The organism is Pseudomonas putida (assembly GCF_022627325.1).
In the GTDB taxonomy this organism is placed as follows: Bacteria; Pseudomonadota; Gammaproteobacteria; order Pseudomonadales; family Pseudomonadaceae; genus Aquipseudomonas; species Aquipseudomonas putida_X.
The window spans coordinates 57,672-101,100 of the sequence record NZ_JAETZZ010000019.1 but is presented as its reverse complement, the minus strand read 5'-3'; the positions used below and the strand labels follow the sequence as shown (position 1 = coordinate 101,100).

Genomic DNA, 43,429 nt, shown 5'->3' with positions numbered 1-43,429 from the left:
ACCCAGGCGTTGGTAATTCTGGCCAGGAAGCTCGCACGAGTGGCATTCGCCCTGATGAGAAATCAGGACGAATACGTTACCAAAGGCGGGAAAATGGCTTGCTGAGAACCATAGAATCTCCCACAGGTACAGCCAAATGCCCCCTGCGGGAACAACTGTCTTGCCCAACTTTTAAAAGCTGGCGCAATCCCTGTGGGAGCCGGCTTGCCGGCGATGGGCCGCAAGGCGGCCCCAAAACCTTGGCTTACTTGCGGTCTTTCAGCTCAACGATGTCACGCTGCTGCTCGCCGGTGTACAACTGGCGCGGGCGGCCAATCTTGTACGGGCTGGAGAGCATTTCTTTCCAGTGCGAGATCCAGCCCACGGTACGTGCCAGGGCGAAGATCACGGTGAACATGCTGGTTGGAATGCCGATCGCCTTCAGGATGATGCCCGAGTAGAAGTCCACGTTCGGGTACAGCGAGCGCTCGATGAAGTACGGATCGGTCAGGGCGATCTCTTCCAGGCGCATCGCCAATTCCAGCTGCGGGTCGTTCTTGATGCCGAGTTCGCCCAGGACTTCGTCGCAGGTTTTCTTCATCACGGTGGCGCGCGGGTCGCGGTTCTTGTAAACGCGGTGACCGAAGCCCATCAGCTTGAACGGGTCGTTCTTGTCCTTGGCCTTGGCGATGTACTTGTCGATGTTCGAGACATCGCCAATTTCATCGAGCATGGTCAGCACGGCTTCGTTCGCACCGCCGTGGGCAGGGCCCCACAGTGCGGCGATACCGGCGGCGATACAGGCGAACGGGTTGGCACCCGAAGAGCCAGCCAGGCGGACGGTGGAGGTGGAGGCGTTCTGCTCGTGATCGGCATGGAGGATGAAGATCTTGTCCATGGCCTTGGCCAGCACCGGGCTGATCGGTTTGATCTCGCACGGGGTGTTGAACATCATGTGCAGGAAGTTTTCCGCGTACGACAGGTCGTTGCGCGGGTACATCATCGGCTGGCCCATGGAGTACTTGTAAACCATCGCGGCCAGGGTCGGCATCTTGGCGACCAGGCGCACCGCGGAAATTTCGCGGTGTTGCGGGTTATTGATGTCCAGGGAGTCGTGGTAGAACGCCGACAGGGCGCCGACCACGCCGCACATCACGGCCATCGGGTGGGCGTCGCGGCGGAAACCGTTGAAGAAGGACTTCAGCTGCTCATGAACCATGGTGTGGTTCTTGACGGTGCTGACGAACTGGGCCTTCTGCTCGGCATTGGGCAGTTCGCCGTTGAGCAGCAGGTAGCAGGTTTCCAGGTAGTCCGATTGCTCGGCGAGCTGTTCGATGGGGTAGCCGCGGTGCAGCAGCACGCCCTTGTCGCCGTCGATATAGGTGATCTTCGACTCGCACGAAGCGGTCGCCATGAAACCAGGGTCGAAGGTGAAGTGACCAGTGGCCCCCAACCCGCGGACGTCGATTACATCAGGACCAACGGTGCCGGTTAAAATGGGCAGCTCGACGGGGGCAGCGCCCTCGATGACCAACTGCGCTTTTTTGTCAGCCATGTGGCCTCCTATTAATGCTTGAAATCATCAGACAGACCCCCCACGCAGGGCCCGCACCACTATAGAGAAGTAAATTCGAATGTCAATTTGCCTAAAGGCTGGTTGAAACCCGCTCTGGGGCCTGATTTTTCGCGAAATTCTCGCCCATTTACGCCTTTTGCTCGCTAAAGGCAATGCGCTATTTGGGCTACCCCGTCACGTTGTCATAAGCAGCCTAACTGTCTATACTCGGCACCCGACCGCCAGGGGCTTGCAAGCCCGAACTGCTGGGGGTCGCCGTTCCCTGGGTGGTGGGTACCTGACCAGTACACTTACCAACAACTTTGCCCTGATTCGCTAGGGGCTCTTCAGTGTGAAAAAAGCCGTGAAAAGCCAACGACCTGTAAACCTAGACCTAAGGACCATCAAGCTCCCCGTCACAGCGTACACGTCCATTCTGCACCGTATCTCCGGCGTCATCCTGTTCCTCGGCCTTGCCATCATGCTTTATGCACTGGGCAAATCGCTGGGTTCCGAGGAAGGCTTCGGTGAGGTGAAGGCGTGTCTGACCAGCCCGCTGGCCAAATTCGTGACCTGGGGCCTGCTATCCGCCCTGCTTTATCACCTCGTGGCAGGTGTGCGTCACCTGATCATGGACATGGGCATCGGTGAGACGCTGGAAGGCGGCAAGCTGGGCTCGAAAATCGTGATCGTCATCTCCGTGGTGCTGATCGTTCTGGTGGGAGTTTGGGTATGGTAACCAATGTCACGAACCTGTCGCGTTCGGGCCTCTATGACTGGATGGCGCAGCGCGTCTCGGCGGTCGTTCTCGCGGCTTACTTTCTCTTCCTGATCGGCTACGTGGTCGCCCACCCAGGCATCGACTACACCCAGTGGCATGGTCTGTTCTCCAACAACGCGATGCGGATCTTCAGTCTGCTGGCCCTCGTTGCCCTAGGCGCTCACGCCTGGGTCGGCATGTGGACCATTGCAACCGACTACCTGACGCCAATGTCGTTCGGCAAGTCGGCAACTGCGATTCGTTTCCTGTTCCAGGCGGTATGCGGCGTTGCGATGTTCGCTTACTTCGTCTGGGGTGTGCAGATTCTCTGGGGTATCTGATCCATGGCTAGCATTCCAACCATTTCCTTCGACGCCATCATCATCGGTGGCGGCGGCGCCGGCATGCGCGCAGCGCTGCAGCTGGCCCAGGGCGGTCACAAGACTGCCGTGGTCACCAAGGTCTTCCCGACCCGTTCGCACACTGTATCCGCCCAGGGCGGCATCACCTGCGCCATCGCTTCGGCCGACCCGAACGACGACTGGCGCTGGCACATGTACGATACCGTCAAGGGTTCCGACTACATCGGTGACCAGGACGCTATCGAATACATGTGCCAGGAAGGCCCGGCTGCGGTCTTCGAGCTGGACCACATGGGCCTGCCGTTCTCGCGTACCGAAACCGGCCGTATCTACCAGCGTCCGTTCGGTGGCCAGTCCAAGGACTTCGGCAAGGGCGGCCAGGCTGCTCGTACTTGCGCAGCCTCCGACCGTACCGGTCACGCGCTGCTGCACACCCTGTACCAGGGCAACCTGAAAGCCGGTACCACCTTCCTCAACGAGTACTACGCCGTTGATCTGGTGAAAAACCAGGAAGGCGCCTTCGTCGGTGTGATCGCGATCTGCATCGAAACCGGCGAAACCATGTACATCAAGTCCAAGGCCACCGTGCTGGCCACTGGCGGTGCGGGCCGTATCTACGCCTCCACCACCAACGCCCTGATCAATACCGGTGACGGTATCGGCATGGCCCTGCGTGCCGGTGTGCCGGTGCAGGACATCGAAATGTGGCAGTTCCACCCGACCGGCATCGCCGGCGCCGGTGTACTGGTCACCGAGGGTTGCCGCGGTGAGGGTGGCTACCTGATCAACGCCCACGGCGAGCGCTTCATGGAGCGTTACGCGCCGAACGCGAAAGACCTGGCCGGCCGCGACGTGGTGGCCCGTTCCATGGTCAAAGAGATCATCGCCGGCAACGGCGTGGGCCCGAACAAGGACCACGTTCTGCTGAAGCTGGATCACCTGGGCGAGGAAGTGCTGCACAGCCGCCTGCCAGGTATCTGCGAACTGTCCAAGACCTTCGCCCACGTCGACCCTGTCGTCGCGCCGGTGCCGGTCGTTCCAACCTGCCATTACATGATGGGTGGCGTTGCCACCAACATTCATGGCCAGGCCATCACCATGGACGAAGAAGGCAAGGATCACATCATTCCTGGCCTGTTCGCCGTAGGTGAAGTGGCGTGCGTATCGGTCCACGGTGCCAACCGCCTGGGCGGCAACTCGCTGCTCGACCTGGTGGTGTTCGGCCGTGCTGCCGGCCTGCACCTGGAGAAGGCGTTGAGCGACGGCATCGAGCACCTCGACGCCAGCGACACCGACATCGATGTTGCGCTGAACCGCCTGAACAAGCTCAACGAGCGCTCCACTGGCGAAGACGTTGCCAGCCTCAAGCGCGAGCTGCAGAGCTGCATGCAGAACTACTTCGGTGTGTTCCGTACCGGTGAATACATGCTCAAGGGTATCGAGCAGCTGGCCGGCCTGCGTGAGCGTATCGCCAACGTCAAGATCAACGACAAGTCCCAGGCCTTCAACACCGCGCGTATCGAAGCGCTGGAGCTGCAGAACCTGTTGGAAGTCGCCGAAGCTACCGCCATCGCGGCCGAAGCCCGTAAAGAGTCCCGCGGCGCTCACGCCCGTGAAGACTTCGAAGACCGTGACGACGAAAACTGGCTGTGCCACACCCTGTACTACCCGGGTGAGAAGCGCGTGGCCAAGCGTGGCGTCAACTTTGCGCCGAAGACTGTTCCAGCCTTCGAACCAAAAGTCCGGACTTATTGAGGGTGACTGCTATGTTGAAAGTCGAAGTTTATCGCTACAACCCGGATACCGACTCGGCACCCAAGATGGAGTCGTTCGACGTCGATACCGGCGGTAAGGACCTGATGGTGCTGGACGTGCTGGCGCTGATCAAGGAGAAGGACGAGGGCTTCTCGTACCGTCGCTCCTGCCGTGAAGGCGTTTGCGGTTCCGATGGCATGAACATGAACGGCAAGAACGGCCTGGCCTGCATCACGCCGCTGTCCGGCGTGGTCAAGGGTAACAAGCTGGTTCTGCGTCCGTTGCCTGGCCTTCCGGTCATTCGTGACCTGGTCGTCGATATGAGCATCTTCTACAAGCAGTACGAGAAGGTGAAACCGTTCCTGCAGAACGACACGCCGGCCCCGGCCATCGAGCGTCTGCAGTCGCCGGAAGATCGCGACAAGCTGGACGGGCTGTACGAGTGCATCCTGTGCGCTTGCTGCTCGACTTCCTGCCCGTCCTTCTGGTGGAACCCGGACAAGTTCCTGGGCCCCGCTGCCTTGCTGCAGGCCTATCGCTTCCTGGCTGACAGCCGTGACACCAAGACTCAGGAGCGCCTGGCGTCCCTGGATGACCCGTTCAGCGTCTTCCGCTGCCGCGGGATCATGAACTGCGTCAACGTTTGCCCGAAGGGTCTGAACCCGACCAAGGCAATCGGCCACGTACGTAACATGCTGCTGCAAAGCGGCACCTGATTCAAAGCGTTGTAACTGCAGTAAGCCGAGGTGCGGGTGGTGAACCCGCACTGAGGTAAAACCTGAGCAAGGGCCCACAAAGCCCGCGCTCGATACCTATGAAGATATGAGACCAGCAGGGGCTTTCCGGGCTGGTACCCGGAAAATCAGCAGGATCCAAGTGGCGTGGTTCAGTCGCTGTGTTCGGACTTTTCCAGGTTTGCTGTGGCTCTCGCCGATCAGTCCCCTAACCGAGGGTGACCAAGCATGCAAGAAAGCGTGATGCAGCGCATGTGGGAAAGCGCCCACCTTTCAGGTGGTAACGCTGCATATGTGGAAGAGCTCTACGAGCTCTACCTGCACGACCCTAACGCTGTGCCAGAAGAGTGGCGCACTTACTTCCAGAAGTTGCCCGCCGACGGCAGCACCGCTACTGATGTATCGCACTCGACAATCCGCGACCATTTCGTACTGCTGGCAAAGAACCAGCGCCGCGCCCAACCGGTATCTGCCGGGAGCGTGAGCAGTGAACACGAGAAGAAGCAGGTTGAAGTTCTGCGACTGATCCAGGCCTATCGTATGCGCGGCCATCAGGCTGCCAAGCTCGACCCCTTGGGGTTGTGGCAGCGCCCTGCGCCCGTAGACCTGTCGATCAATCACTACGGCTTGACCAATGCCGATCTTGATACGACCTTCCGTGCCGGCGACCTGTACATCGGCAAAGAGGAGGCGAGCCTACGCGAGATCATCGAGGCGCTCCAGAAGACATATTGTCGCACCATTGGCGCCGAGTTCACCCATATCGTCGATTCCGAGCAGCGCAGCTGGTTCCAGCAGCGCCTGGAAAGCGTGCGCGGCCGCCCGGACTTTTCCGCCGACGTGCAGGCTCACCTGCTCGAGCGCGTGACGGCCGGTGAAGGCCTCGAAAAGTACCTGGGCACCAAGTACCCGGGCACCAAGCGCTTCGGCCTTGAGGGTGGCGAAAGCCTGATCCCGATGCTGGACGAAATGATCCAGCGTTCCGGCTCCTACGGCACCAAGGAAGTCGTGATCGGCATGGCCCACCGTGGTCGTCTGAACGTGCTGGTCAACACCTTCGGCAAGAACCCGCGCGAGCTGTTCGACGAGTTCGAAGGCAAGAAGATGAACGAGCTGGGCTCCGGTGACGTGAAGTATCACCAGGGCTTCTCCTCGAACGTGATGACCACCGGTGGCGAAGTTCACCTGGCCATGGCGTTCAACCCGTCCCACCTGGAAATCGTCTCTCCGGTGGTCGAAGGTTCGGTGCGCGCCCGTCAGGACCGCCGCAACGACACCGCCGGCGACAAGGTGCTGCCGATCTCGATCCACGGTGACGCTGCATTCGCAGGCCAGGGCGTGGTCATGGAAACCTTCCAGATGTCGCAGACCCGCGGTTTCAAGACCGGCGGTACTGTGCACATCGTGATCAACAACCAGGTTGGTTTCACCATCAGCAACCCGCTGGACGCGCGCTCCACCGAGTACGCCACCGACGTTGCCAAGATGATCCAGGCGCCGATCCTGCACGTGAACGGCGATGACCCGGAAGCGGTGGTGTTCGTCACCCAGCTGGCCATCGATTACCGCATGCAGTTCAAGCGTGATGTGGTCATCGACCTGGTCTGCTACCGCCGTCGCGGCCACAACGAGGCCGACGAGCCCAACGGTACCCAGCCGCTGATGTATCAGCAGATCAGCAAGCAGCGCACCACCCGTGAGCTGTACGCCGAGGCGCTGATCCAGGCCGGTCGCATCGATGCCGAGCGCGCCCAGGCCAAGATCGACGAGTACCGCAACGCGCTGGACAACGGCCTGCACGTGGTCAAGAGCCTGGTCAAGGAGCCGAACCGCGAGCTGTTCGTCGACTGGCGTCCATACCTGGGCCACGCCTGGACTGCGCGTCACGACACCCGTTTCGACCTCAAGACCCTGCAGGACCTGTCGGCCAAGCTGCTCGAGCTGCCGGAAGGCTTCGTTGTCCAGCGTCAGGTGTCGAAGATCTACGAAGACCGTCAGAAGATGCAGGCCGGTGGCTTGCCGATCAACTGGGGTTATGCAGAGACCATGGCGTACGCCACCCTGCAGTTCGAAGGTCACCCGATCCGCATGACCGGCCAGGACATCGGCCGTGGCACCTTCTCGCACCGCCACGCGGTGTTGCACAACCAGAAGGACGCCAGCACTTACGTGCCGCTGCAGAACCTGTTCCCAGGCCAGCCGCGCTTCGACCTGTACGACTCCTTCCTGTCGGAAGAAGCGGTGCTGGCCTTCGAATACGGCTACTCGACCACCACGCCGAATGCGCTGGTGATCTGGGAAGCCCAGTTCGGCGACTTCGCCAACGGTGCGCAGGTGGTGATCGACCAGTTCATCACCAGCGGTGAGCACAAGTGGGGCCGCCTGTGCGGTCTGACCATGCTGCTGCCGCACGGCTATGAAGGGCAGGGCCCGGAGCACTCCTCCGCGCGCCTGGAGCGTTACCTGCAGCTGTGCGCCGAGCACAACATTCAGGTCTGCGTACCGACGACTCCGGCACAGATCTACCACCTGCTGCGTCGTCAGGTCATCCGTCCGCTGCGCAAGCCGCTGATCGTGCTGACGCCCAAGTCGCTGCTGCGCCACAAGCTGGCCGTGTCGACCCTGGAGGACCTTGCAGAAGGTTCGTTCCAGACCGTGATCCCGGAAATCGACACCCTGGATCCTGCCAAGGTCGAACGCCTGGTGCTGTGTGGTGGCAAGGTCTACTACGACCTGCTGGAAAAACGCCGTGCCGAAGGCCGCGAAGACATCGCGATCGTGCGTATCGAGCAGCTGTACCCGTTCCCGGAAGACGACCTGGTCGACATCCTGGCGCCGTACACCAACCTCAAGCATGCCGTCTGGTGTCAGGAAGAGCCGATGAACCAGGGCGCCTGGTACAGCAGCCAGCACCACATGCGCCGTATCCTGGGCCGCCACAACAAGGCGCTGGTCCTGGAATACGCAGGCCGCGACGCTTCCGCCGCGCCAGCTTGTGGTTACGCTTCGAAGCACGCCGAACAGCAGGAAAAACTGCTGCAAGACGCCTTCACTGTCTAACGCCTTCGCGCACTTGAAACCGAATTTAAGGAAACACTGCTAATGGCTATCGAGATCAAAGCCCCAACCTTCCCGGAATCGGTTGCCGATGGCACCGTTGCCACCTGGCACAAGAAGCCGGGCGAAGCCGTCAAGCGTGACGAGCTGATCGTCGACATCGAGACTGACAAGGTCGTCCTGGAAGTCCTGGCTACCGCCGATGGCGTGATGGGCGACATCGTCAAGGGCGAGGGCGATACCGTCCTGTCCGACGAAGTGCTGGGTTCGATCGTGGAAGGTGGTGCCGCCGCCGCCGCACCTGCAGCCGCTCCGGCCGCTGCTGCTCCGGCTGCCGCTGCCACTGCCGCCGATGCCGGCGAAGATGACCCGGTCGCTGCTCCAGCCGCGCGCAAGCTGGCTGAAGAGAACGGCATCGACCTGGCGACCGTTGCCGGTACCGGCAAGGGTGGCCGCATCACCAAGGAAGATGTGGTTGCCGCAGTTGCCAACAAGAAGTCCGCGCCTGCCGCTGCTCCTGCTGCCAAGCCTGCCGCTGCCGCTCCGGTGGTGACCGCTGCTGGCGATCGCACCGAGAAGCGTGTGCCGATGACCCGCCTGCGTGCCAAGATCGCCGAGCGTCTGGTCGAAGCCCAGTCCAACATGGCGATGCTGACCACCTTCAACGAAGTCGACATGACCGAAGTCATGGCCCTGCGTTCGAAGTACAAGGACCTGTTCGAGAAGACCCATAACGGCGTGCGCCTGGGCTTCATGTCGTTCTTCGTCAAGGCTGCCACCGAAGCGCTGAAGCGTTTCCCGGCGGTCAATGCCTCGATCGACGGCAACGACATCGTCTACCACGGCTTTGCCGACGTCGGCGTTGCCGTCTCCAGCGACCGTGGCCTGGTAGTACCGGTACTGCGCAACGCCGAATCGATGAGCCTGGCTGAAATCGAGAACGGCATCGCCACCTTCGGCAAGAAAGCCCGTGACGGCAAACTGTCGATCGAAGAAATGACCGGCGGCACCTTCACCATCACCAACGGTGGTACCTTCGGCTCGATGATGTCGACCCCGATCGTCAACCCACCGCAGGCCGCCATTCTCGGCATGCACAACATCATCCAGCGCCCGATGGCCATCAACGGCCAAGTGGTTATCCGCCCGATGATGTACCTGGCGCTGTCGTACGATCACCGCCTGATCGACGGCAAGGAAGCGGTAACCTTCCTGGTCACCATCAAGAACCTGCTGGAAGATCCGTCCCGCCTGCTGCTGGACATCTAATCGCGCAGCTGTAAGCTGCAAGCCGCACGCTTCAAGCCGAAGCCTGCTGGTCTTGCGGCTTGCAGCTTGCCGCTTGAAGCTAAAAAGGAATCTTTTATGACCCAGAAATTCGACGTAGTGGTGATTGGTGCAGGTCCTGGCGGCTATGTGGCTGCTATCAAGGCTGCCCAACTTGGTCTGAAGACTGCCTGTATCGAGAAGTACACCGACGCCGAGGGCAAGCTGGCCCTGGGCGGCACTTGCCTGAACGTAGGCTGCATCCCCTCCAAGGCGCTGCTGGACAGCTCCTGGAAGTACAAGGAAGCCAAAGAGAGCTTCAACGTCCACGGTATCTCCACGGGCGAAGTGAAGATGGACGTCGCCGCGATGGTTGGCCGCAAGGCTGGCATCGTCAAGAACCTGACCGGTGGCGTTGCCACCCTGTTCAAGGCCAACGGCGTCACTTCGATCCAGGGCCACGGCAAACTGCTGGCTGGCAAGAAAGTCGAAGTCACCAAGGCTGACGGCACTACCGAAATCATCGAAGCCGAAAACGTGATCCTGGCCTCCGGCTCGCGTCCGATCGACATTCCGCCGGCTCCGGTCGACCAGAACGTCATCGTCGACTCCACCGGCGCCCTGGAATTCCAGTCGGTTCCCAAGCGCCTGGGCGTGATCGGTGCTGGCGTGATCGGCCTGGAGCTGGGTTCGGTATGGGCTCGCCTGGGTGCTGAAGTCACCGTCCTGGAAGCCCTGGACACCTTCCTGATGGCTGCCGACACCGCAGTGTCGAAAGAAGCCCAGAAGACCCTGACCAAGCAAGGCCTGGACATCAAGCTGGGCGCTCGCGTCACCGGCTCGAAAGTCAATGGCGACGAAGTCGAAGTGACCTACACCAATGCCGATGGCGAGCAGAAGATCACCTTCGACAAGCTGATCGTCGCGGTTGGCCGTCGCCCGGTGACCACCGACCTGCTGGCCTCCGACAGCGGTGTCAACATCGACGAGCGTGGCTACATCTTCGTGGACGATCACTGCGCGACCAGCGTGCCGGGCGTCTACGCCATCGGCGACGTGGTTCGCGGCATGATGCTGGCGCACAAGGCCTCGGAAGAGGGCATCATGGTCGTCGAGCGCATCAAGGGCCACAAGGCCCAGATGAACTACGACCTGATCCCTTCGGTTATCTACACCCACCCGGAAATCGCGTGGGTCGGCAAGACCGAACAAGCCTTGAAGGCCGAGGGTGTTGAGGTTAACGTAGGCACCTTCCCGTTCGCGGCCAGCGGCCGTGCGATGGCGGCCAACGACACCGGTGGTTTCGTCAAGGTCATCGCTGATGCCAAGACCGACCGCGTTCTGGGTGTACACGTGATTGGCCCGTCGGCTGCCGAACTGGTTCAGCAGGGCGCAATCGCAATGGAATTCGGCACCAGTGCCGAGGATCTGGGCATGATGGTCTTCAGCCATCCAACCCTGTCCGAAGCGTTGCATGAAGCAGCGCTGGCAGTGAATGGCGGCGCCATTCACGTGGCCAACCGTAAGAAGCGTTAATTATAAGAAACCACGGCGGGCTGCCCGTCGTGAGTCTTGCGTGCATGACTCACCGCGGAACGTCCGCCGGACCGGATCACACGGGAAAACCCGGGGTCAACGGTCACAGGTGGTGCGGCGCCAGTAATGGCGCAGCGCCGAAGCGCAGTACCTAACGAAGACGGTAAAAAGCATGAATCTTCACGAGTATCAGGGTAAGCAGCTGTTCGCTGAGTACGGCCTGCCAGTTTCCAAGGGTTTCGCGGTCGATACCCCTGAGCAAGCTGCAGAAGCCTGCGACAAGATCGGCGGTTCCGAGTGGGTTGTCAAAGCCCAGGTCCACGCTGGTGGTCGCGGTAAGGCGGGCGGCGTCAAGCTGGTTCGCAGCAAGGAAGACGCCAAGGCGTTCGCTGCACAGTGGTTGGGCAAGAATCTGGTTACCTACCAGACCGATGCCAACGGTCAACCCGTCTCCAAGATTCTGGTCGAATCCTGCACTGACATCGCCAAAGAGCTGTACCTGGGCGCTGTAGTGGATCGTTCGAGCCGCCGTATCGTGTTCATGGCCTCCACCGAAGGTGGCGTGGACATCGAGAAAGTCGCTCACGAAACGCCTGAGAAGATCCTCAAGGCTACCATCGACCCGCTGGTCGGCGCTCAGCCGTTCCAAGGGCGTGAACTGGCATTCCAGCTGGGCCTGGAAGGCAAGCAGGTTCAACAGTTCGCCAAGATCTTCGTTGGCCTGGCCAAGCTGTTCAAGGATCACGATCTGGCCCTGCTGGAAGTGAACCCGCTGGTGATCAAGGCCGATGGCGACCTGCACTGCCTCGATGCCAAGATCAACATCGACGCCAACGCCATGTACCGTCAGCCTAAGCTGAAGACCTTCCACGACCCGTCGCAGGACGACGCCCGTGAAGCCCACGCTGCCAAGTTCGAACTGAACTACGTTGCCCTGGAAGGCAACATCGGCTGCATGGTCAACGGTGCCGGCCTGGCCATGGGTACCATGGACATCGTCAACCTGCACGGCGGCAAGCCAGCCAACTTCCTCGACGTTGGTGGCGGTGCTACCAAAGAGCGCGTTACCGAAGCGTTCAAGATCATTCTGTCCGACAGCAATGTCGCGGCCGTTCTGGTCAACATCTTCGGCGGCATCGTTCGCTGCGACATGATTGCCGAAGGCATCATCGGTGCAGTGAAAGAAGTTGGCGTTAAGGTTCCGGTCGTCGTTCGCCTTGAAGGCAACAACGCCGAACTGGGCGCAAAAGTACTGGCAGAAAGCGGTTTGAACATCATTGCGGCAACCAGCCTGACCGACGCTGCTCAACAAGTTGTCAAAGCTGCGGAGGGCAAGTAATGAGCGTCCTGATCAATAAAGACACCAAAGTCATCTGCCAGGGCTTCACTGGCTCGCAGGGTACTTTCCACTCCGAACAAGCCATCGCCTATGGCACCAAGATGGTCGGCGGCGTTACCCCGGGCAAGGGTGGCACCACCCACCTGGGCCTGCCGGTGTTCAACACCGTCAAGGAAGCCGTGGAAGCTACCGGCGCTGACGCTTCGGTGATCTACGTTCCGGCTCCGTTCTGCAAGGACTCGATCCTGGAAGCAGCTTTCGGCGGTATCAAGCTGATCGTCTGCATCACCGAAGGCATTCCTACCCTGGACATGCTCGATGCCAAGGTCAAGTGCGACGAGCTGGGCGTTACCCTGATCGGCCCTAACTGCCCAGGTGTCATCACCCCGGGCGAGTGCAAGATCGGCATCATGCCAGGCCACATCCACCTGCCAGGCAAGGTCGGTATCGTGTCGCGTTCCGGCACCCTGACCTACGAAGCGGTCAAGCAGACCACCGACGCCGGTTTCGGCCAGTCGACCTGCGTGGGTATCGGCGGCGACCCGATCCCAGGCTCGAACTTCATCGACATCCTGAAGCTGTTCCAGGAAGACCCGAAGACCGAAGCGATCGTCATGATCGGTGAGATCGGCGGTTCGGCTGAAGAAGAGGCCGCGGCTTACATCAAGGCCAATGTCACCAAGCCTGTCGTTTCCTACATCGCTGGTGTTACTGCACCTGCGGGCAAGCGTATGGGCCACGCTGGCGCCATCATTTCCGGCGGCAAGGGTACTGCGGACGAGAAGTTCGCTGCCCTGCAGGACGCTGGTGTGAAGACCGTGCGTTCCCTGGCTGACATCGGCAAGGCCCTGGCCGAGCTGACTGGCTGGGAAGCCAAGAAGTAAGTAGCACCCGCTTTACGTAGTACCCCCCACGCGCACAAAGGCCACCTTCGGGTGGCCTTTGTCGTTTTGTGGTCGGTTAACGCCACCCAAAGGTTCGGAAAATTCGACCTAGCTCATCAGGTTTTTCAACCAGACATTCGCTCGAATCAGCAATAAATTGTCGTTGAACACGGTCAACCAGACGACAAACATGTACGCACATCGGACAGGCAGCACTGTTCCAGTGCGTTTGCCGGGTAAAACGGTTAATCTACGCGTTCACTCTGTGCCCGTACCCCAAAAGGGAACGACACGCTAAACGGGTCTGGCCCATCAAGCCGGGCAGCATTTCCCTCACCCATGGGGAAATCCCTTCTCGAATCCCGATTTCAGCAGTGTGGTACTACCCTAAATGAAAGTTTTAAAAGGCCAGGATATCCTGGCGCTTGGCTTTATGACGTTTGCCCTTTTTGTGGGCGCTGGCAATATCATCTTCCCGCCCATCGTTGGCCTGCAGTCCGGGCCGCATGTCTGGATGGCCGCCCTGGGCTTTCTGGTAACGGCGGTGGGCCTGCCGGTCATCACCGTGGTCGCACTGGCCAAGGTCGGTGGTGGCATGGATGCACTCAGCAGCCCGATCGGCAAGTTCTTCGGTGGTTTGTTGGCGGCGGTGTGCTACCTGTCGGTCGGCCCGCTGTTCGCCACCCCGCGCACGGCGACCGTGTCGTTCGAAGTGGGGGTGGCACCGCTCACCGGCGAAAGCCCGCTGGCGTTGTTCATCTACAGCCTGGTGTACTTCATCGTGGTACTGGCGGTGTCCATGTACCCGGGCAAGTTGCTCGATACCGTGGGCCGTTTCCTCGCGCCACTGAAGATCATCGCCCTGGCGGTCCTTGGCATCGCTGCGTTCGCGCTGCCGGCTGGCACCATTGGTGAAGCGCAGCCCGCCTATGCAGCCGCGGCCTTCTCCAAAGGCTTCTCCGATGGCTACCTGACCATGGACACCTTGGGTGCGCTGGTCTTCGGCATCGTGATCGTCAATGCCATCCGTTCGCGGGGCGTCGAATCGCCGAAGCTGATCACCCGCTATGCCATCATCGCCGGCCTGATTGCCGGTGTAGGCCTGGCGCTGGTGTACATCAGCCTGTTCCGCCTGGGGGCCAGCAGCCATGACATCGCGGCTGGCGCCACCAACGGTGCAGCGGTATTGCACGCCTACGTACAGCACACCTTCGGTTCGCTGGGCAGCGGCTTCCTGGCGGTGCTGATCGCGCTGGCCTGCCTGGTGACTGCGGTAGGCCTGACCTGCGCATGCGCCGAGTACTTCAGCCAGATCCTGCCGCTGTCGTACCGTACGCTGGTGGTGATCCTGGCGGGCTTCTCGCTGCTGATCTCCAACCTGGGCCTGACCAAGCTGATCATGTTCTCGATCCCGGTGCTGACCGCCATCTACCCGCCGTGCATCGTGGTGGTGGGGCTGAGCTTCGTCAATGACCTGTGGAATTCGCCTACGCGCATCCTGGCGCCAGTCATGCTGGTGTCGCTGTTGTTCGGCATGGTCGACGCGATCAAGGGCAGCAGCATTGCCCACGTGTTGCCGGACTTCATGGCGCACCTGCCGCTGAGCGATCAGGGGCTGGCCTGGCTCGTGCCGTCGGTGGTGACACTGGTTGCTGCCGTGGCGTGCGACCGCATGCTTGGCAAGCCGCGTGAAGCGCTGGCCTGACAGGTTGATGCCTGCCGTTGGCACCGGCCACAAGCCGTAGGGTGCCCGCGCTGGCTGTACACCGAACCCCGCATCCCCGAGGATGCGGGGTTTTTTATTGCGCGGATGTGTCTTTGCGTGCTCGCAGGCGTCGAACAGCGGTGCCTATCCTTGTGCCCTGGCCTTCAGGAAAACTGCATGAATTTCATCCAAAGCAATCTTCACAACGTGTTGGCCCTGTGCTGGTTCGCGCTTTGCTGGGGCGGCTATACCCGCTATGCCATCTGGAAGGGCCGCGACACCGCCTGCCTGGCCAGTGTCCTGCATTTGTATCGGGAAGACTGGATGCGCCGCATGCTGCTGCGCGACAACCGCATCGCCGATGCCAGTGTCATCGGCAATCTGGAGCGCAACGCGTCGTTCTTCGCCTCCAGCACCCTGATCATTCTGGCCGGTATCCTGACCGTTCTGGGGGCTACTGACCGCGCTCTGTCGCTGCTGGCCGACCTGCCACTCGTACAACAGGCCTCGCAAGGCATGTCGGAAATCAAGCTGCTTTGCCTGGCGATGGTGTTCGTCTATGCGTTTTTCACGTTCAGCTGGTGCATGCGCCAATACAACTTTGCCGCAGTGCTGGTGGGGTCTGCGCCCATGATAGGCGAGCGGCTGGTCAGTGAGCTTGAGCGCAAGGCTTTCGCTTCGCGGGCGGCGAGGGTGTTGTCGCTGGCGGCCAACCAGTTCAACTTTGGCTTGCGCGCTTATTACTTCGGCATGGCCATGCTCACTTGGTTCATCAGCCCCGGGTTGTTCATGGTCGTGAGTGTTGGGGTGGTAGTGATCCTTTATCGCCGGGAGTTCCACTCCGATGTGCTGGAAGTGATGGTTTTCACACCGACGGAAAGTGCGCCTACCGAGACCAGCAAAGAAGGCGTCAACACAAACGCCTGAAACGTTTAATCCCTACATGACAGGCACAAAAAAACCCGACATTGTCGGGTTTTTTTGTGCGTCGCTATTACTGCTTGGCAGGCTCAGCGGGTGCGGTAGCCGGAGTGGCCGGCGCGGCCTCTTCAGCAGCTTTCTGCTCGGCTTCAGCCTGATCTTTGGCAGCTTCGGCGTTTTCCTTGGCGGCGTCGTTCATTTTATCCTGAGCTTCGCCCATTTTTTCCTGGGCCTGCTCGGCATGTTCCTGTGCGTCTTGGGCTTTGTCTTCGCTCGCTTTATCGCAAGCAGCCAGGCCCATGGCAGCAGCCAGCATCAGAGCAAAAGCAAATGGTTTACGCATTGGGTGTTTCTCCTTGGTGGAATAAGTGACTTGTTCCTTCGAGTTCGGCCGTGCGGCAATAGTTCCGTATCGTTTACAGATATATAACACTGCAGTGCGCATAGACTTTTTATCACACTTATGCAGATGTAGCTGGCGCCAGCGGCCGTGAAGTGAAGTGGAGTGTACCGATGACCGATTCAAGCTTGATGGCCATGGCCGAGCGATTCTTGTCGGCACTGAAACATTGCCAAATGTTACACATACGCGTGGAACAGGCGGACACCGATGGCATGACGCTGATCTTGCCCTGGTCACCGGCCATCGTCGGTAACCCGCAGACCGGCGCAGTGCATGGTGGCGCCCTGACCACGCTGATGGACACCACCTGCGGGATGGCCACGCTTTGCGTGCTGCCAAGCTTTGAGGTATGTCCAACCCTGGACCTTCGCATCGACTACATGCATCCGGCAGAGGCAGGCAAGCCCATCTATGGTCATGCCCAGTGCTATCGGGTCACCCGGGACGTGATCTTCACCCGAGGCATGGCTTATCAGGACGACCCCGCCCAGCCGATATGCCAGGTTGTCGGCACCTTCATGCGCCTGGGGCAGGAGGTCAAAGGTGGCATCCGCTTCGGCAAGGCACTGAAGGAGGACAGGGCATGATTCCCCAAGACGTACGTCGCCAGCTCAACGCGGCCCATGCCGTGGGCGATTACCAGCCATTGCTGGCGTTGATACCTTATGCCGGCCTGATCGGCATCACCTGCGAGCGCCAGGACGATGATTTGCTGTTCCGCCTGCCGGCCAACCCCGACAACATCGGCAACCCTTTGCTGCCGGCCATCCATGGGGGTGTGATCGCTGGCTTCATGGAGCTTTCTGCCGCCTTGTATCTGCTGATCTACAGCGAGAGCGCCAGCATTCCCAAGATCATCGATTTCTCCATCGACTACCTGCGCGCGGGGCATTTTCGCGACACCTATGCGCAGTGCCAGTTGTGGCGCCAAGGTCGGCGGGTGACCAATGTGGCGATCACGGCCTGGCAGGGCGATCGACAAGCCCCGATCGCCACTGCCCGCGCGCATTTCAAGATTGAGCCGGAAAAGCCCTTGAAATCGTCAGGGCTGCCCCCATCTGCATGACATCCGCCGTTAATGCATGCCGACTCGGCTGCAGGCGCCCACTGCCATCAGATCGGAGTTTTGAAGACCATGAGTGTGGAAACACAAAAGGAAACCCTGGGCTTCCAGACCGAGGTGAAGCAGCTGCTGCACCTCATGATTCACTCGCTGTACTCGAACAAGGAAATCTTCCTGCGTGAGCTGATTTCCAACGCCTCCGACGCCGCCGACAAGCTGCGCTTCGAAGCCCTGGCCAAGCCAGAACTGTTCGAAAACGATGCCGACCTGAAAATTCGCCTGAGTTTCGACAAGGACGCCGGTACCGTGACCCTCGAGGACAACGGCATCGGCATGAGCCGCGAAGACGTGATCACTCACCTGGGCACCATCGCCAAGTCTGGCACGGCCGACTTCATGAAGAACCTCACCGGTGACCAGAAAAAGGACTCGCACCTGATCGGCCAGTTCGGTGTGGGCTTCTATTCTGCCTTCATCGTCGCCGACAAGGTCGACGTGTTCAGCCGCCGCGCTGGCCAGCCGGCTGCCGAGGGTGTGCACTGGTCGTCCAAAGGCGAGGGTGAGTTCGAAGTTTCCACCGTCGAAAAACCACAGCGCGGCACCCGTATCGTCCTGCACCTGAAGAAAGACGAGCAGGAATTCGCCGATGGCTGGCGCCTGCGTAACGTGGTCAAGAAGTACTCCGATCACATTGCCCTGCCGATCCAGCTGCCCAAGGAACAGGCAGCTGCCGAAGGTGAAGAGCAGCCGGCCGAAGAGTGGGAAACCGTCAACCGCGCCAGTGCCCTGTGGACCCGCCCGCGTACCGAAATCAAGGACGAGGAATACCAGGAGTTCTACAAGCACATCGGCCATGACTTCGAAAACCCGCTGGCCTGGAGCCACAACAAGGTCGAAGGCAAGCTCGAGTACAACTCGCTGCTGTACGTGCCGGCCCGCGCGCCGTTCGATCTGTACCAGCGTGAAGCGCCCCGCGGCCTGAAGCTGTATGTGCAGCGCGTGTTCATCATGGACCAGGCCGAGTCGTTCCTGCCGCTGTACCTGCGCTTCATCAAGGGTGTGGTCGACTCCAATGACCTGTCTCTGAACGTCTCCCGCGAGATCCTGCAGAAGGATCCGATCATCGATTCGATGAAAACCGCGCTGACCAAGCGCGTGCTGGACATGCTGGAGAAGCTGGCGAAGAACGAGCCCGAGCAGTACAAGGGCTTCTGGAAGAACTTTGGCCAGGTACTCAAGGAAGGCCCGGCCGAAGACTTCGCCAACAAAGAGAAGATCGCCGGTTTGCTGCGCTTCGCCTCTACCCATGACGAGAGCGGCGAGCAGAGCGTCTCCCTGGCCGACTACCTGGCGCGCGCCAAGGAAGGCCAGGACAAGGTCTACTACCTCACCGGCGAGTCGTACGCGCAGGTCAAGAACAGCCCACACCTGGAAGTCTTCCGTAAGAAGGGCATCGAGGTGCTGCTGCTGACCGATCGCATCGACGAGTGGCTGATGAGCTACCTCAACGAGTTCGACGGCAAGGCCTTCGTCGATGTCGCGCGTGGCGACCTGGACCTGGGCAAGCTGGACTCCGAAGAGGACAAGAAGGCCCAGGAAGAAGTCGCCAAGGAAAAAGAAGGCCTGGTCGAGCGCTTGAAATCTGCGCTGGGTGAGAGCGTTGCCGAAGTGCGTGTGTCGCACCGCCTGACCGATTCGCCGGCAATCCTGGCCATCGGTGAGCAGGACCTGGGCCTGCAGATGCGCCAGATCCTCGAAGCCAGCGGGCAGAAGGTGCCAGATTCCAAGCCGATCTTCGAATTCAACCCGACTCATCCACTGATCGAAAAGCTGGATAACGAGCAGAGCGAAGACCGCTTCGCCGAGTTGTCGCACATCCTGTTCGATCAGGCGGCGCTGGCGGCCGGTGACAGCTTGAAGGACCCGGCGGCTTACGTTCGTCGCCTGAACAAGCTGTTGGTCGAGCTGTCTGCTTGAGTTGATGCATCGATAAGCCCGCTTCGGCGGGCTTTTTTAATGGTGAATGCCCAAGGAGTGCTTGATGAGCAAGGTAATCGTCGAATCGCTGGTTTATCACCTGTCCGGCAAGACGTATGAAAGCCGCCTGGTGTATGAGCCCGGTGCGCTGGGGCGCCCGGGGCTTGTAATGGCGCCGAACTGGATGGGTATTGGCGAAGGTGCCGAGCGCATTGCCAAGGAAGTGGCCGAGAAGGGCTACGTGGTGCTGATTGCCGACTTGTATGGGCAATCGGTACGCCCTGCCAATGCTGAAGAGGCGGGCGCGGCCATGACGCCTTTGAAGGACGACCGTGCTGAGCTGCGCAAGCGCATGCGCGAAGCACTGTCGCAGCTGCTGGCCCAATCCAAGGCACTGCTGACCCCCGGCAAGGTCGCCACGTTCGGCTTCTGCTTTGGCGGCTGCTGTGCCCTTGAGTTGGCCCGCGATGGCGCTGACCTGAGGGCTGCTGTGTCATTCCACGGCACGCTGGATACCCCCAACCCGGAAGATGCCAAACGTATCCAGGGCTCGGTACTGGTGCTGCACGGTGCCTCCGACCCGCTGGTGCCGAAGGAGCAGCTGCCGGCGTTCGAGGAGGAGATGAACGCGGCCAAGGTGGATTGGCAGCTGCTGAGCTACGGTGGCGCGGTGCACTCGTTCACTGACCCGGGTGCCAATGTACCGGGCAAGATGCAGTATGACCGTCGCACGTCGGAGCGGGCCTTCCGCTCGATGCACAACCTGCTGACAGAAGTGTTCCAGCGCTGACATAGCGGGGGCGCTTCGCGCCCCATCGCCGGCAAGCCGGCTCCCACCCCGACAGCGCCGTTCTTCAGGCCTGCGCTTTACCTGCGCAAGCAACCGTCTTGCCCAGTTTCTAAAAGCCGGCGCAAGTCCATGTGTGTGGCTTGCCGGCGATGGGCTGCAGGGCAGCCCCCAACATTACCGGGGCAACTCGATCCTCGAGGTTTCCCCAGGCACCTGCGGCCAATCTCCCGCAGCCCAGCGGGCTCTGGCTTGCTCGATCAGTTCCGGGTCACTGGCCACGAAATTCCAGTTCATCCGCCGCGGCCCGTCCAGCGGCGCCCCGCCAATCAGCACCAGCTGGCACTCGCCCTGCGCATACAGCGTCACATCCTCGCCCTCCGGCAGCACCACCAGGCTGCAAGGCTCCACATCCTCATCGCCCAGCACCAACTCGCCATCGAGCAGGTAAAGCGCCCGCTGCACGTGGTCAGGCGGTATCAGCAGCGTCGTTGCCGGCTGCATCTGTACGTGCGCATAAAGGGTGGGGGAGAGCACGGGCACCGGTGATTCCAGGCAAAACCCGCTGCCGGCAATCATACAAATGCGTACCCCAAGGTTATCGCTCACGGGCAAACTGGCGGCGGGGTGATGGCTGTAGCTCGGCGGGCTTTGTTCCAGCTCACGCGGCGATGCCAGCCACACCTGCAGCCCGTGCAGGCGTGAGCCGTGCGCCAGCGCGTCGGCAGGCGTGCGCTCGACATGCGCCACACCGCTGCCGGCAGTCATCCAGCTGACATCGCCAGGCAGAACGCGCTGCTCGGTGCCCAGGCTGTCTTTGTGCAGGATTGCGCCTTCGAACAGGTAGGTCAGGGTCGACAGGCCGATATGTGGGTGTTGGCGGATATCCATACCATGGCCCGGCGCATAGTCGGTTTCGAGCATGTGGTCGAAGAACACGAACGGGCCGACGCTGCGGCACTGCGCCGACGGCAGTGGGCGCAGGATCGGTTGGCCCTCGACCGATTCGGCGCGCGGGCGAATGACCAATGGGCTGCTCATGCTGTGCTCCAGGCGGTGGGAAATAGCACCAGCATAGCGGTTTGCCGTGCACGGCTGAACCGCTGGCTAGCCCGTCAGGTCTATTCTGCTCATACCCAGAGAAGGATGCTGCCCCATGATTGCCAGAGTGCTGGCCTGCCTGTTGTTGTGCGTAACGTGGTGCCAGGCGGCACAGGCACGTGATTATCGCTACAGTGACGCCCACCTGCACTATGTGGACTTCTTTCAGGAGACTGAGGGCATGTCTGCACTGATCAAGGCCATGGATGAAGCCGGTGTCGATCACTCGATGATTTCCGGTATTCCGGTGGCCAAGAAATGGCACGAGGATGAGCCCAAGCGGCCGCGCTACTACGCCGGTGACGACGCCGATGCCTACTGGTACAGCGCAACCGACACCTACGTGGCGGCGGCGCTGCAGAAGCTGCCGGCGGAGCAGCGCAAGCGCTTTCACCCTTTCCTGACCGGTTTCAATCCGGTAGACAAGAATGCGGTCAGCCATATCGAGCGCATGCTCGATCTCTACCCGGGGCTCTGGCAGGGCATAGGTGAAGTCTTCACCCGGCACGACGACCTCACTGCGCTCACCAGCGGGGACACGCCCCGCGCCAACAACGAGGCCATGACGCGTATCTATCACCTGGCAGCCGAACGCGACATGCCGGTGCTGCTGCATTCGAACATCACCTCAAAGCGTGAGCGCAACCCGCTTTACCTGGCCGAGATCGAAGAACCGTTGCGTAATCATCCGCATACTCGGTTCATCTGGGCGCACGCGGGCACGAGCATGGAGATTCATCGGCATCAGACGCAGATGGATTTTTTATTGCCAGTGCTGACGCGTCTGCTCCAGGACTACCCCAACCTGTATATCGACTTGTCCTGGACTGTGCTCAAGCCGTACCTGCTCGATGACAAGGGGGTGCCGCGCAAGGCGTGGCTGGCGCTGGTCGAGCGTTTCCCTGAGCGCTTCATGCTCGGGTCTGACGTGGTCGGCAAGTTTGGCAGCGTGGGGGAGCAGATGCACGGCTTCGAGCCGTTTCTGGATGCTTTGCCGCAGGAGGTGGCGAAGCAGGTGGCGCGGGACAACTTCCTGGCGGTCTTGCCCAAGGCTCGCTGACGCTCTGCCCGCAGCGCTGCGCGGCACAGGCATACACAAAAGAAAACGCCCCGAACCAGTCGGGGCGTTTTCATTTACAGCGTCAAAGCATCACTTGCCAGTCCAGCGCTTGAGCACGAGGGTGGCGTTGGTGCCGCCAAAGCCGAAGCTGTTGCTCATGACCGTGTCGATCTTGGCGTTTTCTTCGGTTTTGCGCAGGATCGGCAGGTCAGCGACTTCCGGATCCAGTTCGTCGATGTTGGCGGAACCGGCGATGAAGTTGTTCTCCATCATCAGCAGGCAGTAGATCGCCTCATGCACGCCAGCAGCACCCAGCGAGTGGCCCGAGAGGCTCTTGGTCGAGCTGATCTTGGGCGCCTTGTCGCCGAACACTTCGCGAACACCTTTGATTTCGGCAACGTCGCCGACCGGCGTCGAGGTGCCGTGGGTGTTCAGGTAGTCGATCGGGGTGTCGACCGTGGCCAGTGCCTGTTGCATGCAGCGAATGGCACCTTCGCCGCTTGGGGCAACCATGTCGTAGCCGTCGGAGGTCGCGCCGTAGCCGACGATTTCGGCGTAGATCTTGGCGCCACGGGCGAGGGCGTGTTCCAGTTCCTCGACCACGACCATACCGCCGCCGCCAGCGATGACGAAGCCATCACGGTCGGCATCGTAAGCGCGCGAAGCCAGTTCTGGCGTATCGTTGCGCTTGGTCGACAAGGCACCCATGGCATCGAACAGGAACGACTGGCTCCAGTGCTCTTCTTCACCGCCACCGGCGAAGACGATGTCCTGCTTGCCCCACTGGATCTGCTCCAGGGCGGTGCCGATGCAGTGTGCCGAGGTGGCGCAGGCCGACGAGATCGAGTAGTTCAGGCCCTTGATCTTGAACGGGGTGGCCAGGCACGCCGAGACGGTGCTGCCCATGGTGCGGGTGACGCGGTAGGGGCCGACACGCTTGACGCCTTTCTCACGCAGGGTGTCCAGCGCTTCCATCTGGTTCAGGGTCGAGGCCCCGCCGGAGCCAGCCACCAGGCCGGTACGCGGGTTGGAAACCTGCTCTTCGGTCAGGCCGGCGTCCTTGATCGCGTCCTGCATCGCCAGGTAGGCGTACGCCGCAGCGTGGCCAACGAAGCGGTAGACCTTGCGGTCGATCAGTTCTTCGAGGTTGAGGTCGATGGAGCCGGAAACCTGGCTACGCAGCCCCTGTTCCTTGTATTCCGGGTTGTAACGGATACCCGGACGGCTGTTGCGCAGGTTTTCGGTGACGGTAGCTTTGTCATTGCCCAGGCACGATACGATGCCCAGACCAGTTATAACGACGCGGCGCATGCGAATAACCCTTAGAAATTGTCAGTGGAGGTGAACACGCCGACCCGCAGGGCGTCGGCAGTGTAGATCTCGCGGCCGTCAACGCTGACCGAGCCATCGGCGATGGCCATGTTCAGCTTGCCCTTCAGGACGCGCTTGATGTGAATGTTGTAGGTGACTTTCTTGGCGGTGGGCAACACCTGACCAAAGAATTTCACTTCACCCGAACCCAGGGCGCGGCCACGGCCGGGCAGGCCCTGCCAGCCCAGGAAGAAACCAACCAGCTGCCACATGGCATCCAGGCCCAGGCAGCCAGGCATTACCGGGTCGCCTTCGAAATGGCAGGCGAAGAACCACAGGTCCGGGGTGATATCCAGCTCGGCGACCAATTCACCTTTGCCGTACTTGCCGCCTTCTTCGCTGATATGGGTGATGCGATCGACCATCAGCATGTTCGGCGCGGGCAGTTGCGCATTACCTGGGCCGAACAGCTCACCGCGACTGCAGCGCAGCAGGTCTTCCCGAGTAAAGGCGTGTTGTTTGGTCATGCGAGCTCCTCAATAACCCCCTGTGGCAGGGGATGAATCTTCCCGGCCAACCCGGCATCAGTCCGGGCGGCAGCCTACAGGTAGACTATTGCGTTGTAGTGAAAGTCACAGCGCACCTGGCGAAAGAAGTACAGGTGTGCACTGAAACGTCTATTTTCAGGGCCGATGACGGTCCTGTCCAGTCCTTAAGACTGCCGCACTTTAGCATTTATCGCCAGTCGCGACTGTCCGGCCAGGCAGCCAGCGTTGCAACACCTGCTGCAGGTCAGTGCGACGCAACGGTTTGCTCAGGTAATCGTCCATGCCGGCGGCCATGCAGCGCTCCCGGTCACCCTGCAGGGCGTTGGCGGTCAGGGCGATGATCGGTAGCTGGCCGCCGTTGGGCAGCAGGCGTATGCGTCGGGTGGCTTCATAACCATCGAGCTGTGGCAGGCGGCAGTCCATCAGGATGGCCGCAAAGCGCTGCTGGCTGACCTTTTCCACGGCCTGGATGCCGTCCTGGGCCACGCTGACCTCCAGGCCCAGGCTGCGCAACATGGCTTCGATAACGCTCTGATTGACCGGGTTGTCCTCCACCAGCAGGATCCGTTCGCCTTGGGCGAGCGGGGTGTGAGCCGCCAGCGCGCCGGGCAATGCCGCAGCAGCAGAGCTGGCCAGAGCGAGCGGCATTTCCAGGGTGAAGGTCGAGCCCAGCCCTTCGTGGCTCTCCCCGCGCAGCGTGCCGCCCATGCGTTCAGCGAGGGTACGAGCGATGGACAGCCCCAGGCCGGTACCGCCATAGCGCCGTGAAATCGAGCTGTCGGCCTGCTGGAAGGCGACGAACATCATTTCCAGGCGTTCGCTGTCGATGCCGATACCGGTGTCGCGCACGCTGCAGGTGAACCAGAGCGTCTGACGATCGAGCGCCTGCCAACGAGCCTCGACCTGCACCTGGCCCCGTTCAGTGAACTTCAAGGCATTGCCGACCAGGTTGAGGAGGATCTGGCGGATGCGCGTGGGGTCGCCGACCACCTGCAGCTGCTGGCTCTGGGGCGGTAATTGCAGTTGCAGGTCCAGGCCCCGTTGCTGTGCGCTGTGCTGGAAGGACTGCACGCTGCTGGCGATCAGGTCGGCGAGGTTGAAGTCGATATGCTCCAGTTGCAGGGTGGTGCGTTCGATCCGGGAGAAATCGAGAATGTCGTTGATCACCTTGAGCAAGTGCCCGGTGGACTCGCTGGCCACAGCGGTGTACTCGGCCTGCTCGCTGGTCAGCTGGGTGGTTTCGAGCAGTTGCAGCATGCCCAGCACGCCATTCATGGGGGTACGCAACTCGTGGCTCATCATCGCCAGGAATTCCGACTTGGCGCCGTTGGCCTGCTCGGCCTCCTCGCGGGCCTGGATCAACTGGGCAATGGCTTGCTTCTGTTCGGCGCTGGCCTGTTCCAGGGCGCTGGCCAGGTTGTTGATGTGGCGCGCCAGGTGCCCCAGTTCGCTGTCGTCGACCACTGGCAGCGGGGTGTTGTAGTCACCTTGCTGGATGGCCTTGACCGCATGGCCCATGTCGCTGATCGGCTTTGCGAGGCTCATGGCCAGCCGGCGTGCGAGCAGGAAGGTGAACAGCAGGGCGAACAGTGCCAGGATGCCGGCCTTGATGACGATCTCCTGTTGGCGCTGGCTGAAGGCGTCGTCCGACATGCCGACGATCACCCGCCCCAGATAATCGTCTCCGATCGCCGGCGATGGCGCCTTGCCCTGCTGCAGGAAGTCACTGTCCAGGCGGATCTGTTGAAGGCGGATCGGAGCCTGGAATACCTCTACCCGCTGCGCCCGGTTGGTGCTTTCGTCGGCCTGCTCGACGTAGACGAGGATATGGTTGCGGCTGTCCTGCACTTCCAGAAAGCGCACATGTGGAATGCTCAGGGTGGCGCGCATCAACCCCTCGAGTACTTCGTTGTTGCCTGAAATCACCCCATATTCGGATGCCGGGGCCAATTGGTTGGCGATCAGTTGGCCGGTATGGTTGAGCTCCTGACGCAGGTCCTGAATACGCACGAAGGTGAAGAAGCTGATCAGCAGCAACGTCAGCAGCAGCGCAGGGCCCAGGCTGATGATCTGGGTGCGGGTGTGGATATCCCAGCTCAGGCGTTTGCTCATGGGGTGGGTTCTCCTTCGGCCAAAACCTTGGCAGTGGCGTTTGGATCGATCGGTTCCAGGCCCAGGGCGCGAGCCACCTGCTGGTTGCCACTGACCCCGAAGCGGTCGGGGTACAGGCTGCGCGGCCATTGCGCTGGCGGGCGGTCGAGCAGTTGGTCGAGCACCGCCAGCCAGTCTTCCTGGTCGCTGTAGGTACTGGCCAGAGCACCGGCGCGGACAAAACCGGCGTTCGGGCCGATCAACGCCATCTGCCGGCCGTAGCTGCTGAGCAGCAGGTTCTTGGCGGTCTTGGAGTTGTAGAGGTCGGGGTCTTCCAGGCCCAGCAGCACGTCGCTGTTGCCCAACAGATTCAGCAGCGGCCGGCTGTCGCGCTGGTCCGGCCATTGCTGGGCGACGATTTCCAGCCCCAGAGGCCGGGCTGCCTGGCGCAGCTCGTCAAGCAGAAAATGGCTGTGTTCTGCGTACAGCACGCCGATGCGTTGGGCTTGCGGCAACAGGTAGCGGGCCAGGCGCAGCTGGCGGGCCAGGGGCGGATCACTCCACAGCAGGGTCAAGTACGCCGGTCGCGACTTTCCCAGGCGCTGCTCGGCCTCTACGCGGCTGATGCGCATGGCCAAGGCCGGCGGGCCTTTGCTCTCGGCCAGGCGCCACTCCAGTGCGGCGCTGTCAATCAGCAACAGGCGCAGGTCGGCCGGCAGCTTGCCTGGACGCGGCAGTTGGTCGACGGTCTGAAACCTTACCTGATCCTGGTTGCGGCGGCTTTCGAGCGCTGCGACAAAGCTGCGGATGCCGGGCTGTTCCTCGCCACCGACCAACAGGATTTCGCTGGCGGACAGCGAACCCATTGGCCAAAGGCAGAACACCAGCAGGCGCAGCAGGCGGGCCATCAGAACTCCAGCTCCGCGCTGACGCTCAGGCGGTGACGGCTGTCATAGCGGTTCTGCACGGTGGTGCTCGGTTCGTCGTCCAGGCGCTGCTGCCATAACGCGGCCAGTTCGAGGGTGCTGCCCTGGATACGAAAGCGTTTGGCCAGACGCAGGTCGAGGCGCTCGTAGCGGTACTGGTTGAGTGCATCGTCCCCGTAGTAGAACAGCGCACTGGACCAGCCATCACCCCATTCGCGCATCCACCCCGCCGAGCCACTGTTGCGGGCAGTGTTGGCGCTGTCGGCGGGGTTGCTGGCCCAGGCATCGACATAGGCATAAGTGAGCCGCAGGCGGTCGCGCCGGGTGGGTCGCCAGTCCAGCTGTGCCTCGCTGCCGCTGAATCGGGCCTTGTTGGCGTTACTGGCGATGTACTGGTTGTTGCGCAGTGGCTCGCTGATCATTCCGGTGATCTCGTCGTAGAACAGCTTCACATCCATGTTCAGGTCGATATCGGTGAACTGGCCGTTGTAGCCCAGCTCACGTGAGCGCATGCGTTCCTGGTCGAGGTCGCCCGGCCCGCGGGTCTTGACGAAATACTCGCCGTTCTGCTGGCCGAACGCAGTAGGGGTCAGGTTCGTGACCGTGTAGCTCCAGTTGACGTTGTTCTCGAACATGTCCGGGGAGCGCACTGCCTCGGAGTACACCGCACGCAAGCCGTGGCGCGGGGTGATCAGGTAGTTGACCGCCATGCGCGGTGACAGCGAGCTGCCGGACAGTTGCGAATCTTCGAACATCGCGCCGCCCTGCACGATCCAATGCTCGTCCGCGCGCCACTCCAACTGGCCAAAGAGGCGCCAGGTCTGATCGTCCAGGCCGCCGTCGAAATACGTCTGCGAGTCGGCGCGGTCATAACGGTAGTTCATGCCGCTGAGCAGGCGCAGGTTTTCGGTCAGGCTCAGGGTGTCCTGGATTTCCAGGTCGTAGCGGGTTTCCCGGGTGCTCTGGTCGACATCGCCGCACACCACGTTGCTGCCGCCCTGGTTGTTCCACTGGTCCTTGATGGCATCGACCAGCGCCTGCTCTTCGGGGTTGCTGCTGTTGGGCGGGTTGTTGGCGCCGCGGGCGACCTGCTCGGCGAAATTCGGGTTGAGCTGCCACAGCCGGGTCAGTTCCGGGCTGAACGACAGCGCTGCGTCGCAGGCGCGCCAGACCTGCTGGCGGTCGAAGTGCTGAGCCGAGCCCTGCACGTACAGGCTGTGGTCAGGGTTGAAGTCGATGTTCCAGCGCACGGAGCCTGCGTAGTCCTTGGCGTTGACGTCGGCATTGTTGCCGCTTTCGGTGACGAAGGGGAATACGGGCTGGTAGGTATAGGGCCGCTGGTTGCTGCCTTCTTTGGCTGCCAGTTGCCATTCCAGTGTCTGGTTTGTCGCCAGGTTGTGGCTGACGCTGAGGTTGAAGCGGTTCAGGCGGCGGCTGTCGCGGTAATCCTGGCCGAACTGGTTTTCATCGAAGCCCTCATCTTTCTGGCCCGACACCGACAGGCGCAGGTCACCGCCGTCCCAGCCGAAGCCGTGGCTGAGGTAGTAGTCATCGATGCCATCCTGGCCGCGGGTCAGCTTCATGCGCGTGCCGTGGCTGTCGGCGGGATTGCGGGTGAGAATGTTGACCACCGCCATCAGTGCGTTGGCGCCGTAGCTGACGGTGTTGGGGCCGCGGAACACCTCGATGCGTTCGATGTCCTCCAGCGCCACCGGGATGTCGCTCCAGTCCACCGTGGCCAGGCCGGCGCGGTACACCGAGCGGCCGTCGATGAGCACCTGCATGCGTCGGGCTTCGTTGACGTTGGTGCCGTGGTAGTTGACGGTCGGCTGGTTGCCGGCGCCGTAGCCGATCATCATCCCCGGCACCAGGCGCAGCAGTTCGGGAATGTCGCGGGCGCCGCTGGCTCGGATCAGTTCGCTGTCGAGCACGGTCATGCTGCCCGGCACGGCGGCCGGGGACTGTTTCAGCCGCGTGGCGGTCAGAACCTGTGGCAGGTCGGCGTTGTCGATGAACAGGTCGTCGGCCACGGCCGGGCTGCCGAGCAATGCTGTCAGCAGCAACAGGCGAGGGTAGGGAGGCGTGCCAGGGAACACGATACGGCCTTGTATCAGAGTTGAAACAGGCATGTTAACTGACCAGGGAGCTTTTGCCAGCCAAACGGAGGGCTGCGGGCTGCAAGCTACGAGCTACAAGCTACAAGCTGCAAGAAACAGCGACCTCACTGGCCACAAGGTTTTCTTATGGCTTGAAGCTTGAAGCTTGCGGCTTGCAGCTTGCAGCTTGCAGCTTGTAGCTCGCACCCCCTGGGATGGTCGTATAATGGCCCCCGTCGCCAATTAACTAATGGCTTTAACGGATTGAATATGACTGAACAGCAACCTGTTGCAGTTCTGGGAGGCGGCAGCTTCGGCACCGCAGTGGCGAACCTGCTGGCGCAGAACGGCGTGCCGGTGCGCCAATGGATGCGTGACCCTGAGCAGGCCGAGGCCATGCGCATCAATCGCGAGAACCCGCGCTACCTCAAAGGCATCCGCCTGCATGACGGCGTCGAGCCGGTCAACGACCTGCTGGCCACGTTGCACAGCAGCGACCTGATCTTCGTTGCGCTGCCTTCCAGCGCCTTGCGCAGCGTCCTGGCCCCGCATGCCGGGCTGTTGCGCGGCAAATGCCTGGTCAGCCTGACCAAAGGCATCGAAGCACAGAGCTTCAAGCTGATGAGCCAGATCCTCGAAGAAATCGCACCCGATGCACGAATCGGTGTGTTGTCCGGGCCAAACCTGGCCCGCGAGATCGCTGAGCATGCGCTGACCGCTACCGTGGTCGCCAGCGAAGATGAAGACCTCTGCCAGCGCGTGCAGGCGGTATTGCACGGGCGTACCTTCCGTGTCTACGCCAGCAGCGACCGCTTCGGTGTCGAGCTGGGCGGTGCCCTGAAGAACGTCTATGCGATCATCGCTGGCATGGCCGTGGCATTGGGGATGGGCGAAAACACCAAGAGCATGCTGATTACCCGGGCGCTGGCAGAAATGACCCGTTTCGCCGTGAGCCAAGGTGCCAACCCCATGACCTTCCTCGGCCTTGCCGGGGTCGGCGACCTGATCGTCACCTGTTCTTCGCCCAAGAGCCGCAACTACCAGGTCGGTCACGCCCTGGGCCAGGGCCTGACGCTGGAGCAGGCAGTCACTCGCCTGGGCGAAGTGGCCGAAGGGGTCAATACCCTCAAGGTACTCAAGGCCAAGGCTGAGGAGGTCCAGGTCTACATGCCGCTGGTGGCCGGGCTGCACGCCATCCTCTTCGAAGGCCGCACGCTGAACCAGGTGATCGAGCGCCTGATGCGTGCCGAGCCCAAGACCGACGTCGACTTCATTTCCATCAGCGGTTTCAACTGAGCCTTCAGCGGCTTCAAATGAGCCTTCAGCGGCTTTGGACAGAACAAGGAGCGACACATGAACGATACCCCTGAGCGCGCCCAGCGCGAGTCGATCATCCTGCGCGTGTTGTGGATGCTGGTGTTTCTGGTGGTGTGGCAATTGGCCGAGCTGCTGCTCGGCGGCCTGGTGCTGGTGCAGCTCATCTACCGCCTGATCTACGGCGCGCCGAGCGCCAGCCTGATGAACTTCGGCGACAGCCTGAGCCAGTATCTGGCGCAGATCGGTCGCTTTGGCACCTTCCATACCGACAGCAAACCGTGGCCTTTCGCTGACTGGCCCACGCCGCGTGCGCCGGAAGGCGAAGCGCCCCATGCCGTTGCTCCAGCACCCCATCCGGTACGCGACGAGGAGCCCAAACTGTGAAACTGTGGGTATTGCGCCACGGTGAGGCTGAGCCCAGGGCCAACACCGACGCCGAACGACGCCTGACTGCCCACGGCCGCGAGCAGGTGCTGCACAGTGCTGCGCACCTGCTTGGCCAGCCGCTGCAGGCCATCCTTGCCAGCCCCTACGTGCGTGCTCAGCAAACCGCCGCCCTGGTGCATGACACCCTGGGCTTCGCCGAGCCGGTGCGCACCGTGCCCTGGCTGACGCCGGAAAGCAACGTGCAAGAGGTGATCGCCGAACTCGAACGCCTGGGGCTTGAGCAGGTATTGCTGGTCAGCCACCAGCCGTTGGTGGGCGCGCTGGTGGGCATGCTGGAGCATGGCCACGCGCAACAGCCTGCGCCGCTGAGCACCGCCAGCCTGGCGCAGCTTGAAGGCGACTGGCCGCTGGCGGGGCTGATGACCCTGCAGGCCCTGCATCACGCCCCTTGAGTGATCGGCAACGGGCCTTTGTGCCTGTTGCCGTGCCCTCTGCCGATTGCTCGCATACCCGCCTGGTGAGCCCTCGGTGACCTGATCGCCCTCGCCGATGACCTTTACAGGCGTTGCCGAGCGCGAGCCGGATGCCGACAATGGGCCATCATCCCCGTACCGGACCAGGTGCCATGTCGCAGCAGATCTTCTTCGCCCATGCCAACGGATTCCCGTCGGCCACCTATGGCAAGCTGTTCGCTGCCCTGGCGCCGGATTACCAGGTGCAGCATTTGCCCCAGCATGCTCATGACCCCCGCTTTCCGGTGAACGAGAACTGGCAGAGCCTGGTGGACGAACTTTTACACCACCTGGCCAGGCAGGATCAGCCGGTGTGGGGGGTAGGGCACTCGCTCGGTGGCGTGCTGCACCTGCATGCAGCCCTGCGCTGCCCGGCTTACTACCGCGGTGTGGTCATGCTTGACTCACCGGTGCTGACCCGCGCCGATCAGTGGTTGCTGCGCACCGCCAAGCGCTTTGGCTTCATCGACCGCATTACCCCTGCTGGCCGCACCCTGGGCCGGCGAGAAGCGTTCAGCGACCGCGCCAGCGCACGGGATTATTTCGCCAGCAAGAAGCTGTTCCGGCATTTTGACCCCGACTGCCTGGAAGCCTACCTCGAGCATGGCCTGGAAGACGTGGAGCAGGGGGTACGCCTGCGCTTCGATCCGGCTACCGAGATCAGCATCTACCGCAGCATTCCTCACGCCAGCCCGGCCCCTGCACGGCAGCTTCAGGTACCCCTGGCGATGGTGCGGGGGGAGCGCAGCAATGTGATTCGTCGCCACCACACGTTGGCGGTGCGCGGCATGCCCAAGGGCGAATACCACAGCGTGCCCGGTGGGCACATGTTCCCGCTGGAGCGGCCGACAGACACTGCCAGCCTGATCAAAGGCCTGTTCGACCGCTGGGGCCAGGCATGAGTGCCCATGTCGAGGAAATCCGCCTCAGCCTCGGCCATATCGAACTGGCTGCTCACCTGTTCGGCCCCGAAGATGGCCTGCCGGTGATCGCCCTGCATGGCTGGCTGGACAACGCCAACAGTTTTGCCCGCCTCGCACCGCAATTGAAAGGCCTGCGTATCCTCGCCCTGGACCTTGCCGGGCACGGCTACTCGCAGCACCGCCCGCCAGGCGCCGGCTATGCGCTGGCCGACTACGCCCATGATGTACTGCGGGTTGCCGAACAACTGGGCTGGCAACGGTTTGCCCTGTTGGGGCATTCGCTGGGGGCGATCATTTCGGTGCAACTGGCCGCCGCCCTGCCAGAGCGGGTCAGCCACCTGGCGCTGATCGATGGCGTCATCCCGCCGACCGGGGCCGAGGAGGATGCCGGCGAGCGCCTGGGGTTGGCGCTGCAGGCCCAATTGCGCCTGGATGGCAAACGCAAGTCGGTCTACAAGACCCTGGAGGAGGGCGTGCAGGCGCGCATGAAGGGCATGGTCGCGGTCAGCCGGGACGCTGCCGAGTTGCTCGCCCAGCGCGGACTGATGCCGGTGCCTGGCGGTTACAGCTGGCGCAGTGACAGCCGCCTGACGTTACCGTCGCCGGTGCGCTTGAGCCATGCCCAGGCCATGGCCTACGTGCGCCGGGTGAACTGCCCGGCCTGCCTGGTGGTGGCGGCCGATGGCATGCTGGCGCGCCACGCTGAGCTGCTGCAGCAGCTAACCTTTGAACAGACGGTGCTGCCCGGTGGCCATCATCTGCACCTGAACGATGACCACGGTGCGGCCCTTGTCGCAGACTGTATCAATCGCTTCTTTGGCTTTGCTTGACTTGAGCCGGACAAGTGTCGAGGCTTGGCGGGTTGAACAGGGAGACAACCATGCAACTGCCAGACATCCTGGAGCTTCATCACGGCGCTCGCCGCCGCGCGGGTCGCCGATGAGCGTGCCCGTCATGATTCGTACTGCCGGCGCCTGCCTGGCGCTCGTCAGCCCGTTGCTGTGGGCCGACGCCCTGCCGGTGCCTGTGGATGCCAAAGTGGTCGAACAACGCCCGGCAGTCGAGCAGGAACGCATCTACCCAATGGGCCCACTGCGCAAGATCAGCGGCCGTCTGCGCGTGGACGACAAGGTCGAGAGCCGGGGCCAGGTCAGCTCCATCACCTACGAGCTGCCGGAAGAGCGCACGGCGCGCGAGGCTTTTGCCAGCGCCCGTGAAGCACTGCAGCGCGATGGCGGCTATCCGTTGTTCTGGTGTCTGGGCCGTGATTGCGGCGAAGCCAGCCTGTGGGGCAACGAGGTATTCGGCAGCGCGCGGCTCAATGGCGGTGACGAGCAGCAGGCGTTCATCCTTCTGCGCCGCTCCGCCGAAGAGGCAGATACCCTGGTGGCGCTTTACGCCGTAACCCGCGGCAACCGTCGCGCCTACCTGCATGTGGAAGAGTTCGTCGCCAGCAGCCCGCTGGGTGAATTGCTGCCGACACCCGCCACGGTGCTGCTTGAAATGCGCGACACTGGCAAGCTCGACTACCCCGACCTGGGGGCACCTGAGCCTGCGTGGGTGGCGCTGTTGGGGCGCAGCCTGAAGCTGGATATCACGTTGCGCGCCAGCCTCAGCGGTGCCCAGGCCGAAGCCTGGCGTCAGCAACTGATCAAGGCCGGCGTACGCAGCAACCGGCTCGAAGTCGGCGATACCCCCACCGATGGCCTGCACCTGGAACTGATCCGTTGAATGAGCGCCACCATGGCCAACAATGATCGCCTGCTGATCCAGATTATCCTGCTGACCTTGCTCGGCGCCACGTTGTGGGTGATGGCGCCGTTCATCTCCGCGTTGTTGTGGGGGGCAATCCTGGCATTTGCCAGTTGGCCGCTGATGCGCCTGCTGACGCGCGCACTGGGTGGGCGTGAAACATTGGCAGCAGGCCTGCTGACCTCGGCCTGGATCCTGATCGTGGCCTTGCCGCTGGTGTTGTTGGGCTTCAACCTCGCCGACCACGTTCGGGACGCCACTGCCTTCGTGCGCGACGTGCAGGTCGATGGTTTGCCTGATGCCCCGGCATGGCTGGGTGGCATTCCGCTGGTAGGTGAGCGGCTGGTCAGCGGCTGGCAATCCCTGGACCAGCAGGGTGCTGCGCTGATCGCGTCGGTCAAACCTCACCTGGGGCAGGTCGGCAACTGGTTGCTGGCGCGCAGTGCGCAAATCGGCAGCGGTGTGCTGGAGCTGACGCTGAGCCTGGTGTTCGTATTCTTTTTCTACCGCGATGGGCCGCGCCTGGCGGCGTTCGTCCTGCGCTTGCTGAACCGCCTTGTAGGTGAGCGTGCCGAGTATTACCTGGACCTGGTAGCGGGCACCGTGCAACGGGTGGTGAACGGGGTGATCGGTACTGCGGCGGCACAGGCACTGCTGGCCTTGATCGGCTTCCTGATTGCCGGTGTGCCGGGGGCCATCGTGCTGGGCCTGGTCACCTTCATGCTCAGCCTGATCCCCATGGGGCCACCACTGGCGTGGATACCCGCGACGGCCTGGCTGGTATGGAAGGGTGAGTACGGCATGGCGGTGTTCCTGGGTATCTGGGGCACCTTCGTCATCAGTGGTGTGGACAACGTGCTCAAGCCTTACCTGATCAGCAGGGGCGGCAACCTGCCGCTGGTCATCGTGCTGCTCGGGGTGTTTGGCGGTTTGATTGCCTTTGGCTTCATTGGCCTGTTCATCGGGCCGACCCTGCTGGCGGTGGGGTATAGCCTGCTGCTGGACTGGAGCCGCAACGCCGGGCAGCCAACCCCCCAACCTTAGCCTGCCTGACCCCTGGCGGGCTTGCCCGCCGATGGGCCGGTGCAGGCAACGGCCCGTCCTGATCTTTACGCATTCTTTATCCCCAGCCCCGCGCCTCGATCTCGCCCCTTTACGCCTTCCCCTCGGACAATTCCCCCAAAGCGGCCCAAGCCGTAACCAGGGGAGATCCACACATGAACATGCTCGACGGGCTGTCACTGCTACTGGCAGTGGCATTGGCGGTTTACCTGCTGATGGCGCTGCTGCGCGCCGATCGCAGCTAGGGAGCGGCCATGCACAGTTATGACTACGCGTTGCTGTTGGCGTTTTTCGCTATCGTGCTGCTATCGGCACCCTGGCTCGGGCGGTTCTTCTTCCACGTCATGGAAGGCCAGCGGACTTGGCTGACGCCGCTGCTTGGGCCGGTGGAGCGGGGCTGCTACCGGCTGGCCGGCGTGCGCGCCGATCAGGAACAGAACTGGAAGCAGTACGCCCTGGCGCTGATGGCGTTCAACCTGGCCGGCTTCGTGCTGCTCTTCAGCGTGCTTTTGCTGCAAGGGTACCTGCCGCTCAACCCGCAACGCTTGCCCGGCCTGGAATGGTCGTTGGCTTTCAACACCGCGGTGAGTTTCGTCACCAACACCAACTGGCAGGCTTACAGCGGTGAAGCTTCGGTCAGTTACCTGAGCCAGATGCTTGGCATGACCGTACAGAACTTTGTCAGCGCCGCTACCGGGCTGGCCGTACTGGTCGCCTTGTGCCGCGGCATCGCCCGCCGCTCGACCAGCAGTATTGGCAACTTCTGGGTCGACATAACCCGTGCCACCCTGTACGGCCTGTTGCCGTTCTGCCTGGTGCTCGCGCTGCTGCTGGTCTGGCAGGGTGTGCCGCAGACTTTCGCTGACTACGCCCACGCGGTGACCCTGCAAGGCGCTGACCAGACGATTCCGCTCGGCCCTGCCGCCAGCCAGATCGCGATCAAGCAATTGGGGACCAACGGTGGCGGCTTCTTCGGTGTCAACTCGGCGCACCCGTTCGAGAACCCCACGGCCTGGAGCAACCTGTTCGAGGTGGCTTCGATCATCCTGATCCCGGCCGCCCTGGTCTTCACCTTCGGCCATTACGTCAAGGACCTGCGCCAGAGCCGGGCGATTCTTGCCTGCATGCTCGGCCTGTTTCTGCTTGGCGGCGCGACCGCGCTGTGGTCGGAGCACCAGCCCAACCCGGCGCTTGACAGCGCGCAGGTTCAACAGAGCGCACCCCTGGAGGGCAAGGAAAGCCGCTTCGGCACGACCGGCTCGGTGCTGTGGGCGGTGACCACCACCGCAGCGTCCAACGGGTCGGTCAACACCATGCACGACAGCCTCAACCCACTCACCGGCATGGTCGCCATGGTCAACATGATGGTCGGCGAGGTGATCTTCGGCGGTGTTGGCGCGGGGCTCTACGGCATGTTGCTGTTCGTGTTGATCGCCGTGTTCCTGGCCGGCTTGATGATCGGCCGGACCCCGGAATACCTCGGCAAGAAACTGCAGGCTCGGGAAGTGCAGCTGTTGGTGGCAACCCTCCTGGTGATGCCGGTCGGCGTGCTGGTGCTTGGCGCTATCGCCGCCAGCCTGCCAGGCCCTGCCGGCGCGGTCAGCAACCCGGGTGCCCATGGCTTCAGCCAGTTGCTCTACGCCTACACCTCCGGCGCCGCCAACAACGGCTCGGCGTTCGCAGGTTTCGGCGCCAACACAGTGTTCCACAACGTGATGATCGGCCTGGCCATGCTCATCGGCCGCTTTGGCTACATCCTGCCGATCCTGGCCTTGGCTGGCAGCCTGGCAGCGAAGAAAAGCGCGCCCCAAGGGCTCAACAGCTTCCCGACCCATGGCCCGCTGTTCACCGGCCTGCTGCTGGTGACCATCCTGCTGGTGGGCGGCCTGACCTTCCTGCCAGCCCTGGCCCTTGGGCCAATCGCTGAACACCTGAGCCTGGGTTTCTGAGGAACCGACCATGAATATGCCCATTCCTGAAGTGAACGCCCGGCACAGCGCCAAGGACCAGACCCGCTTCGCCGCGCTGTGGCGCCCGGCGCTGGTGCAGGCATTCGTCAAGCTTGACCCGCGTCAGCTCAAGCGCTCGCCGGTCATGCTGGTGGTGGCTTTGACCGCCGTCTTGACCACCGTGCTGTGCTTTGCGCCCGGCAGTGACGTGAGCACCGGCGTTGCCGTGCAGATCGCGTTGTGGCTGTGGTTTACCGTGCTGTTCGCCAACTTTGCCGAAGCGCTGGCAGAGGGCCGGGGCAAGGCCCGCGCCGATAGCCTCAAGGCCGGCAGCCAGGGGCTGACCGCAGAGCGCCGGACGCGCGACGGCACGTTCGAGACCGTTGCCGCTGCGCAGTTACGCAAGGACGACGTAGTCCGTGTCGTGGCCGGCGAGATGATCCCAGGTGACGGCGAGGTGCTCGAAGGCATCGCCGCGGTCAACGAGGCGGCCATCACCGGTGAGTCGGCGCCGGTGATTCGCGAATCCGGTGGTGACCGCTCGGCTGTCACGGGCAATACCCGGCTGGTTTCCGACTGGTTGCTCATTCGCATCACCAGCAACCCTGGCGAGTCGACCCTGGACCGCATGATCGCCCTGGTCGAAGGCGCCAAGCGGCAGAAGACGCCCAACGAGATCGCGCTGGACATTCTGCTGATCGGCCTGACGTTGATCTTCCTGATCGTCGTGGTGACGCTGCAGCCATTCGCCCACTTCGCCGGCGGCAGCCTGCCACTGATTTTCCTCGCTGCACTGCTGGTGACGCTGATCCCGACCACCATTGGCGGCCTGCTGTCGGCCATCGGTATCGCCGGCATGGATCGCCTGGTGCGCCTTAACGTGATCGCCCGCTCGGGCCGTGCCGTGGAGGCGGCCGGTGACGTGCACACACTGATGCTCGACAAGACCGGTACCATCACCTTTGGCAACCGCCGCTGCAGCGCCCTGCATGCCGCCACCGGGGTGACTGCCAAGGAACTGGGCGAAGGTGCCTTGCTCGCTTCGCTGGCCGATGACACAGCCGAAGGCAAGTCGATCGTCGAGTACCTGCGCCAGTTGCATGACTTCGTCGAGCCGGGCGCGGGGCAGTTCAACACCGTCGCCTTCAGTGCCGAGACACGCCTGTCGGGCATCGATTTCCAGCAGCATTGCTACCGCAAGGGCGCCGTTGATGCCGTGCTCGCCTTCGTCGGCATGCAGCGCCTGGAAATGCCGCTGGCGCTGACGCGTGAAGTTGAACGCATCGCCCAGAGTGGTGGTACGCCGCTGCTGGTGTGCGTGGACAAGCGCCTGCTCGGTGTGATCCACCTCAAGGACGTGGTCAAGCCTGGCATCCGCGAACGCTTCGCCGAGTTGCGCAAGCTGGGTATTCGCACGGTAATGGTGACCGGCGACAACCCGCTGACTGCCGCGGCCATCGCCGCCGAAGCCGGTGTTGACGACGTGCTGGCCGAAGCCACGCCGGAGAAGAAGCTGGCGCGCATCCGCCAGGAGCAGAACGACGGCCGCCTGGTGGCCATGTGCGGCGACGGTGCCAACGACGCCCCGGCCCTGGCCCAGGCTGACGTGGGCATGGCCATGAACGACGGTACCCAGGCTGCGCGCGAGGCCGCTAACATGGTCGACCTGGACAGCGACCCGACCAAGCTGCTGGACGTGGTCCAGGTGGGCAAGGAGTTGCTGGTGACCCGTGGCGCGCTGACCACCTTTTCCATCGCCAACGACGTGGCCAAGTACTTCGCCATCCTGCCGGCGTTGTTCGCCGCCATCTACCCGCAACTGGGCGTGCTCAACCTGATGCACCTGGCCAGCCCGCAGAGTGCGATCCTTTCGGCCATCGTGTTCAACGCGCTGATCATCATCGTACTGATCCCGCTGGCGCTGCGCGGTGTGCGGGTACAGGCGGCCAGTGCTGCTCATCTGCTGCGACGCAACCTGCTGATCTACGGCCTGGGCGGCATCATCGTGCCATTTGTCGGGATCAAGCTGATCGACCTGCTGCTCAACGCTTTGCACTTGGTCTGAGGAGGCCACCATGAACACCTATGTACGCCCGGCGCTGAGCCTGATCCTGTCGCTGGCAGTGGTCACCGGTGCGCTGTATCCACTGGCGGTGACCGGGGTTGCGCAAGTGGTTTTTCCGGAGCAGGCCAATGGCAGCCTGGTGCGCGATGAGCAGGGCAAGGTGCGCGGCTCGGCACTGATCGCCCAGGATTTCCAAGGCGATGGCTGGTTCCATTCGCGGCCTTCGGCGGGGGCTTATGCCACCGTGGCCAGCAGCGCGAGCAACCTGTCGCCAAGCAACCCGGCGCTGGCCGAACGGGTCACGGGCGATGCCGCGAAGCTGTACCAGGCTGGGCAGGGGCCGGTGCCGCAGGCCTTGCTGACCACCTCGGGCAGTGGCCTGGACCCGCATTTGCCACCGCAGGCCGTGGCCTACCAGATTGCGCGGGTGGCGGCGGCGCGCCAGATACCGGTAGAGCGCTTGCAAGCCCTGCTGGAAGAGGCCACCCTCCACCCATTGATCGGGCCGCCTGTGGTCAATGTGCTGGCCCTTAACCAAGCGTTGAGCAAATTGGGGTCATGAATGTGGGGCCGCTTTGCGGCCCAATCGCCGGCAAGCCGGCTCACACAGGTCGTGCACAACTTTCCGAAGCTGTGAACCGCCTGTGGGGGTCGGCTTGTCGGCGATGCAGGCCCAGAAAAACCGATCGTGGCGCTATTGAAGGATGAAGCATGAGTGACGCAGCCCGCGCAGACGCGCTGTTGGCCAACCTGCCGCGCGAAGGGCGTGGCAGGCTCAAGGTATTTCTCGGTGCAGCACCCGGGGTGGGCAAGACCTACGCCATGCTCCAGGCGGCCCACGCCCAACAGCGCCAAGGCGTGCAGGTACTGGCAGGCGTAGTCGAAACCCACGGCCGCGCCGAAACCGAATCACTGCTCTCTGGCCTGGTCCAGCAACCTCTGCTGCGCAGCGAATACCGTGGTGTCACCCTGGAAGAAATGGATCTGGACGGCCTGCTCAAGGCCGCCCCGGATCTGGCCCTGGTCGACGAACTGGCCCACAGCAACGCCCCGGGCAGCCGCCACGCCAAACGCTGGCAAGACGTTCAGGAACTGCTAGCCGCCGGGATCGACGTGTACACCACGGTCAACGTCCAGCACCTGGAGAGCCTCAACGACAAGGTGCGCGACATTACCGGCGTGCACGTGCGTGAAACCCTGCCGGACTGGGTGCTGCAGGAGTCCTTCGAACTGGTGCTGATCGACCTGCCGCCGCGCGAGCTGCTCGAACGTCTGCGTGAGGGCAAAGTCTATGTGCCCGAGCAGGCTCGGGCTGCGATCGATGCCTATTTTTCCCAGACCAACCTCACCGCGTTGCGTGAGCTGGCCATGCAGGCCGCCGCCGCACAGGTCGATGCCGACCTGGCCCACGGCTACCGCCAGCGTGGCCAAGAAGCGCCGGCACTGCGCGGGCGTCTGCTGGTAGGTGTCGAGGGTGACGACCAGGCCGAACGCCTGGTGCGCCATGCCAGCCGGGTTGCGCAGCGTCGGCATTTGCCCTGGAGCCTGGTGCATGTGGACAACGGGCGGCTGCGCGACGAAACCGCACGCCAGCGTTTGCAGGCGGCGCAACAACTGGCTGAACGCCTGGGTGGGGAGGTGGTGGTGCTGCGCGCAGGCGAGGTGGCACGTACGCTGATCCAGCATGCCGTCGAGCGTCGAGCCAGCCTGGTGCTGGTAGGCCAGTCTCGGGACCGCCTGCGTCGTCGATTGTTCGGCGCAGGGGTGGCTGCCCGGTTGCTGCGCGAAAGCCACGGGCTTGAAATCAACGTGCTCGACCGCGATGTTCAGCCGGCCCCGGCACGTTCGACCGTGCGACGGGTGTGGGTATGGCGCCACTATCTGTTGGCACTGGCTGCCACCGCGCTGGCAACGGGGTTGTCCTGGGCGGTGTCGAGCGTGTTGGCGCTGCCCAATATTTCGCTGGTGTTCCTTGCCGCCGTATTGCTGGTTGCGGTGCGCAGCAGCCTGGGCCCGGCCTTGGCCTGTGCTGCCTTGTCGTTCCTGACCTATGACTTCCTGTTCATCCCGCCGAATTTTTCCTTCAGCATTCAGCGCGAAGAAGACGTGCTGACGCTGGTGTTCTTCCTGTTGATGGCTGCGCTTACCGGCAACCTCGCTGCGCGTCAGCGCCGGCAGTTGCAGGCCCTTCGCGAAACCCAGGCGCAGACCAACCAGTTGCTCGACCTGTCGCGACGGCTGACGGTCGCCACCGACCGGCAAGCCGTGTTCAACGCCGCCGGCCAGCACCTCAATGGCTGGCAGGACGTGCACGTGTGCCTGCTCGAACGCAACCCTGAAGGGCAGTTGCAAGTGGCCAGCGGCCAGGCTCAGGCCCTGAGCGACAACGAGCGCGCCGCCGCCGAATGGGCCTGGCAGCATGGGCAGGCCGCTGGCCATGGCAGCGACACCCTGCCTAACGGCCGATGGTGGTGGTGGCCATTGATCGTCGACGATCATCCCCTGGCCCTGCTCGGTGTGCGCCCCCAGTCCGGCGACCCTCTCAGTGCCCAGCGCCGCCGGCTGCTCATGGCGCTTGGTCAACCGCTGGCCCAGGCGCTGGCCCGAGCCCGCCTGGCCGAGCAACTGGAAGCCGCACGTCTGCACGGCGAGACCGAGCAGTTGCGCAGTGCACTGCTGGCCTCGGTGTCCCACGACCTTCGCACACCGCTGACCGCCATGCGTGGCAGTATCGACAGCCTGCTGGCGCTGGGCGAGGCCATCCCCACCGAAGACCGCCGCGAACTGTTGGAAGGCACCCGCAACGAAGCCGAGCGCCTTGACCGCTATATCCAGAACCTGCTTGACATGACCCGCCTGGGCCACGGCGGCCTGAAGCTGGCCCGCGACTGGGTCGCCCCGGCCGATATCGTCGGCAGTGCCCTGAACCGCCTTCGCGTGGTGCTCGCGCCGCTGCGCGTGCACACCGAGGTGCCCGCCGAGTTGCCGTTGCTGTTCGTGCACGCCGCGCTGATCGAACAGGCGCTGATCAACGTGCTGGAGAACGCGGCCCGCTTCTCACCTGCCCAAGGCCGCCTCGAACTGCAGGTGTCGGTGCACGAGGAGCAATTGCGCTTCGCGGTCAGCGATCAAGGGCCTGGTATCCCCGTGGCCGAGCGCGAGAAAATCTTCGATATGTTCTACACCGCAGCCCGCGGCGACCGTGGCGGGCAGGGCACCGGCCTGGGCCTGGCGATCTGCCAGGGCATGATCGGTGCCCATGGTGGGCAGATCCTGGTCAGCGAAGGCATCGATGGCCATGGCACCTGCATCACTCTATGCTTGCCCTTGCCCCAACAACCCGAAGCCGAAAGCGAAACCCCATGAGCCAGTCCGCCACCCTCCTGGTCATTGACGATGAACCGCAGATCCGCAAGTTCCTGCGCATCAGCCTGGCCTCACAAGGCTACAAGGTAATCGAGGCGGCCACCGGTAGCGAAGGGCTTGCTCAGGCTGCCTTGGCCAAGCCTGACCTGGTGGTGCTCGACCTCGGCTTGCCTGACATGGACGGGCAGCATGTGCTGCGCGAGTTGCGCGAGTGGAGTGCGGTGCCGGTGCTGGTGCTGTCGGTGCGTGCCAGCGAACTGCAAAAGGTCGATGCGCTGGATGGCGGGGCCAATGACTATGTGACCAAGCCGTTCGGCATCCAGGAGTTTTTGGCCAGGGTCCGTGCGCTGTTGCGCCAGGTACCGCAAGCGGGTGGGGGCGAGGTGACCGCGAGCTTTGGGCCGTTGACCGTGGACTTCGCCTTTCGCAAGGTGACGCTTGAGGGCGCAGAGGTGGCACTGACCCGCAAGGAATACGCGTTGTTGGCGCAACTTGCCGGGCATCCGGGGCGAGTCATTACCCAGCAGCAGTTGCTCAAGGATATCTGGGGCCCGACACACGTGGAGAACACCCATTATCTGCGGATTGTCGTGGGGCATTTGCGCCAGAAACTGGGCGATGATCCAACAGCACCGCGGTTCATCATCACCGAGGCCGGGGTGGGATACAGGCTGGTTGCGCCTTCCTCCTAGGGCCATTGCCAGGCAAGCTGAACGTCAGTTGACGCGCAAACCGAAACACCCCCCCTCCATTACTCCCCTTTTCTGAATAGTCGCAGCAACCCGCCAGTTGCAGCGACAGCGCCTCCATTCGCGCTTTTTGCCCAGGCGCAGCCTGGGGCGCGACCGTTCATTCCTTTGTACGCTAATTTAATTTTGTA

Annotated in this window: 37 protein-coding genes and 1 pseudogene; 30 read left to right on the top strand and 8 right to left on the bottom strand. The window is 62.5% G+C overall.

The annotated features are described in order from the left end of the window. Positions 1 to 105: pseudogene (locus JNA92_RS24215) on the top strand (IS110 family transposase); the annotation flags it as partial. Positions 106 to 244: 139 nt separating this feature from the next. Here JNA92_RS24215 and gltA read toward each other — a convergent pair. Then, complete coding sequence (gene gltA / locus JNA92_RS24210; RefSeq protein ID WP_241807051.1) at positions 245 to 1,534, bottom strand: citrate synthase; 1,290 nt, start codon at positions 1,532 to 1,534, stop codon at positions 245 to 247. Between the two features lie 352 nt (positions 1,535 to 1,886). On the opposite strand from gltA, the gene sdhC reads away from it, so the two are divergent. The 11 genes from sdhC (at position 1,887) to JNA92_RS24155 (ending at position 15,859) form a co-directional block, all read left to right on the top strand. Then, positions 1,887 to 2,273, top strand: a complete 387-nt coding sequence (gene sdhC, locus JNA92_RS24205) for a succinate dehydrogenase, cytochrome b556 subunit (protein WP_012315350.1) — start codon at positions 1,887 to 1,889, stop codon at positions 2,271 to 2,273. Further along, entirely contained in the window at positions 2,267 to 2,635 is a 369-nt protein-coding gene (gene sdhD / locus JNA92_RS24200) for a succinate dehydrogenase, hydrophobic membrane anchor protein (RefSeq protein ID WP_003254214.1), read from the top strand. The genes sdhC and sdhD overlap by 7 nt, the downstream gene beginning before the upstream one ends. Positions 2,636 to 2,638: 3 nt before the next feature. After that, a complete protein-coding gene (gene sdhA, locus JNA92_RS24195; RefSeq protein WP_241807050.1) occupies positions 2,639 to 4,411 on the top strand; it encodes a succinate dehydrogenase flavoprotein subunit in 1,773 nt (590 codons plus the stop codon). A gap of 11 nt (positions 4,412 to 4,422) precedes the next feature. Beyond that, positions 4,423 to 5,127, top strand: coding sequence for a succinate dehydrogenase iron-sulfur subunit (locus tag JNA92_RS24190; protein WP_012315348.1), 705 nt, complete (start codon positions 4,423 to 4,425; stop codon positions 5,125 to 5,127). Positions 5,128 to 5,373: 246 nt separating this feature from the next. Then, positions 5,374 to 8,205 (top strand): 2-oxoglutarate dehydrogenase E1 component, encoded by a 2,832-nt coding sequence (locus tag JNA92_RS24185; RefSeq protein WP_241807049.1) that lies wholly within the window; start codon positions 5,374 to 5,376, stop codon positions 8,203 to 8,205. A 42-nt stretch (positions 8,206 to 8,247) separates the two neighbouring features. Then, positions 8,248 to 9,471, top strand: a complete 1,224-nt coding sequence (odhB, locus tag JNA92_RS24180) for a 2-oxoglutarate dehydrogenase complex dihydrolipoyllysine-residue succinyltransferase (RefSeq protein ID WP_241807048.1) — start codon at positions 8,248 to 8,250, stop codon at positions 9,469 to 9,471. Positions 9,472 to 9,567: 96 nt separating this feature from the next. Beyond that, positions 9,568 to 11,004 (top strand): dihydrolipoyl dehydrogenase, encoded by a 1,437-nt coding sequence (lpdA, locus tag JNA92_RS24175; protein ID WP_241807047.1) that lies wholly within the window; start codon positions 9,568 to 9,570, stop codon positions 11,002 to 11,004. Between the two features lie 172 nt (positions 11,005 to 11,176). Next, positions 11,177 to 12,343, top strand: coding sequence for an ADP-forming succinate--CoA ligase subunit beta (sucC, locus tag JNA92_RS24170; protein WP_011534748.1), 1,167 nt, complete (start codon positions 11,177 to 11,179; stop codon positions 12,341 to 12,343). Further along, a complete protein-coding gene (gene sucD, locus JNA92_RS24165; protein WP_016393102.1) occupies positions 12,343 to 13,227 on the top strand; it encodes a succinate--CoA ligase subunit alpha in 885 nt (294 codons plus the stop codon). The genes sucC and sucD overlap by 1 nt, the downstream gene beginning before the upstream one ends. A 391-nt stretch (positions 13,228 to 13,618) precedes the next feature. Beyond that, entirely contained in the window at positions 13,619 to 14,932 is a 1,314-nt protein-coding gene (gene brnQ, locus JNA92_RS24160; protein WP_241807046.1) for a branched-chain amino acid transport system II carrier protein, read from the top strand. A 177-nt stretch (positions 14,933 to 15,109) separates the two neighbouring features. Next, on the top strand, positions 15,110 to 15,859 hold the full coding sequence (locus tag JNA92_RS24155; RefSeq protein ID WP_241807045.1) for a DUF599 domain-containing protein: 750 nt from the start codon (positions 15,110 to 15,112) through the stop codon (positions 15,857 to 15,859). Between the two features lie 67 nt (positions 15,860 to 15,926). On the opposite strand, the gene JNA92_RS24150 is transcribed toward JNA92_RS24155, so the two are convergent. Further along, positions 15,927 to 16,196 (bottom strand): hypothetical protein, encoded by a 270-nt coding sequence (locus tag JNA92_RS24150; RefSeq protein ID WP_241807052.1) that lies wholly within the window; start codon positions 16,194 to 16,196, stop codon positions 15,927 to 15,929. A gap of 170 nt (positions 16,197 to 16,366) precedes the next feature. On the opposite strand from JNA92_RS24150, the gene JNA92_RS24145 reads away from it, so the two are divergent. The 4 genes from JNA92_RS24145 to JNA92_RS24130 all read left to right on the top strand — a co-directional run bounded on the left by JNA92_RS24145 (position 16,367) and on the right by JNA92_RS24130 (position 20,086). Then, positions 16,367 to 16,843 carry a PaaI family thioesterase gene (locus tag JNA92_RS24145; protein ID WP_241807044.1) on the top strand — a complete coding sequence of 159 codons (477 nt, stop codon included), beginning with the start codon at positions 16,367 to 16,369 and terminating at the stop codon, positions 16,841 to 16,843. Beyond that, entirely contained in the window at positions 16,840 to 17,322 is a 483-nt protein-coding gene (locus JNA92_RS24140) for a PaaI family thioesterase (RefSeq protein ID WP_241807043.1), read from the top strand. Before JNA92_RS24145 ends, JNA92_RS24140 begins: the two co-directional genes overlap by 4 nt. Positions 17,323 to 17,391: 69 nt before the next feature. Continuing rightward, complete coding sequence (gene htpG, locus JNA92_RS24135) at positions 17,392 to 19,296, top strand: molecular chaperone HtpG (RefSeq protein ID WP_241807042.1); 1,905 nt, start codon at positions 17,392 to 17,394, stop codon at positions 19,294 to 19,296. 64 nt (positions 19,297 to 19,360) lie between these two features. Next, positions 19,361 to 20,086: a dienelactone hydrolase family protein gene (locus JNA92_RS24130; protein WP_241807041.1), complete on the top strand. Its 726-nt coding sequence runs from the start codon at positions 19,361 to 19,363 to the stop codon at positions 20,084 to 20,086. A gap of 174 nt (positions 20,087 to 20,260) precedes the next feature. Here JNA92_RS24130 and JNA92_RS24125 read toward each other — a convergent pair whose 3' ends face one another. Next, positions 20,261 to 21,124, bottom strand: coding sequence for a pirin family protein (locus JNA92_RS24125; protein ID WP_241807040.1), 864 nt, complete (start codon positions 21,122 to 21,124; stop codon positions 20,261 to 20,263). A 115-nt stretch (positions 21,125 to 21,239) separates the two neighbouring features. On the opposite strand from JNA92_RS24125, the gene JNA92_RS24120 reads away from it, so the two are divergent. Continuing rightward, the gene (locus tag JNA92_RS24120) at positions 21,240 to 22,244 is read left to right on the top strand and encodes an amidohydrolase family protein (RefSeq protein ID WP_241807039.1); all 1,005 of its coding nucleotides are present in this window, start codon (positions 21,240 to 21,242) and stop codon (positions 22,242 to 22,244) included. Positions 22,245 to 22,334: 90 nt separating this feature from the next. Here the strand turns inward: JNA92_RS24120 and fabB are convergent, their stop codons facing one another. The 5 genes from fabB to JNA92_RS24095 form a co-directional block, all read right to left on the bottom strand. After that, positions 22,335 to 23,555 (bottom strand): beta-ketoacyl-ACP synthase I, encoded by a 1,221-nt coding sequence (fabB, locus tag JNA92_RS24115; RefSeq protein ID WP_241807038.1) that lies wholly within the window; start codon positions 23,553 to 23,555, stop codon positions 22,335 to 22,337. 11 nt (positions 23,556 to 23,566) lie between these two features. Next, on the bottom strand, positions 23,567 to 24,082 hold the full coding sequence (gene fabA, locus JNA92_RS24110; RefSeq protein ID WP_241807037.1) for a 3-hydroxyacyl-[acyl-carrier-protein] dehydratase FabA: 516 nt from the start codon (positions 24,080 to 24,082) through the stop codon (positions 23,567 to 23,569). Between the two features lie 201 nt (positions 24,083 to 24,283). Then, positions 24,284 to 26,215 carry an ATP-binding protein gene (locus tag JNA92_RS24105; protein WP_241807036.1) on the bottom strand — a complete coding sequence of 644 codons (1,932 nt, stop codon included), beginning with the start codon at positions 26,213 to 26,215 and terminating at the stop codon, positions 24,284 to 24,286. After that, a complete protein-coding gene (locus tag JNA92_RS24100; RefSeq protein ID WP_241807035.1) occupies positions 26,212 to 27,102 on the bottom strand; it encodes an ABC transporter substrate-binding protein in 891 nt (296 codons plus the stop codon). The genes JNA92_RS24105 and JNA92_RS24100 overlap by 4 nt, the downstream gene beginning before the upstream one ends. After that, complete coding sequence (locus tag JNA92_RS24095) at positions 27,102 to 29,249, bottom strand: TonB-dependent receptor plug domain-containing protein (protein ID WP_241807034.1); 2,148 nt, start codon at positions 29,247 to 29,249, stop codon at positions 27,102 to 27,104. Before JNA92_RS24095 ends, JNA92_RS24100 begins: the two co-directional genes overlap by 1 nt. 237 nt (positions 29,250 to 29,486) lie before the next feature. Between JNA92_RS24095 and JNA92_RS24090 the strand changes: the two genes are divergently transcribed. From JNA92_RS24090 to JNA92_RS24030, 13 genes are all read left to right on the top strand, one after another. Continuing rightward, entirely contained in the window at positions 29,487 to 30,512 is a 1,026-nt protein-coding gene (locus tag JNA92_RS24090) for an NAD(P)H-dependent glycerol-3-phosphate dehydrogenase (protein ID WP_241807033.1), read from the top strand. Positions 30,513 to 30,569: 57 nt separating this feature from the next. Further along, positions 30,570 to 30,917 (top strand): DUF4389 domain-containing protein, encoded by a 348-nt coding sequence (locus tag JNA92_RS24085; RefSeq protein ID WP_046785237.1) that lies wholly within the window; start codon positions 30,570 to 30,572, stop codon positions 30,915 to 30,917. Beyond that, a complete protein-coding gene (sixA, locus tag JNA92_RS24080; protein ID WP_241807032.1) occupies positions 30,914 to 31,372 on the top strand; it encodes a phosphohistidine phosphatase SixA in 459 nt (152 codons plus the stop codon). The genes JNA92_RS24085 and sixA overlap by 4 nt, the downstream gene beginning before the upstream one ends. Before the next feature lie 173 nt (positions 31,373 to 31,545). Continuing rightward, positions 31,546 to 32,334, top strand: a complete 789-nt coding sequence (locus tag JNA92_RS24075) for an alpha/beta fold hydrolase (RefSeq protein ID WP_241807031.1) — start codon at positions 31,546 to 31,548, stop codon at positions 32,332 to 32,334. Further along, positions 32,331 to 33,185 carry an alpha/beta hydrolase gene (locus JNA92_RS24070; RefSeq protein ID WP_241807030.1) on the top strand — a complete coding sequence of 285 codons (855 nt, stop codon included), beginning with the start codon at positions 32,331 to 32,333 and terminating at the stop codon, positions 33,183 to 33,185. The genes JNA92_RS24075 and JNA92_RS24070 overlap by 4 nt, the downstream gene beginning before the upstream one ends. A 109-nt stretch (positions 33,186 to 33,294) precedes the next feature. Beyond that, the gene (locus JNA92_RS24065; protein ID WP_241807029.1) at positions 33,295 to 34,086 is read left to right on the top strand and encodes a DUF4892 domain-containing protein; all 792 of its coding nucleotides are present in this window, start codon (positions 33,295 to 33,297) and stop codon (positions 34,084 to 34,086) included. Between the two features lie 12 nt (positions 34,087 to 34,098). Continuing rightward, the gene (locus JNA92_RS24060) at positions 34,099 to 35,151 is read left to right on the top strand and encodes an AI-2E family transporter (protein WP_241807028.1); all 1,053 of its coding nucleotides are present in this window, start codon (positions 34,099 to 34,101) and stop codon (positions 35,149 to 35,151) included. 173 nt (positions 35,152 to 35,324) lie between these two features. Next, positions 35,325 to 35,414, top strand: coding sequence for a K(+)-transporting ATPase subunit F (kdpF, locus tag JNA92_RS24055; protein ID WP_039602773.1), 90 nt, complete (start codon positions 35,325 to 35,327; stop codon positions 35,412 to 35,414). A gap of 9 nt (positions 35,415 to 35,423) precedes the next feature. Continuing rightward, on the top strand, positions 35,424 to 37,118 hold the full coding sequence (gene kdpA / locus JNA92_RS24050; protein ID WP_241807027.1) for a potassium-transporting ATPase subunit KdpA: 1,695 nt from the start codon (positions 35,424 to 35,426) through the stop codon (positions 37,116 to 37,118). Between the two features lie 10 nt (positions 37,119 to 37,128). After that, a complete protein-coding gene (gene kdpB, locus JNA92_RS24045; RefSeq protein WP_241807026.1) occupies positions 37,129 to 39,183 on the top strand; it encodes a potassium-transporting ATPase subunit KdpB in 2,055 nt (684 codons plus the stop codon). 10 nt (positions 39,184 to 39,193) lie between these two features. After that, complete coding sequence (gene kdpC / locus JNA92_RS24040; RefSeq protein ID WP_241807025.1) at positions 39,194 to 39,745, top strand: potassium-transporting ATPase subunit KdpC; 552 nt, start codon at positions 39,194 to 39,196, stop codon at positions 39,743 to 39,745. 149 nt (positions 39,746 to 39,894) lie between these two features. Further along, entirely contained in the window at positions 39,895 to 42,549 is a 2,655-nt protein-coding gene (locus JNA92_RS24035) for a sensor histidine kinase (RefSeq protein WP_241807024.1), read from the top strand. After that, positions 42,546 to 43,241 (top strand): response regulator, encoded by a 696-nt coding sequence (locus tag JNA92_RS24030; RefSeq protein ID WP_241807023.1) that lies wholly within the window; start codon positions 42,546 to 42,548, stop codon positions 43,239 to 43,241. The genes JNA92_RS24035 and JNA92_RS24030 overlap by 4 nt, the downstream gene beginning before the upstream one ends. Positions 43,242 to 43,429 lie beyond the last annotated feature (188 nt).

Coding starts and splice junctions, on each gene's coding strand:
- gltA (WP_241807051.1), bottom strand. CDS start 1,534: ATGGCTGACAAAAAAGCGCAGTTGGTCATCGAGGGCGCTGCCCCCGTC.
- sdhD (WP_003254214.1), top strand. CDS start 2,267: ATGGTAACCAATGTCACGAACCTGTCGCGTTCGGGCCTCTATGACTGG.
- sdhA (WP_241807050.1), top strand. CDS start 2,639: ATGGCTAGCATTCCAACCATTTCCTTCGACGCCATCATCATCGGTGGC.
- JNA92_RS24190 (WP_012315348.1), top strand. CDS start 4,423: ATGTTGAAAGTCGAAGTTTATCGCTACAACCCGGATACCGACTCGGCA.
- JNA92_RS24185 (WP_241807049.1), top strand. CDS start 5,374: ATGCAAGAAAGCGTGATGCAGCGCATGTGGGAAAGCGCCCACCTTTCA.
- odhB (WP_241807048.1), top strand. CDS start 8,248: ATGGCTATCGAGATCAAAGCCCCAACCTTCCCGGAATCGGTTGCCGAT.
- lpdA (WP_241807047.1), top strand. CDS start 9,568: ATGACCCAGAAATTCGACGTAGTGGTGATTGGTGCAGGTCCTGGCGGC.
- sucC (WP_011534748.1), top strand. CDS start 11,177: ATGAATCTTCACGAGTATCAGGGTAAGCAGCTGTTCGCTGAGTACGGC.
- sucD (WP_016393102.1), top strand. CDS start 12,343: ATGAGCGTCCTGATCAATAAAGACACCAAAGTCATCTGCCAGGGCTTC.
- brnQ (WP_241807046.1), top strand. CDS start 13,619: ATGAAAGTTTTAAAAGGCCAGGATATCCTGGCGCTTGGCTTTATGACG.
- JNA92_RS24155 (WP_241807045.1), top strand. CDS start 15,110: ATGAATTTCATCCAAAGCAATCTTCACAACGTGTTGGCCCTGTGCTGG.
- JNA92_RS24150 (WP_241807052.1), bottom strand. CDS start 16,196: ATGCGTAAACCATTTGCTTTTGCTCTGATGCTGGCTGCTGCCATGGGC.
- JNA92_RS24145 (WP_241807044.1), top strand. CDS start 16,367: ATGACCGATTCAAGCTTGATGGCCATGGCCGAGCGATTCTTGTCGGCA.
- JNA92_RS24140 (WP_241807043.1), top strand. CDS start 16,840: ATGATTCCCCAAGACGTACGTCGCCAGCTCAACGCGGCCCATGCCGTG.
- htpG (WP_241807042.1), top strand. CDS start 17,392: ATGAGTGTGGAAACACAAAAGGAAACCCTGGGCTTCCAGACCGAGGTG.
- JNA92_RS24130 (WP_241807041.1), top strand. CDS start 19,361: ATGAGCAAGGTAATCGTCGAATCGCTGGTTTATCACCTGTCCGGCAAG.
- JNA92_RS24125 (WP_241807040.1), bottom strand. CDS start 21,124: ATGAGCAGCCCATTGGTCATTCGCCCGCGCGCCGAATCGGTCGAGGGC.
- JNA92_RS24120 (WP_241807039.1), top strand. CDS start 21,240: ATGATTGCCAGAGTGCTGGCCTGCCTGTTGTTGTGCGTAACGTGGTGC.
- fabB (WP_241807038.1), bottom strand. CDS start 23,555: ATGCGCCGCGTCGTTATAACTGGTCTGGGCATCGTATCGTGCCTGGGC.
- fabA (WP_241807037.1), bottom strand. CDS start 24,082: ATGACCAAACAACACGCCTTTACTCGGGAAGACCTGCTGCGCTGCAGT.
- JNA92_RS24105 (WP_241807036.1), bottom strand. CDS start 26,215: ATGAGCAAACGCCTGAGCTGGGATATCCACACCCGCACCCAGATCATC.
- JNA92_RS24100 (WP_241807035.1), bottom strand. CDS start 27,102: ATGGCCCGCCTGCTGCGCCTGCTGGTGTTCTGCCTTTGGCCAATGGGT.
- JNA92_RS24095 (WP_241807034.1), bottom strand. CDS start 29,249: ATGCCTGTTTCAACTCTGATACAAGGCCGTATCGTGTTCCCTGGCACG.
- JNA92_RS24090 (WP_241807033.1), top strand. CDS start 29,487: ATGACTGAACAGCAACCTGTTGCAGTTCTGGGAGGCGGCAGCTTCGGC.
- JNA92_RS24085 (WP_046785237.1), top strand. CDS start 30,570: ATGAACGATACCCCTGAGCGCGCCCAGCGCGAGTCGATCATCCTGCGC.
- JNA92_RS24075 (WP_241807031.1), top strand. CDS start 31,546: ATGTCGCAGCAGATCTTCTTCGCCCATGCCAACGGATTCCCGTCGGCC.
- JNA92_RS24070 (WP_241807030.1), top strand. CDS start 32,331: ATGAGTGCCCATGTCGAGGAAATCCGCCTCAGCCTCGGCCATATCGAA.
- JNA92_RS24065 (WP_241807029.1), top strand. CDS start 33,295: ATGAGCGTGCCCGTCATGATTCGTACTGCCGGCGCCTGCCTGGCGCTC.
- JNA92_RS24060 (WP_241807028.1), top strand. CDS start 34,099: ATGGCCAACAATGATCGCCTGCTGATCCAGATTATCCTGCTGACCTTG.
- kdpF (WP_039602773.1), top strand. CDS start 35,325: ATGAACATGCTCGACGGGCTGTCACTGCTACTGGCAGTGGCATTGGCG.
- kdpA (WP_241807027.1), top strand. CDS start 35,424: ATGCACAGTTATGACTACGCGTTGCTGTTGGCGTTTTTCGCTATCGTG.
- kdpB (WP_241807026.1), top strand. CDS start 37,129: ATGAATATGCCCATTCCTGAAGTGAACGCCCGGCACAGCGCCAAGGAC.
- kdpC (WP_241807025.1), top strand. CDS start 39,194: ATGAACACCTATGTACGCCCGGCGCTGAGCCTGATCCTGTCGCTGGCA.
- JNA92_RS24035 (WP_241807024.1), top strand. CDS start 39,895: ATGAGTGACGCAGCCCGCGCAGACGCGCTGTTGGCCAACCTGCCGCGC.
- JNA92_RS24030 (WP_241807023.1), top strand. CDS start 42,546: ATGAGCCAGTCCGCCACCCTCCTGGTCATTGACGATGAACCGCAGATC.